Origin of the sequence: Formosa agariphila KMM 3901 (genome assembly GCF_000723205.1) — a bacterium.
Lineage (GTDB): Bacteria > Bacteroidota > Bacteroidia > Flavobacteriales > Flavobacteriaceae > Formosa > Formosa agariphila.
In genome coordinates this window covers 544879-602549 of the sequence record NZ_HG315671.1, presented here as the reverse complement: position 1 = coordinate 602549, position 57671 = coordinate 544879, and the positions used below count along the sequence as shown (strand labels likewise).

The 57671-nt window shown below is 33.1% G+C and carries 56 protein-coding genes and 1 pseudogene (2 of these 57 only partly in view); 30 read left to right on the top strand and 27 right to left on the bottom strand.

What is annotated here, in order from left to right:
- Both BN863_RS02560 and BN863_RS02555 read left to right on the top strand, forming a co-directional pair.
- Positions 1–113, top strand: the final stretch of a protein-coding gene (locus BN863_RS02560) for a class I SAM-dependent methyltransferase (RefSeq protein WP_038527130.1). The gene continues 652 nt to the left of window position 1, outside the view; only the last 113 of its 765 coding nucleotides appear in the window; its start codon lies off the left edge, out of view; it ends in the stop codon at positions 111–113.
- 10 nt (positions 114–123) lie between these two features.
- On the top strand, positions 124–495 hold the full coding sequence (locus tag BN863_RS02555) for a DUF423 domain-containing protein (protein ID WP_038527127.1): 372 nt from the start codon (positions 124–126) through the stop codon (positions 493–495).
- Position 496: 1 nt separating this feature from the next.
- Here the strand turns inward: BN863_RS02555 and BN863_RS02550 are convergent, their stop codons facing one another.
- Positions 497–1480, bottom strand: a complete 984-nt coding sequence (locus tag BN863_RS02550) for an FAD:protein FMN transferase (protein ID WP_038527124.1) — start codon at positions 1478–1480, stop codon at positions 497–499.
- Positions 1481–1858, bottom strand: coding sequence for a hypothetical protein (locus BN863_RS02545; RefSeq protein WP_038527121.1), 378 nt, complete (start codon positions 1856–1858; stop codon positions 1481–1483).
- 101 nt (positions 1859–1959) lie between these two features.
- On the opposite strand from BN863_RS02545, the gene BN863_RS02540 reads away from it, so the two are divergent.
- Positions 1960–2412 carry a hypothetical protein gene (locus BN863_RS02540; protein ID WP_038527118.1) on the top strand — a complete coding sequence of 151 codons (453 nt, stop codon included), beginning with the start codon at positions 1960–1962 and terminating at the stop codon, positions 2410–2412.
- On the opposite strand, the gene BN863_RS02535 is transcribed toward BN863_RS02540, so the two are convergent.
- From BN863_RS02535 to BN863_RS02500, 8 genes and pseudogenes are all read right to left on the bottom strand, one after another.
- The gene (locus BN863_RS02535) at positions 2404–3348 is read right to left on the bottom strand and encodes a hypothetical protein (RefSeq protein ID WP_038527115.1); all 945 of its coding nucleotides are present in this window, start codon (positions 3346–3348) and stop codon (positions 2404–2406) included. The two genes, BN863_RS02540 and BN863_RS02535, sit on opposite strands and share 9 nt — an antisense overlap.
- Positions 3349–3352: 4 nt before the next feature.
- Positions 3353–4806 (bottom strand): annotated as a pseudogene (locus tag BN863_RS02530) (MBOAT family O-acyltransferase).
- 77 nt (positions 4807–4883) lie between these two features.
- Positions 4884–6200, bottom strand: coding sequence for an NADH:ubiquinone reductase (Na(+)-transporting) subunit F (gene nqrF / locus BN863_RS02525; protein ID WP_038527112.1), 1317 nt, complete (start codon positions 6198–6200; stop codon positions 4884–4886).
- A 6-nt stretch (positions 6201–6206) separates the two neighbouring features.
- Positions 6207–6923, bottom strand: a complete 717-nt coding sequence (gene nqrE, locus BN863_RS02520) for an NADH:ubiquinone reductase (Na(+)-transporting) subunit E (RefSeq protein ID WP_038527109.1) — start codon at positions 6921–6923, stop codon at positions 6207–6209.
- Positions 6924–6963: 40 nt separating this feature from the next.
- Positions 6964–7611 (bottom strand): NADH:ubiquinone reductase (Na(+)-transporting) subunit D, encoded by a 648-nt coding sequence (locus BN863_RS02515; RefSeq protein WP_038527106.1) that lies wholly within the window; start codon positions 7609–7611, stop codon positions 6964–6966.
- Positions 7612–7614: 3 nt separating this feature from the next.
- Positions 7615–8367, bottom strand: a complete 753-nt coding sequence (locus BN863_RS02510) for a Na(+)-translocating NADH-quinone reductase subunit C (RefSeq protein ID WP_038527104.1) — start codon at positions 8365–8367, stop codon at positions 7615–7617.
- Positions 8368–8369: 2 nt separating this feature from the next.
- Positions 8370–9569, bottom strand: a complete 1200-nt coding sequence (locus BN863_RS02505) for an NADH:ubiquinone reductase (Na(+)-transporting) subunit B (protein WP_038527101.1) — start codon at positions 9567–9569, stop codon at positions 8370–8372.
- A 2-nt stretch (positions 9570–9571) separates the two neighbouring features.
- On the bottom strand, positions 9572–10927 hold the full coding sequence (locus BN863_RS02500; RefSeq protein ID WP_038527098.1) for a Na(+)-translocating NADH-quinone reductase subunit A: 1356 nt from the start codon (positions 10925–10927) through the stop codon (positions 9572–9574).
- Between the two features lie 194 nt (positions 10928–11121).
- Between BN863_RS02500 and BN863_RS02495 the strand changes: the two genes are divergently transcribed.
- The 4 genes from BN863_RS02495 (at position 11122) to BN863_RS02480 (ending at position 15912) form a co-directional block, all read left to right on the top strand.
- Positions 11122–12378 carry a type IX secretion system plug protein gene (locus BN863_RS02495; RefSeq protein WP_038527095.1) on the top strand — a complete coding sequence of 419 codons (1257 nt, stop codon included), beginning with the start codon at positions 11122–11124 and terminating at the stop codon, positions 12376–12378.
- Between the two features lie 107 nt (positions 12379–12485).
- On the top strand, positions 12486–12872 hold the full coding sequence (apaG, locus tag BN863_RS02490; protein ID WP_038527092.1) for a Co2+/Mg2+ efflux protein ApaG: 387 nt from the start codon (positions 12486–12488) through the stop codon (positions 12870–12872).
- Positions 12873–13044: 172 nt separating this feature from the next.
- Positions 13045–14673 carry an L-glutamate gamma-semialdehyde dehydrogenase gene (gene pruA, locus BN863_RS02485; RefSeq protein WP_038527089.1) on the top strand — a complete coding sequence of 543 codons (1629 nt, stop codon included), beginning with the start codon at positions 13045–13047 and terminating at the stop codon, positions 14671–14673.
- Between the two features lie 117 nt (positions 14674–14790).
- On the top strand, positions 14791–15912 hold the full coding sequence (locus BN863_RS02480) for a lactonase family protein (protein WP_242404065.1): 1122 nt from the start codon (positions 14791–14793) through the stop codon (positions 15910–15912).
- Here the strand turns inward: BN863_RS02480 and rsmG are convergent, their stop codons facing one another.
- The gene (gene rsmG / locus BN863_RS02475; RefSeq protein WP_038527084.1) at positions 15913–16542 is read right to left on the bottom strand and encodes a 16S rRNA (guanine(527)-N(7))-methyltransferase RsmG; all 630 of its coding nucleotides are present in this window, start codon (positions 16540–16542) and stop codon (positions 15913–15915) included.
- A 136-nt stretch (positions 16543–16678) separates the two neighbouring features.
- Here rsmG and BN863_RS02470 point away from each other — a divergent pair, with 136 nt between their 5' ends.
- Positions 16679–17779, top strand: coding sequence for a fatty acid desaturase family protein (locus BN863_RS02470; RefSeq protein ID WP_038527081.1), 1101 nt, complete (start codon positions 16679–16681; stop codon positions 17777–17779).
- Positions 17780–17792: 13 nt separating this feature from the next.
- Entirely contained in the window at positions 17793–18980 is a 1188-nt protein-coding gene (locus BN863_RS02465) for a pyridoxal phosphate-dependent aminotransferase (protein ID WP_193363888.1), read from the top strand.
- Positions 18981–19071: 91 nt separating this feature from the next.
- Here the strand turns inward: BN863_RS02465 and BN863_RS02460 are convergent, their stop codons facing one another.
- Positions 19072–20565 carry a TrkH family potassium uptake protein gene (locus tag BN863_RS02460; protein WP_038527078.1) on the bottom strand — a complete coding sequence of 498 codons (1494 nt, stop codon included), beginning with the start codon at positions 20563–20565 and terminating at the stop codon, positions 19072–19074.
- Between the two features lie 3 nt (positions 20566–20568).
- Positions 20569–21918: a Trk system potassium transporter TrkA gene (gene trkA, locus BN863_RS02455; protein ID WP_038527075.1), complete on the bottom strand. Its 1350-nt coding sequence runs from the start codon at positions 21916–21918 to the stop codon at positions 20569–20571.
- Between the two features lie 136 nt (positions 21919–22054).
- Here trkA and ubiE point away from each other — a divergent pair, with 136 nt between their 5' ends.
- Positions 22055–22783 (top strand): bifunctional demethylmenaquinone methyltransferase/2-methoxy-6-polyprenyl-1,4-benzoquinol methylase UbiE, encoded by a 729-nt coding sequence (gene ubiE, locus BN863_RS02450; RefSeq protein ID WP_038527072.1) that lies wholly within the window; start codon positions 22055–22057, stop codon positions 22781–22783.
- Position 22784: 1 nt separating this feature from the next.
- A complete protein-coding gene (gene porT / locus BN863_RS02445; RefSeq protein WP_038527069.1) occupies positions 22785–23576 on the top strand; it encodes a type IX secretion/gliding motility protein PorT/SprT in 792 nt (263 codons plus the stop codon).
- On the opposite strand, the gene BN863_RS02440 is transcribed toward porT, so the two are convergent.
- Complete coding sequence (locus tag BN863_RS02440; protein WP_038527066.1) at positions 23563–24297, bottom strand: RNA methyltransferase; 735 nt, start codon at positions 24295–24297, stop codon at positions 23563–23565. The two genes, porT and BN863_RS02440, sit on opposite strands and share 14 nt — an antisense overlap.
- 106 nt (positions 24298–24403) lie before the next feature.
- Here BN863_RS02440 and tamL point away from each other — a divergent pair, with 106 nt between their 5' ends.
- The 14 genes from tamL to BN863_RS02370 all read left to right on the top strand — a co-directional run bounded on the left by tamL (position 24404) and on the right by BN863_RS02370 (position 39845).
- Positions 24404–26935: a translocation and assembly module lipoprotein TamL gene (gene tamL, locus BN863_RS02435; protein WP_038527064.1), complete on the top strand. Its 2532-nt coding sequence runs from the start codon at positions 24404–24406 to the stop codon at positions 26933–26935.
- 132 nt (positions 26936–27067) lie between these two features.
- The gene (gene fbaA / locus BN863_RS02430; RefSeq protein ID WP_038527061.1) at positions 27068–28135 is read left to right on the top strand and encodes a class II fructose-bisphosphate aldolase; all 1068 of its coding nucleotides are present in this window, start codon (positions 27068–27070) and stop codon (positions 28133–28135) included.
- A gap of 235 nt (positions 28136–28370) precedes the next feature.
- Positions 28371–29228, top strand: coding sequence for an acetyl-CoA carboxylase, carboxyltransferase subunit beta (gene accD, locus BN863_RS02425; protein WP_038527058.1), 858 nt, complete (start codon positions 28371–28373; stop codon positions 29226–29228).
- 146 nt (positions 29229–29374) lie between these two features.
- Entirely contained in the window at positions 29375–29644 is a 270-nt protein-coding gene (gene rpsO, locus BN863_RS02420; protein ID WP_038527055.1) for a 30S ribosomal protein S15, read from the top strand.
- Between the two features lie 141 nt (positions 29645–29785).
- The gene (locus BN863_RS02415) at positions 29786–32017 is read left to right on the top strand and encodes a polyribonucleotide nucleotidyltransferase (RefSeq protein ID WP_038527052.1); all 2232 of its coding nucleotides are present in this window, start codon (positions 29786–29788) and stop codon (positions 32015–32017) included.
- Positions 32018–32139: 122 nt separating this feature from the next.
- Positions 32140–32514, top strand: a complete 375-nt coding sequence (locus tag BN863_RS02410) for a hypothetical protein (protein ID WP_038527049.1) — start codon at positions 32140–32142, stop codon at positions 32512–32514.
- A 91-nt stretch (positions 32515–32605) separates the two neighbouring features.
- Entirely contained in the window at positions 32606–33469 is an 864-nt protein-coding gene (locus BN863_RS02405) for a sigma-70 family RNA polymerase sigma factor (protein WP_038527047.1), read from the top strand.
- A gap of 137 nt (positions 33470–33606) precedes the next feature.
- Entirely contained in the window at positions 33607–34269 is a 663-nt protein-coding gene (gene rpe, locus BN863_RS02400) for a ribulose-phosphate 3-epimerase (RefSeq protein WP_038527044.1), read from the top strand.
- Positions 34270–34435: 166 nt separating this feature from the next.
- Positions 34436–35005 carry a porin family protein gene (locus BN863_RS02395; protein WP_038527041.1) on the top strand — a complete coding sequence of 190 codons (570 nt, stop codon included), beginning with the start codon at positions 34436–34438 and terminating at the stop codon, positions 35003–35005.
- A gap of 334 nt (positions 35006–35339) precedes the next feature.
- On the top strand, positions 35340–35879 hold the full coding sequence (locus BN863_RS02390; RefSeq protein WP_038527038.1) for a lipocalin family protein: 540 nt from the start codon (positions 35340–35342) through the stop codon (positions 35877–35879).
- 145 nt (positions 35880–36024) lie between these two features.
- The gene (gene aqpZ, locus BN863_RS02385) at positions 36025–36714 is read left to right on the top strand and encodes an aquaporin Z (RefSeq protein ID WP_038527035.1); all 690 of its coding nucleotides are present in this window, start codon (positions 36025–36027) and stop codon (positions 36712–36714) included.
- Positions 36715–36813: 99 nt separating this feature from the next.
- Positions 36814–37356 (top strand): pyridoxamine 5'-phosphate oxidase family protein, encoded by a 543-nt coding sequence (locus BN863_RS02380; RefSeq protein ID WP_038527032.1) that lies wholly within the window; start codon positions 36814–36816, stop codon positions 37354–37356.
- Between the two features lies 1 nt (position 37357).
- Positions 37358–38602 carry an ATP-binding cassette domain-containing protein gene (locus tag BN863_RS02375; protein ID WP_051774448.1) on the top strand — a complete coding sequence of 415 codons (1245 nt, stop codon included), beginning with the start codon at positions 37358–37360 and terminating at the stop codon, positions 38600–38602.
- A 22-nt stretch (positions 38603–38624) separates the two neighbouring features.
- Positions 38625–39845 carry an MFS transporter gene (locus tag BN863_RS02370; RefSeq protein WP_051774446.1) on the top strand — a complete coding sequence of 407 codons (1221 nt, stop codon included), beginning with the start codon at positions 38625–38627 and terminating at the stop codon, positions 39843–39845.
- A 59-nt stretch (positions 39846–39904) separates the two neighbouring features.
- Here BN863_RS02370 and ypfJ read toward each other — a convergent pair whose 3' ends face one another.
- Together ypfJ and BN863_RS02360 are read right to left on the bottom strand one after the other, a co-directional pair.
- On the bottom strand, positions 39905–40810 hold the full coding sequence (gene ypfJ / locus BN863_RS02365) for a KPN_02809 family neutral zinc metallopeptidase (protein ID WP_038527026.1): 906 nt from the start codon (positions 40808–40810) through the stop codon (positions 39905–39907).
- 164 nt (positions 40811–40974) lie between these two features.
- Entirely contained in the window at positions 40975–41562 is a 588-nt protein-coding gene (locus BN863_RS02360) for an acetate uptake transporter (protein WP_038527023.1), read from the bottom strand.
- 194 nt (positions 41563–41756) lie between these two features.
- Here BN863_RS02360 and BN863_RS02355 point away from each other — a divergent pair, with 194 nt between their 5' ends.
- Entirely contained in the window at positions 41757–42518 is a 762-nt protein-coding gene (locus BN863_RS02355) for an NAD(P)-binding domain-containing protein (RefSeq protein WP_038527022.1), read from the top strand.
- An 84-nt stretch (positions 42519–42602) separates the two neighbouring features.
- On the opposite strand, the gene BN863_RS02350 is transcribed toward BN863_RS02355, so the two are convergent.
- Positions 42603–44579 (bottom strand): protein-disulfide reductase DsbD family protein, encoded by a 1977-nt coding sequence (locus tag BN863_RS02350; RefSeq protein ID WP_038527019.1) that lies wholly within the window; start codon positions 44577–44579, stop codon positions 42603–42605.
- A 420-nt stretch (positions 44580–44999) separates the two neighbouring features.
- Here BN863_RS02350 and BN863_RS02345 point away from each other — a divergent pair, with 420 nt between their 5' ends.
- Positions 45000–45731: an energy transducer TonB gene (locus BN863_RS02345; protein ID WP_038527017.1), complete on the top strand. Its 732-nt coding sequence runs from the start codon at positions 45000–45002 to the stop codon at positions 45729–45731.
- A gap of 118 nt (positions 45732–45849) precedes the next feature.
- Here the strand turns inward: BN863_RS02345 and BN863_RS02340 are convergent, their stop codons facing one another.
- From BN863_RS02340 to BN863_RS02315, 7 genes are all read right to left on the bottom strand, one after another.
- A complete protein-coding gene (locus BN863_RS02340; RefSeq protein WP_038527014.1) occupies positions 45850–46413 on the bottom strand; it encodes a porin family protein in 564 nt (187 codons plus the stop codon).
- A gap of 272 nt (positions 46414–46685) precedes the next feature.
- Positions 46686–47054, bottom strand: a complete 369-nt coding sequence (locus BN863_RS02335; protein WP_038527011.1) for a hypothetical protein — start codon at positions 47052–47054, stop codon at positions 46686–46688.
- Positions 47041–47268, bottom strand: a complete 228-nt coding sequence (locus BN863_RS02330; protein WP_038527008.1) for a hypothetical protein — start codon at positions 47266–47268, stop codon at positions 47041–47043. Before BN863_RS02330 ends, BN863_RS02335 begins: the two co-directional genes overlap by 14 nt.
- Positions 47269–47320: 52 nt before the next feature.
- A complete protein-coding gene (locus BN863_RS02325; RefSeq protein WP_038527006.1) occupies positions 47321–47590 on the bottom strand; it encodes a hypothetical protein in 270 nt (89 codons plus the stop codon).
- Between the two features lie 9 nt (positions 47591–47599).
- Positions 47600–47839, bottom strand: coding sequence for a BON domain-containing protein (locus tag BN863_RS02320; protein WP_038527001.1), 240 nt, complete (start codon positions 47837–47839; stop codon positions 47600–47602).
- A gap of 6 nt (positions 47840–47845) precedes the next feature.
- Positions 47846–47989, bottom strand: a complete 144-nt coding sequence (locus tag BN863_RS18585) for a hypothetical protein (RefSeq protein ID WP_169740916.1) — start codon at positions 47987–47989, stop codon at positions 47846–47848.
- Positions 47990–48629: 640 nt separating this feature from the next.
- A complete protein-coding gene (locus BN863_RS02315; RefSeq protein ID WP_038526998.1) occupies positions 48630–49064 on the bottom strand; it encodes a hypothetical protein in 435 nt (144 codons plus the stop codon).
- Positions 49065–49404: 340 nt separating this feature from the next.
- Here BN863_RS02315 and BN863_RS02310 point away from each other — a divergent pair, with 340 nt between their 5' ends.
- The 3 genes from BN863_RS02310 to BN863_RS02300 are packed head-to-tail and all read left to right on the top strand — an operon-like array spanning position 49405 to position 53259.
- Positions 49405–51255, top strand: a complete 1851-nt coding sequence (locus BN863_RS02310) for a flavohemoglobin expression-modulating QEGLA motif protein (protein WP_051774444.1) — start codon at positions 49405–49407, stop codon at positions 51253–51255.
- 2 nt (positions 51256–51257) lie between these two features.
- Positions 51258–52310, top strand: coding sequence for an ATP-grasp domain-containing protein (locus BN863_RS02305; protein WP_038526995.1), 1053 nt, complete (start codon positions 51258–51260; stop codon positions 52308–52310).
- A gap of 52 nt (positions 52311–52362) precedes the next feature.
- A complete protein-coding gene (locus tag BN863_RS02300) occupies positions 52363–53259 on the top strand; it encodes a M14 family metallopeptidase (RefSeq protein ID WP_038526992.1) in 897 nt (298 codons plus the stop codon).
- Between the two features lie 268 nt (positions 53260–53527).
- On the opposite strand, the gene BN863_RS02295 is transcribed toward BN863_RS02300, so the two are convergent.
- From BN863_RS02295 to BN863_RS02285, 3 genes are all read right to left on the bottom strand, one after another.
- Positions 53528–55885, bottom strand: coding sequence for an arylsulfatase (locus BN863_RS02295; RefSeq protein ID WP_038526990.1), 2358 nt, complete (start codon positions 55883–55885; stop codon positions 53528–53530).
- A gap of 31 nt (positions 55886–55916) precedes the next feature.
- Positions 55917–56909, bottom strand: coding sequence for a transporter (locus tag BN863_RS02290; RefSeq protein ID WP_038526987.1), 993 nt, complete (start codon positions 56907–56909; stop codon positions 55917–55919).
- Between the two features lie 68 nt (positions 56910–56977).
- A protein-coding gene (locus tag BN863_RS02285) for an arylsulfatase (protein WP_038526984.1) crosses the window boundary here: on the bottom strand, positions 56978–57671 show its final stretch. 1697 nt of this gene lie beyond the right edge of the window; only the last 694 of its 2391 coding nucleotides appear in the window; its start codon lies beyond the right edge, outside the window; the stop codon is at positions 56978–56980.

Sequence of the window (57671 nt, the reverse complement as noted above, 5' to 3'; positions counted from 1 at the left end):
GAACAATTGGATTTAAAGTTGAAGAAGTAGATTATACTAAAACACTAACAGATTCAGAAATTACGACGTTCTGTTTAGCTAAAGGTGAAATAATCCCTGTCGTTTACAAATAAAATTATACACATGACTCCACAAATTAGTATTGCAACCGGTGCATTATTTGGTATGCTAGCAGTTATTTTTGGTGCCTTTGGTGCACATTTCTTAAAAAAAACGCTAAACACAAATCAGTTGCAAAGTTTCGAAACTGGTGTCAAATATCAGATGTATCACGCCATTGTATTACTTGTAATAGGATTAAGTAACAATGCTATGATTCCTACCACAGTATATTGGTGTTTCACCTTAGGTATAATTTTATTTTCATTTAGTATCTATGGCTTAGTGTTTTCAGATTCTAAAGGAAAAAAACTAAAATTTCTTGGCCCAATCACGCCTGTAGGCGGTTTACTTTTAGTTGTTGGTTGGGGATTATTGTTAGTCTATGCTATATAATTTATTCAGGAAATCCGTTTAACGCTAAAGTTTCTAATTCCTGTTTGTCGTTTTCAAAAATAAGAAACACACTTAACTCTGGATGTGTAGATAAAAAAGATTTTACATGTTCTATGCCCATAGTTTTAAAAGCTGTGGCGTATGCATCTGCAGTCATACAGTTACTTGCAATAACAGAAATACTCAACAAATTTGTTTTACTTGGAAACCCCGTGTGCGCATCAATAATATGAGAATATTTGTTGCCTTCGTTATCCACTTTAAATTTTCTATACGTTCCAGAAGTGGCCATAGATTGACCTTTTAATTCAATCGCTTTTAATAAAGATTGTGTACCATCAAAATGAGGCATTTCTACGCCAACTTTCCATGGACTATTTTTTTCCATATTCATCCCAACTGCACGAATTTCACCACCAATTTCTACTAGGTAATTTGAAATATTTTTAGATTCTAAAAAACGTCCAATAACATCTACACAATACCCTTTTGCAATGGCATTAAAATCTATAAAAGTATTAGGATTATCTTTTATAATGTCGTGATGTTTTCTATGTACTTTATCTAAACCAACACTAAGTAATAAACTATCTATTTTAAGGCTATCTAAACCAATAATTTCTTTTGCTGGACCAAAGTTCCATGCGTTAACTAAAACACCAATAGTAGGGTCGAAAGCGCCATCTGTTTCCTTATAAATCTCTTTTGAGGCATCAAAAACATAGGCAAAATGATCATCTATAAATGTCAGCTCATTTCTATTCAATTTTGAAATATCAGAATCTTCTATATAAGTTGACATAGATTGATTAAGCACATTAAACAAACTATCAAATTGTGCTTTATAGTTAATATTTTCCTTAGAGAAATATTGAACAGAATAAGAAGTACCAAATACAGCTCCGGAGACTCTAACGTGCTCTTTAGTCTGATGACATGATGTTAAAAATAAAATAAGTAGGATATAAAGGGGCAATTGTTTCATTTAGTTTAAATGCGTTTCTATGATTTGGATTCCGTTATATTCGATTAAATAGTCTTCATTAAGCATAATGGGCAATTCTTCTCCGTTAGGGTTACCTAAACCAACGCCTGCATATAACACTTTAGCATTTTTAGACTTTGCATGGTTCTTAAAGGTTTCCATCCATACAATATCGTAATTATTTGGATTTTCTGGAAGCAAAACAGCTTTTACTAATACAAAAAAATATTGCGCATTTTTATCTATACAGACAAATTGGGGATGTCTTCCAAGCTGACTGTTAATAGCAATAAATTCGAATCCACGTTGTTCTAATTCTTTACCTACGTGATTCATTGCTAAATTGTGTAACTCTTGTTTTGTAAGTGCTTTACTCATATCGCAAAATTACGATTAATATCTGTTTCGTGCTATAAATTCAAATTACAAATTATAAATTCTGAACATTTTTTGTAATTTAATGCAATAAAATAGAGATTATGGAGGTATCTAAACGTTTCGAACAAGCTATTAACAAATTATATAATGCATTTCATAACGACACATTACATCCTGAATGTTGTAAACAATGTGCAGTAGGAAATATATTGGACGGCAAGGATTCATGGAAACACTTGTCTGATAATCATGGTGCGACTACCTTAAACTACTTAGGACAAGTACATCAAAATTTAGGTAGAACTTTTAATGGATATTCACCCATAGAACTTCTACATATTGAAGCTACATTTTTAAAGGGTTGCGGCTATATCATACCGCTACATCATAAAAATAAACGACCAAAACATGTCACAGATAAGGATGTATTATTTCTTGGCCTCACAGCTGTTGTAAGCTATTTGTGTGAATTAGATAAGAGACATGATGTTATGGATTGCACAACATTATTTAATTACTGTAATGTTATAAAACAGGTTTCACTTTTATCTTAATAAAGAGTCAAGTTGTTTGTTTTGAATAAAATATTCATTCATTTGTACAACTCCGTTCCTATTTAGATGATAACCATCTTCAAAATTATTAGTGTTGGTTATGATATAATCAACGTTGGTATTAATGATAGGAATGTTCAATTCCTTACACATAACTTGACATTGATTAAATCCAACCTCGGAATAGATTTCATTTATAACAGGAGTTTGAATTGCTATAATATCGATATCAAGCTCCTTACAATATTTACTAAACTCTTCTAATGCCAATTTTGTATTTTTAGAATCATGAATTTCTTCATAACCTTTTTTAAGTCTTAGGATTTCTGTCTCAGAAGAATTAAAAACACCAGTTCTTTTATAATACCCATTTTTTTCAAAATTAGATTCATTTAAAAATAAGTAACTTTTAATTTGATTATACTTAAATAAGGAAAATAAAGGCACATATTTTTCAAAATTATTGTAATTATAAAACTCAATAGTTTTCCAATTAGTATTAAAGGGAATAAAAGAATATTTTGAAAAATTATTCTTATTTATAATAGCTTTACCATCTTTCTCTTTATCTAAATCTATTGGATTACCATTAGTATGTGGGTCTAAATTAATTATAATGAATTTAGGAGCGTGATTGAATGACAAATAATCTTTTAATCTACTTAAATACAGAGTTAGTTCGTTTCGAGATTGCATTCCAAGATTCAGACCTTTTAAGTTATATTCTTTTGCAAAAAATTTGGGGTCAAAATGGGATCTTGCTCTTGAACTTCCAAGAAAAACGATATCAGCATTGAAACCTTTATATAATTCTAAGTTATCATTTCCAGAAACATTAACACCTGATATTCTATATGATATTAATGCCTGAATAGAAATAGTAAATAATACTAGAACGACTAAATAAACAAATACTTTTTTTAGAAATAATCCCATTTTTTTAAAATTGAAAATAAATAAATTGACCAGCTTCTACCGTAACAGAGAAATAGAAAATAATTAAAATTAATGTTGTAAATCCTGCCCAACGTAGAGATCTGTTTTCGACCGATCTAACACATTGTAAACCATATTCATATTCCCTACCAATCCATTCCACAACAAAAAACACAACTACCATAACCATAACATTATATTTAAGTCCTAAACCTGAATAATACGGGAACTCAAACAATGATTTATCAAAAACAGAGACTAAAATATCCCATGCATCTTGTATGTTATCTGCTCTAAAAAATATTCTAGCAAGTCCAGTTAAAGCAAAGGTTAATACCATTAGCGAAGCATCCTTAAGGGATGGTAGATATTTATCTTTAGCAACGATATCAAGATTAGATCTATTAATATTAAATATCATTAATGGTAAATAATAAATAGCGTTTAAAGCCCCCCAGACAATAAACGTCCAATTAGCTCCATGCCAAAAGCCACTCACTATATATATGATAAATACGTTTCGAATACGCTTCCCTAAACTTACACGAGATCCTCCTAATGGAATATATAAATAATCCCGGAACCAAGTAGATAATGATATATGCCATCTACGATAAAACTCAGCAATGTCTCTTGCAAAATATGGAAATGCAAAATTCTTTTTTAAATCAAAACCAAATAATCTAGAAACCCCTATGGCTATATCAGAATATCCAGAAAAATCCCCATATAATTGAAAATTAAAAAAGATAACACCTAAAACAATAGTGCTACCTGAATATTGATCATGATTATTAAAAATCTCATTTACAATTGAAGCAGAACCATCTGCTATAACAACCTTTTTAAATAAACCCCAAAGAATTTGTTGTACTCCATCTACAGCCAAAGCATAGTTGAATTGTCTTTTTTTATAAAATTGAGGCAATAAATGAGAAGCTCGTTCTATTGGTCCAGCAACTAGTTGAGGAAAAAAACTAACAAAAGCTGAAAAAACAATAAAATCTTTCGTAGGTTCTAAATTTTTACGATACACATCTATAGTATAACTAAGAGTTTGGAATGTGTAAAAACTTATACCTACAGGTAAAATAATGTGTAATAAACCTACATTTATCTTTTGACCAAACAGAGAGAAAGCATCAATAAAATTTTCTAAGAAGAAATTATAGTATTTGAAAAATCCTAAAAATCCTAAATTAACACCTATACTTGTCCAAAGTAAAAGTTTTCTTTTAAACTTATTTTCTTCTTTTGATAACAAGACACCGATAGTATAATCGACTACCGTACTAAATAATATTAATGCTAAAAATCTGTAATCCCAACATCCATAAAAAAGTAACTAGAGAAGAGTATTAATAAATTTTGTAATCTTAAACTTCTATTAGTAACAAACCAATAAAATATAAAAACAACAGGCAGGAAAATTGCGAAATCTACTGAATTAAAAAGCATTTTAAATTTGGGAAATAAATTATGTAAATTAAAAAACCGACTCTTTCGAGTCGGTTGTATATTTATAATGAGATTGATTAACCTCCAAAGTCATCAAATCTAATATTCTCGTCATCAAGACCAAAATCTTCACCCATTTTCTGAACGGCTTTGTTCATTAATGGAGGACCACAGAAATATAATTCTAAGTCTTCTGGAGCTTCATGTTTAGATAAATACTGATCAATTACCACTTGGTGAATAAATCCAGTAAATCCATCTCCGTTTGGATCATCGATATCTGATTTCACTTTCCAGTTATCAGCCTCTGTAGGATCAGATAAAGCGATAAAGAACTTGAAGTTCGGGAAATCTTGTTCTAAGGCTCTAAAGTAATGGATGTAGAATAATTCTGCTTTAGAACGTCCACCGTACCAATATGTTACTTTTCTTCCTGTTTTTAAAGTTCTGAATAAGTGATAAATATGAGAACGCATTGGTGCCATACCTGCTCCTCCACCTACGTATAGCATTTCTGCTTCAGATTCGTTGATAAAGAATTCACCGTAAGGTCCAGATATTGTTACTTTATCTCCTATTTTCTGATTGAAAATATAAGAAGATGCTACACCTGGATTAACATCCATCCAACCATTTTTAGCACGGTCGAAAGGTGGTGTTGCTACACGCACGTTAAGCATAATTTTACGTCCTTCTGCAGGATAAGAAGCCATAGAGTAAGCTCTTTCTACAAGTTCGGTGTTTTTCATAACCAAAGGTCTTAAACCAAACTTATCCCAATCTGCCTCGAACTTATCTGGCTCACCTGGGTGATCTTGAGGGTGAGCAGAAATATCCATATCTGAATATTTAATTTCGCACTCAGGAATTTCAATTTGAATATATCCTCCAGCTTTGTAATCCATATCCTCTGGAATTTCAACTACAAATTCTTTAATAAATGTGGCAACGTTATAGTTAGACACTACAGTTGCTTCCCATTTTTTAATTCCGAAAACTTCTTCAGGAATTGTAATTTCCATGTCTTGTTTCACTTTAACTTGACAAGATAAACGAGCACCATGTGCAAGTTCTTTTCTTGTAAAGTGAGGTGTTTCTGTAGGTAAAGCTTCACCTCCACCAGAAAGCACGTGACACTCACATTGAATACAAGTTCCTCCGCCACCACAAGCCGATGGTAAGAATATTTTTTGAGCACCTAACGTAGATAATAAACTACCTCCAGATCCTACTTCTATTTCACGTTCACCATTAATTTTGATCTTTACTGGACCAGATGGCGATAATTTTTGTTTCACGAACAATAATAAACTTACTAAAACTAAAGTAATAATTAAAAAAGCTACTACCGTTGCAATTATTGTTCCTGTTGTACTTGCTGCTAAAATCGTCATAATCTCTTAGTTGATTTCTTTTGTATTATTGGCTAACTCTTTTACGTTGTCTGCTTCAGGAGTTTCAACTTTTACGGTTTGCTCTTCTTTAGCTCCTTCTTCATCACCACCAGTTAACATACCACCAAAACTCATAAATCCGATAGCCATTAAACCTGTAATAATAAACGTAATTCCTAATCCTCTTAATGCAGGTGGTACATTAGAATATCTAATTTTTTCACGAATAGCTGCAATAGCTAAAATCGCTAAAAACCATCCAATTCCTGAACCTACACCATAAGTTGTTGCTAATCCTAAAGTAGGAATTTCACGAGATTGCATAAATAAAGAACCTCCTAATATAGCACAGTTTACTGCGATAAGTGGTAAGAAAATACCTAAAGAGTTATATAATGATGGTGAAAACTTCTCTACTATTATTTCTACTAATTGAACCATTGTTGCAATGGTAGCAATGAATAAAATAAACGATAAGAAACTTAAATCGTAATCTGCATATTCTGCACCTAACCATTTTAAGGCTCCAGGCTGAAGAATATACTGATCTAATAACCAGTTTAAAGGTACAGTAATAGCAAGTACAAATATAACCGCGGCACCTAAACCTACAGCTGTACTTACTTTTTTAGATACAGCCAAGTAAGAACACATTCCTAAGAATGTTGCAAATACCATGTTATCTATAAATATTGATTTGAAAAATAATTCTATATGTTCCATATTCTTATAAGATTTCAGTTAAGTAAAAACCCAATACTGATTAATGATCTTCTACTAATGCTTTATTTCTACTACGTTGTACCCATATGATAATTCCAACAACAATTAAGGCCATTGGCGATAACAACATAAATCCGTTGTTTTCGTATCCTATAGCATATAATCCAGTCTTTTCGATTGGATCTCCTAAAACTTTAAATCCTAATAACGTACCAGAACCTAATAATTCTCTAAAGAATCCAACAATAATAAGAATTAAACCATATCCAGCAGCATTACCAATACCATCTAAGAACGATCTCCAAGGTCCGTTAGCTAAAGCGAAAGCTTCAAAACGTCCCATAATAATACAGTTGGTAATAATTAAACCTACGAATACAGAAAGTGTTTTACTTAACTCGTAAGAGAAGGCTTTTAATACTTGATCTACTATAATTACTAAAGCAGCTACAACTACTAACTGCACAATAATTCTAATTTTAGAAGGAATTATATTTCTCATTAAAGAAATAACAACGTTCCCTATTCCTAGCACTGCCATTACCGATACAGCCATTACAATAGACGCTTTTAATTGCGCTGTAATTGCTAATGCAGAACATATCCCTAATACCTGAATAGTAATTGGGTTATTATCCGCTAACGGATCGGTGATTAATTTTGTGTCTTTTTTTGATAAAAGTGCCATAAATTAATTATTTTTTAAGTTATCGAAATAAGGCTTGTAAAGTTTTAAATCACTTTTAATCATTGCAGTAACACCATCACCTGTAATAGTAGCACCTGCAATGGCATCAACCTCATTATCTGTTTTATCTTCGTTTTTTGGATCTGCGTTACTTTTAGAGACTGTAATACCTTTAAAGTTACCAGCATCATCTAATAAATGCTCTCCTATAAAGTCGTCCATAAAGAAACGCTCTTTAATGTTAGCACCTAAACCAGGAGTTTCCCCTTTATGATCAAAATAAGCACCTTGAACAACCATATCTTTATCTACTGATACGTATCCCCAAATGGCATCCCATAACCCTTTACCATAAATTGGAATCACATAAAATGTTTCACCATCTTTTTCTCCAATAAATAAAGGTAAACGTCTTTGAGAAGCATCGCCTTTAGACGCTGCTTTTTCCTTTTTAATATCCATTAAATAGGCTTCAGAATCTTCTAAAGTTTGTCCGCCTTGAATAACAATTTGTTTTGTGATGTATTTTTCAAATAAGTCTGGAGCATCTGTTGTAGAAACAAAAACTGCACTTCCTTCTGTATTATCATTTACACCCATAGCATACAAAATATTTTGCTGCTTTTCGATACGCTGATTTTCAGTAATTCTTGGCTTTAATGATGAAGCCGTAAAGGCTAATAAAGCACCTACTACAAAAACCATTACTATAGCAAATATTATAGTATATGAATTTTTATCTGTTCTATTTTCCATTGTTAAGCCGTTTTTACTTTTAAACGTTTCATTCTTTTCTTTACATTCCCTTGAATGATATAGTGATCGATAGTTGGAGCAAATACATTCATTAATAAGATTGCAAGCATTACACCTTCTGGATATGCAGGGTTAAAGACTCTAATCATAATTGATAAGAACCCGATTAAGAACCCGTAAATCCATTTTCCTTTATTAGTCTGAGATGCTGTTACCGGATCTGTTGCCATAAAAACAACTCCAAAAGCAAATCCACCAATAATTAAGTGATGCCAGAATTCTGTACTCATTAATGTATAAAACTTACTAGTTTCTGTAATCCATCCTGATGATACAACACCATTAAAAATTAACCCCATAACTAGTGCTCCTATTACAGCAGATAACATAATTCTCCAGCTTCCAATCTTTGTAAAGATTAAGAACAATCCTCCTAAAAGGATTAAGAATGTTGATGTTTCTCCTACTGAACCCGGAATAAATCCGAAAAACATATCTGCAATAGAATGATGTATTTCATGGCCTTGAGCTAAGCTACCTAGAATAGTCTCTCCAGAAATGGCATCGACATTTGCACCAGCAGCAATTTCATTTGTACGTTCTACAGCACCGTGAACCCATACTTTATCTCCAGACATCCAAGTAGGATATGCGAAGAATAAAAATGCACGTATAGTTAATGCAGGATTAAGAATATTCATTCCTGTTCCTCCAAAGACTTCTTTACCTATAACAACTCCAAAGACTACTGCTACAGCTAACATCCATAATGGAATATCTATTGGCACAATTAAAGGCACTAACATACCTGTAACTAGATACCCTTCTTCTACTTCGTGATTATTGATGGTAGCGAAAATAAATTCTATACCTAAACCAACTCCGTAAGACACCACGATTAATGGTAAAATTTTAATTAAACCAATGTAGAATGCATCCCAAGATAAAAACTCTACAGGAGCGCCCGAAGCTAAGAAATGCTGATAACCAGCGTTAAACATACCAAAGATTAAACATGGCACCATAGCCATAATAACCGTGTTCATAGTACGCTTTAAATCGTCGGCTGCTTTAATATGAGTACCATTATGGGTCGTCTCATTTGGCAAGTATAAAAACGTATGCAAAGCATTAAACGCCGGTGCCATCTTGGTACCTTTATACTTCTCTTTTAAATTATGTAAATTACTTTTTAAACTCATGATTACCCTATTTCTTTAATCATTACATCTAAACCTTTTCTAATAATGTCTTGATGTGGTTGTTTAGATACACAAACGAATTCTGTTAACGCAAAATCTTCAGGAGCAACTTCGTACATACCAAGTGCTTCCATTTCATCTAAATCTGTATACATACAAGATTTAAGTATTTGCAAAGGAAAAATATCTAAAGGAAATACCTTTTCGTAATTACCTGTTAATACAAAAGCACGATGTTCTCCGTTTGTATTTGTATTTAAATCGAATTTTTTATTTGGGCTTAACCAAGAAAATGTCATCGCTCTCGATGTAGATACTTTGTTAAACACCGGTTTGTTCCATCCAAAAAACTCGTAATCGTCTCCTTCTGGAATTACAGAAATCATATTACTATAATAACCTAAATTTCCATCTGGTTTTACTTGTTTTCCTGATAATACATTACCTGAAATAATACGATTATTTCCGTTTTGATCTATTCCGTTAGAATAAACAATAGTAGAAATTTCGCTTGCAATTTTAGTTTTAAAATATCTTGGTTTTTTTACCGAAGACCCCACTAAAGCAACAATACGCTCTGCATTAAACTTACCTGTAAGTAATAACTCTCCAATAATAACAAGATCTTGTGGATTAATTGTCCAAACTACTTCGCCTTTATTTACTGGGTCAATTTTATTAATCTGAGTTCCTACATTTCCTATTGGATGTGGACCAGATAATTTATGAAGAGAAACTCCAGATAAACCTGCTAATGATGAATTTGATCCATTTTTAACCGACACATGTACTTGTCCTGAAGTTAATTTCCCTAAAGCAGTAACTGCAGCTTGTAATTCAGCTTCTTTACCTTGTAAAACAAAGTCTAAATCTGCTGCTAACGGTGCACTATCGTAACCCGAAATAAAAATAGCTTTAGGCTGTTTCGTTGGGTTTGCAATTATGTCGTATGGGCGTTGTTTTATAAACGTCCAACACCCTGTAGATTGTAAGTAAGTACTTAAATCTTCAGCAGTTGCAGAATTTAGGTTGATTTTTTCGTTTTCCTGGTAAACTTGTTCTTTATCTGCTTGGATTTTAATCGCTAATATTTTACGTTTTTCACCACGTAAAATGTCAACAATCTCTCCCGAAACAGGTGAAACAAACTGAATAGTTTCATTAGATTTATCGTAAAAAACAGGGCCACCCGCTTTTACTTTATCCCCAACTCTAGCAACTAATTTTGGAATAACTCCATGGAAGTCTTCAGGTCTTAAGGTATAAGAATTGCTTATTACAGCACTTTCTAAGGCTTTTTCGGCCTCTCCTTTAAGCTTAATGTCTAGACCTTTTGTAATCTTAATGTCGTTTGACATATTTATAAATCTATTTATTAATAATAGTTATACTGATTTCAATACAAACTGATTGAAAAATCCGAGCAAATTTAAGAATAAAAAGATAAAATTATATTAAATACTATTTATCTTATTTATTTATAATTATTCTAAATAAATAATTCTTGCTGACTTTTGTTTTTACGTATATTTAGCACTTTAAAAAGCATGATATGACCTTTAAACTTCATTTATTTCTTCCTCTATTTTTATGTTATTGTCTTGGATATGCTCAAATTCAACACGAAACCTCTCCTCCAGATTATATAAAAACAATAACGTTTAAAGGCGACACAAACCTAAGTGTTTTACCTATTATAAATTTAGGAGATGTTTTACAACTCGAATTCGATGTATTGAATGGTTATGAAGACGATTACTATTACTCTATAGAACATTTTAATTACGACTGGACACCATCTACCAATTTAATGAGGTCAGAATATATAGATGGTTTCGACAAACAGCGTATCGTAGATTACGACAATTCTTTTAATACTTATCAAATTTATTCGCATTACGTACTTTCAATTCCCAACAATCAAGTACGTGGCTTAAAATTATCAGGAAACTACATGATTAAGGTCTATAATGAAGACGACACCCTCATGTTTTCTAGAAAATTTATGGTAAACGAAGGCGGTGCAAATGTTGGTGTAACCATTAAACTTTCTCGAGATGTTAAATACTTCAATGAAAAACACACTGTAGATTTAACGATTAACTCAGGAACTATTGTATTTAATAATCCGCTACAAACTATTAAAACCACAATTATTCAAAACAACAATTTAAATACGGCTATAGACAACATTAAACCAATGTATGTAATGGGCAACGAATTAATTTATAAATATAACACCGAAACAACCTTTTGGGCGGGTAACGAATTTTTATATTTCGATAACAAAGAAATTCGAGGTGCAAATAGCGGTATTGATTTTGTAGACTTACAAGACCTTTACAACACTTACCTATATACTAATGTTGTTAGGCGAGACCTTCCTTATACTTATAACCCAGATATTAACGGAAATTTTTTGATTAACAATCTAGATTCCACCAACCCCAATATTGAAGCAGATTATGCGTGGATTCATTTCTCTTTGCAAGCAAACGAATTGACTCCAAACAAAAACGTTCACGTTTACGGAAACTTTAATAATTACACCTTAAACAACACTACAAAAATGACCTACAACCCATCGAAGGGTATCTACGAAAATAAGATGTTGTTAAAACAAGGGTTTTATAACTACAAATTTGTAACACAAGACGAAGCTGGACAAGTTAATGAAGGTGAAATAAGTGGTAACTTTTATCAAACTGAAAACAATTATAAGGTGATTGTATATTACAGAGATCTTGGAGGCCGATATGATAAAATCATCGGGATTGGAGAAGCTAGCTCTACAAACCTTTCCAATTAATTATTAATATTTTATTAAAATTACAGCCCAAAACTCAGCGAATTAGAGTTACATAAATTAAATTTGTATTTTTACAAGAGCAAACATACTCTTTATCAAACAGATATATGGTTCAACAAATTACAAAAGGCATAAAAATTTCGGTGGAAACATCTTTTGAAGGCACATTTTATAAAAACTATAAAATGCAATACGCTTTTCATTATATGATAACTATTGAAAACCAAAGCAAGGAAACCGTGCAGCTTGTTGCTAGACATTGGATTATTCGCGATGCATTAAGTACTGTTGAAACTGTTTCTGGCGAAGGTGTCGTTGGTTTTAAACCCATCTTAAAACCAGGAGAAACGCATGCCTACACATCTGGCTGTATGTTAACCGCTCCTTTTGGCTCGATGCAAGGCCATTACAATATGATTAATTTGAATAATAGCAAGAAATTCAAGGTTATAATCCCTACATTCCATCTAAACGCAGATTTCGCCATTAACTAACTACTAGATATTCGCATTCTTGTTAAGTTTATCAAATCTTCAAAACTTCAGTTTTAAAATTGAAGAATGATAAATATTAACTCCTTTTTAGGAATATATATCACCTCTTTTCCGCCTAAAAAAACGTAACTTTGGTTCAAAGCTTAACATTAATTTTAAACTCTAAATCAATATGGGAAAAGGATTTTTCAACACACCAATCGCTATTAACGAACCTGTAAGAAGTTATGCTCCTGGTAGCCCAGAACGTGAATCTGTTCTAGCTGCTTACAAAGAGCTTTTTAATAGTAATGTGGATGTGCCTTTATATATAAACGGAAAAGATGTAAAAACCGGAAACACGAGAACCATGTCTCCGCCTCACGATCACAAACATGTAGTTGGTCAATATCATTTAGCAGAAAAAACTCATGTTGAAGAAGCAATATCAACTGCTTTAGAAGCTAGAAAAGCATGGTCTCAAATGCCTTGGGAACACAGAGCTGGAATTTTCTTAAAGGCTGCCGAACTTATTCAAGGGCCATACCGTGATAAAATTAATGCAGCAACAATGATTGCGCAATCTAAAACCATTCACCAAGCGGAAATTGATTCGGCTTGCGAATTAATAGATTTTTTACGTTTCAATGTACAGTTCATGACAGACATCTATCATGACCAACCAGAAAGCACAAGTGATGCTTGGAACAAAATTGAATACAGACCATTAGAAGGATTTACTTATGCAGTAACGCCATTTAACTTTACAGCTATTGCAGGAAATTTACCTGCTTGTATGGCACTAATGGGAAATGTTGTTGTTTGGAAACCTAGTGACAGCCAAGTATTTTCTGCAAAAGTAATTATGGATGTTTTTGAAGAAGCAGGTGTGCCTGCTGGAGTTATTAACGTTGTATTTGGTGATGCCGAAATGATTACAGATGTTGTTATGTCTAGTCCAGATTTCTCTGGTTTACACTTTACAGGCTCTACATATGTATTTAAAGAGCTTTGGAAAAAAATTGGAAATAACATTCACAACTACAAAACATACCCTAGAATTGTTGGAGAAACTGGTGGTAAAGATTTTATTGTTGCGCATAAAACAGCAAAACCAAAACAAGTTGCTACAGCAATTGTAAGAGGTGCCTTCGAATTTCAAGGACAAAAATGTAGCGCAGCTTCTCGTGCATATATTGCAAAAAGCATTTGGAAAGAAGTCAAAGGTTACGTTATAGAAGATGTAAACTCATTTAAACAAGGCTCTCCAGAAGACATGTCTAACTTTGTAACAGCTGTTATTCATGAAGGGTCTTTCGATAAATTAGCAAAATATATAGATCAAGCTAAAGCTGATAAAGACGCAGAAATCATAGTTGGTGGTGGTTACGATAAGAGCAAAGGATATTTTATAGAACCTACTGTTATCCTTACTACAAATCCGAATTACACTACAATGAGTACAGAACTTTTCGGACCTGTAATTACTATTTATATATACGAAGATGATGCCTATAGTGAAACCTTAAAATTAGTTGACGAAACTAGCGAATATGCATTAACTGGCGCCATCTTAGCACAAGATCGTTACGCTGTAATAGAAGCAACCGATGCATTACAAAATGCTGCAGGAAACTTCTACATTAACGACAAGCCTACAGGTGCCGTTGTTGGAATGCAACCTTTTGGAGGAGCAAGAGCTTCAGGAACTAACGACAAGGCTGGAAGTCCACAAAACTTATTACGTTGGATTTCTCCACGCATGATTAAAGAAACATTTGTAACACCTACAGATTATCGCTACCCGTTCTTAGGAGAATAACATAAATTAAGAATTACATTTAAAAACCTGTCTAATTTTTTAGACAGGTTTTTTTATGCTCTGTATTTTTCTTAGACAGAATTATTCTTATTTTAGTTGCTTAAATAAATGAAACCCATGAGAATATTATTATCAATTATAAGTCTATCCTTCTGTTTATTGGTTAGTTGTGATTCAAAAAAATCAACACCAAAAGCAGAGACCATCAGCTATCCATTCTTTGTAGGAACCTATACGACTAAAGACAGTAAAGGGATTTATAAATACGAATTAAATGAAGATGGCACTTTTAAAGAAATCGGACTTCAAGCCATTACAGAGAGCCCTTCATTTATAAGTTTATCTGCAGATAAAACGCATCTTGTTTCTGGAAATAAATTAGACCCAAAAAACGGTACTTTATCTTCTTTTAAAATTCAAGGCGATTCATTGATACCTCAAAACGTAATGGATTCTGGAGGCGTTAATCCATGTCATGTTACCATTAATAAAGACAATTACGTATTAGCTTCTAACTATGTAAACGGTTCTCTTGGATTACTACATTTAAATGAAGAAGGGCTTTTAAGCAACGTATTAAACGTACAACAACATACAGGAAAAGGCATAACACCTAGACAAGAAGGACCACATGCCCATTCCTCTTATTTTGTACCAAATAGTGACGAAATTATCGCTATAGACTTAGGAACTGACCAGTTATGGTTTTATAAAATAGACAAAGAATCTAACACGCTTCAGCCTAGCGAACCAAAAGTTTTAAATCTACCTGAAGGTGCAGGACCAAGACACTTAACATTTCACCCCAATAACAAATGGATTTATGTTTTAAACGAACTTAATAATACGGTTTCTAAAATTGAAAGATTAGGAGAGCATCAATACGAATTAAAGGAAAGCATTACCACAATACCAAAAGATTTTACAGAAGCGTCTTACGCAGCAGATATACACATATCGTCTGACGGGGAATTTGTATACATTTCAAACCGCGGACATAATAGCATTGCCATTTTTAAAACAGATAGTGATGATGGTTCACTAACACTATTAGGATTTGAATCGACTAGAGGTGATTTTCCAAGAAACTTTTCATTATCCCCTAACGAAGACTATGTTATAGTTGCCAATCAGCACACAGATAATTTAGTGTCATACAAAAGAGATGCTAAAACAGGATTATTAACATTTGTCGACGAAATTAAATCGCCAACACCATCATGCATCCTGTTTCAGTAATTACCCTTTATATTTAATAGGAAGATGTACTATTTTTTTGGTATCAAAAAAGTCTTCTTCAAAATAATCATTTAAATCATAAATAGAAACGGTTTTATAGTCTTGAAGTTCTTCGGTTAAATCGCCACCTTTAAGATATATAATTCCGTTTTTTAATTCGTTTTGTTGGGTTTTAGCTATTTTACCCTTCGTCCAATGCACAAATGTTGGCATAGCAGCTACCGCACGACTTACAATAAAATCGTATTTATCATCAATTTCCTCTACACGACTATGGGTTACTTTTACATTAGTTAAACCTAAACCTTCAACGACTTCGGTAACTACTTTAAGTTTCTTAGCGATACTATCAACTAAATGAAAAGAACACTCGGGAAACATGATTGCTAACGGAATTCCAGGAAAACCTCCCCCAGTTCCAACATCCATTAATTTCGATCCATCTTTAAATGAAATTAGCTTGGCAATACCCAAAGAATGTAAAACATGACGCAAATATAATTCGTCTATATCTTTTCTTGATACCACATTAATTTTCAAATTCCAGTCTTGATATAGACTTTCTAATTTCTGAAACTTAGAAATTTGGTCGTCTGTTAAATCTGGGAAGTACTTTAAAATAAGTTCCATTTCATTTTATTTTTGGCAAAAATATGCTTTTTAATGCCATTTTTTTATGATTTAAATAAGAAGTTACGCCGCTTTATTAATTATCTTTGTCCAAAATAGCAACCTCCTAATTTGGTAGTTGTTAAATAAATAATTTATGAGTAATCAAGTATTATCGTTTTCACGTAAGGACCCAGCTAAATTTTTTAGAACCCTGAATAAACGTGTGAACGAATATTTTAAAGAAAACAACATTAAACGTACAGGGAACTGGAAATTATGGGTTAAAACCATAATTATGTTTACTATATTTTTAGCCCCTTACTTTTTAATTCTAACCATAGACATCCCGCAATGGGCTCAATTACTGTTAACTATAGTAATGGGAATTGGAATGGCAGGTGTTGGAATGAATGTGATGCACGATGGTAATCATGGCGCCTTTTCTAACAAAGATTGGGTAAATCGTTTAATGGGAAGTAGTATTTACATTCTTGCAGGTAACGTGTACAATTGGCAAGTACAACATAATGTATTACACCACACGTACACTAATATTCATGGTCATGATGAAGATTTAGAAGCAGGACGTGTATTGCGTTTTTCAAGACATTCCGAATGGAAATGGCATCATAAATTTCAACATTACTATTCTGTTTTGTTATACGGTTTATTGACTATAAACTGGGCCATTACTACCGATATTAAACAAATGAAGAGTTACATGAAACGTAAGCTATCTTACGGAAAATTCCCTAGTCCGATAGCGAATTGGAGTAAATTAGTTATTTCAAAAATAATTTATGTAAGTATTTGGATAGTAATTCCAATGGCTGTATTAGATTTGGCATGGTGGAAAATATTATTAGGTTTCTTTATCATGCATTATACTGCAGGATTAATTTTAAGTGTAGTTTTTCAATTAGCACATGTTATGGAAGAAGCAGAAATGCCTCTACCTGAACAGGATGGTACCATGAAAAACACTTGGGCTATTCACCAGCTAAAAACTACAGTTAATTTTGGGGCTAAAAGCAGAATTATTAACTGGTATACTGGTGGATTAAATCACCAAGTAGAACACCATATTTTCCCTCATATTAGCCATATTCACTATACTAAGATTGCTGAAATAGTTAAAGAAACAGCTAAAGAATTTAATTTACCATACAACGAATATAAAACGACCCGTAAAGCAATCGCTGCTCACTTTAAGTATCTACGACAAATGGGCATGAAACCAGTTTTACAATCTTAACCATTAATTACAAATGAACCCACTTTCAGACAGAATTACAAGTCTGCCAGCATCAGCTACATTGGCAATGGCAGCAAAAGCACGCGAATTAAAAACTCAAGGAATTGATATTATCGGATTAAGTTTGGGAGAGCCAGACTTTAACACGCCAGATTATATTAAAGACGCGGCTATTCAAGCAATTAACGATAATTATAATTCTTACTCTCCAGTAGATGGTTATGTTGAATTAAAAGAAGCGGTAATTACGAAATTTAAACGTGATAACAACTTAACATACACACCTGCACAAATTGTAGTATCTACAGGTGCTAAACAATCTATTGCAAATGTTGCACAAGTATTGTTAAACCCAGGAGATGAAGTATTATTACCAGCTCCATATTGGGTAAGTTATTCTGCAATTGCTACATTATGTGAAGCAACTTTTAAAGAAATCCCTTCATCTATTGAAGATGATTTTAAAATTACACCAGCACAGTTAGAAGCTGCTATTTCTCCTAAAACGAAAATGGTATTTTTTAACTCGCCTAACAACCCTAGTGGAACAATTTATACTGAAGCAGAATATCGTGCTTTAGCTGAAGTTTTAGAAAAATATCCAAATATCTATATCCTTTCAGACGAAATTTACGAACACATTAACTACGGCACAAAACACTTTAGTTTTGCTGCTATTCCTAGTATGTACGACCGTACGATTACTGTAAATGGTGTTGCAAAAGCATTCGCTATGACGGGTTGGAGAATTGGATACATAGGAGCTCCAGACTGGATTGCTAAAGCGTGTACTAAAATGCAAGGTCAGATTACATCTGGAACGAACTGTATCGCACAACAAGCTACAATTACAGCTTTAAACGAATCTCCAGAACGCATACAGTTTATGGTTGATGAATTTAAAGTAAGACGTGATTTAATCTTAGATTTATTAAACGATATCGACGGATTTAAAACAAATATTCCTGATGGTGCGTTTTATGTATTTCCTAACGTATCTGCATTTTTCGGAAAAACATTAAGAGGAAAAACAATTAACAATGCCACAGATTTCTCTCTATATTTATTAGAAGAAGCTCACGTAGCAACTGTAACAGGAGAAGCTTTCGGAAACTCAAACTGTATCCGTATTTCTTATGCAGCGTCTCAAGACACTATTAAAGAAGCTTTAAAACGTATTAAAGAAGCGGTTACTGCTTAATAATACATTTTTATAAAACTTAAAAGCCACTATTTATGATAGTGGCTTTTTTTTTATTTTTTACGAGTAAAATTTTAAATAGTTTTAAACCCTATCTATTCCGCCAAAAGAAAGGCGTTAACAATACAAGTACAGTAAACAGCTCTAAACGCCCGATAAGCATTAAGAAACTACACCACCATTTCCCGAAAGCAGGTAAAGCTGCATAATTGGTTACAGGACCAAAGTTACCCAAAGCAGGACCAACATTTCCTAGACTAGAAGCCGATAAACCTACTGCCGATTCAAAATTAATACCTAGCATAGAAAACACTAAAGCTCCTATTATAAAGGACAACATATATAAAATAAAAAAAGCTAAGACATTAAATACAATATCTCCAGAAACTGCTTTCGTATTATAACGTACAGGCAATATAGCATTAGGATGTAAAGAGCGTTTAAATTCCATAAATCCGTTTTTAATCATTATTAAATGACGTACTACCTTTACACCTCCTGCAGTACTTCCTGCAGATCCACCTAAGAACATCAATCCGAAGAAAAACACAACTAAAAAATGTGTCCATAATGTATAATCGGCAGAAACGAACCCAGTAGTTGTAATTATAGATAACACTTGAAACAAACCATGCCTGAAGGCGCTTTCTGCCTGTCCCCAAACCATTGGATGTGTTATGGTTGACATACTTAAATCGGCTCTAAAATAAATAATTAAGGCAACAATCGCCGTAAAAATAGCAATGAACCAACTGTACAGTTTAAATTCTTCATCTTTAAATATTTTCTGTATTTTTCCTTTAAAAGCAAAGTAACTTAATACAAAATTTGCCCCTGCTAGAAACATAAAGAAAATAATAATGTATTGAATAATTGGCTGATGATTCCAATAAGCAACACTTGCATTTTTAGTTGAAAAACCTCCTGTAGATAAGGTTGCCATAGCATGATTTATAGCATCAAAAAAGGTCATTCCAGCCAACCATAATAATAAGGTTTCAGCTAGTGTATATCCAAAATAAATTAACCAAAGTCGTTTTGCGGTATCTGTAATTCTAGGGTGTAATTTATCGCCACTTGGGCCAGGGGCTTCAGCAGCAAAAAGCTGCATACCTCCTATTCCCAATAAAGGTAAAATGGCAACTGCTAGCACAATAATTCCCATACCTCCTATCCAGTGCGTTAAACTTCTCCAAAATAAAACACCATGTGGAATAATTTCAATATCATGTATAATTGATGACCCTGTGGTAGTAAAGCCTGACATGGTTTCAAAGAAAGCATCGGTAAAATTAGGAATACTTTGCGTTAAAATATAAGGCAACGTTCCAGACAAGGTCATAACTAGCCACCCAAAGGTTACTACAACATAACCTTCACGTTTATTCATTTCTTTTGTATGATCTTTTGTTGCTAACATAACAACAGCTCCAATCATTATTGGAATCATTCCAGCCATGAATAATTTAATAGTCACACCATCATCATACAGCAAACTAACCAATGAAGATAACAGCATAAATCCACCATTAAATAATAGAAGTACGCCTAAAAAATGAAAAATAATTTTATAATTAAGCTTCATATCTTATCGGAAAAGTTTTTCTACTTGTTTTATAGATTGTGGTAAACAGCAAACCACTACACGGTCTCCTTCGGTAATTCTAAAATCTCCAAGAGCAATAATACCATTTCCATCTCTAATAATTCCTCCAATAATTGCAGATCGTGGAAAATCTATATCTTTAATTATTTTATTACAAATTAACGATTTCGACTTTACCTTAAACTCCAATAATTCGGCGTGCATATTGTTTAGCTTTGTCATAGCTACAACATCACCTTTTCTTATATATCTAAAAATATTATTGGCAGCCAATAGTTTTTTATTGATAAGCGTATCGATACCTATAGATTGCGACAATTCGAAATAATCCATGTTTTCCACTAAGGCAATCGTTTTTCTAACACCTTTAGATTTCGCAACCAAACACGACATAATATTGGTTTCAGAATTACCTGTTACCGCAATAAACGCATCCATATCGCTAAGATTTTCTTCTTCAAGTAAATCTACATTTCTTCCATCACCGTTAATTACTAATACTTTTGGTAATTCGTCTGCAACATCAAAAGCACGTTCTTTATCTTTTTCAATCAGTTTAACACGTGTAGAAGAGTTGCTTAAATCGCGAGCGGCTTTAAATCCAATTTTACTTCCGCCTAAAATCATTACATTTTTAACTTCTGTATGTGTTCTTCCAGATAATTTACAAAGTTCTTCTGCTCCGCCTTCCGAAGTAATAAACACCACATTGTCTCCTTGTTTAAAAACCGTATCTCCTCTAGGGATAATAGTATACTGGGTTCCAAAACGTTGAATTGCAATAGGTACAAAATGTATTTCTGGAAAAATCTGGGCAGCTTCTTTTACTGTTTTACCAACAAAAGTCATTCTACTAGATAAGTTTAAGCCTAGCATGGTTAGCGCACCACCTTCAAACTCGTAACTATCATTAAAAGCAGACTGGTCTAAAAGCAATTTAATTTCTGATGCTGCTAATGCTTCAGGAGAAATTAGCTCATCAATTCCGAATTTAGTAAAACCAACTTCTTCTTTATGATTAATAAATTCGGTATTAGAAATTCTAGCTATCGTTTTTTTAGCACCTAATTGTTTTGCTAAAACACAAACGGTAATGTTAGTCGTTTCGGAAGATGTAACAGCAATAACAAGGTCACTTTCTGCGACTCTAGCATCCTTTAAAATAGAGATAGAAGTAGAATCTCCTTTAATAACTTTAATATCTAAATGTGTATCGGCTTTTGTTAAACTATCCTTATTTACATCTATTAAAGTAATTTCTTGAGCTTCGTAAGATAAAAGTTTAGCTAAATGAAACCCAACTTCACCAGCGCCTGCAATGATAATTTTCATGTGTGGTATGTCCTAAAAAGTAAAACAAAGATACTAGAATTTATAATTCTTGTATGCTTTTACAATTAATATAATTATTTGTTTTCAAGTTTCCTAATGCATAGTGAATAACTTATATTTGCTGAAAATTTTTGATTTGACAAAAGTAAATCCATATAAAGACAGCGACCTTGGTAAGAAGGAGCAAGTCACTAAAATGTTTGACAATATCTCAGGCACTTACGACGATTTAAACCGTGTAATTTCTTTTGGTATAGATATTAAATGGCGTGAAAAAGTGGTTGAGCTTGTTAAGAGTACCAACCCGAATTCTATTCTAGACATTGCAACAGGAACAGGAGATTTGGCTATAAATTTAGCTAAAACTAATGCTGAAAAAATTGTAGGGCTAGACATAAGTCCAGGAATGCTTGATGTAGGGAAACAAAAAATAAAAGCTAAGAATTTAGAAGGTACCATTGAAATGATTTTAGGTGATTCTGAAAACATGCCGTTTCCCGATAATGCTTTCGATGCGATTACAGTGGCTTTTGGTGTTAGAAATTTTGAAACTTTAGAAAAAGGTTTGGCTGAAATTTTGCGCGTATTAAAACCAAACGGGATTTTTGTGATTTTGGAAACTTCGGTTCCTGTAAAAACACCTTTTAAACAAGGCTATAAGTTATATACCAATAACATTATGCCCGCTATTGGAAAACTGTTTTCTAAAGACAAAAGTGCCTATAAATATTTAAGTGATTCTGCAGCAGTTTTTCCTCATGGTGAAGCACTGAACAATATTTTAAGAAAAACGGGGTTTATTAATGTTAAAGATTTCCCACAAACATTTGGAGTCGCTACCATTTACACATCATCTAAACAGTAATATGAAAAAACTAGTTGTAATTGTATTTTTTATTCTGATTTCTCAATCAAGTTTCGCCCAATTATTTAGTCGTGAACGTATTTTGAATAATGAGAATTTCGATAAAGATAGATTTAGTTACGGCTATTTTCTAGGTTTTAATAATTACGGATTTGATTTTGAATATAATGAAGAAATAAATGATGAAAACGGTAGAGATGTCACCGATATTCAAATAGAAAAAAGCATAGGTTTTAGTGTAGGATTACTCGGAAACATGAGGATTAATGATTATTTCGATTTACGTTTCGAACCAGGTCTTTACATTACCACTAGAAATTTACGTTATAATAAGTATCACTTTCAAGGTTATGAAACCACAGGTACAAATGGAAACAATTTCACTTATGATACTTACGACTTTGATGAAGATCCAAACGGCATACTAGATAGAGAAGTAAAATCGACATATATCCATCTACCTCTTTTATTAAAATTTTCAGCAAAACGTATAAACAACTTTAAGCCTTTTATTGTTGGAGGTCTATCTATGTCTTTAAACTTAAATAGTAACGAAGACAATTTAGAAGACAACCATTCGGGGCAATTCAGAATGACAAAACACACCTATTATTACGAAATAGGTGCTGGTATAGATTTCTATTTACCATACTTTAAATTCACACCATCTATTCGAGGAGTATTCGCTATGAACGATGAGTTAGTTCGTGACTATGATCCTGATAGTCCCTGGACTGGCAATATATCTAGTATGAAAACGCAAGGTATTTTTGTAAACTTTACATTTCAATAGACCGGCGTTTAAACTCACTTAACAAAATAGATGTTGCAGTAGCTACGTTTAAACTTTCCGTTTCTTTTAGCTCACCGAATCGTGGAATAGCAATTTTTTCAGTAATTAATGCTTCAATAGTTTTAGACACTCCATTTGCTTCATTGCCCATTACTAGTACCCCCGTTTCCGAAAGATTTTTGTGTGTATAAACATTTTCTCCTTCCATAAATGCGCCATAAATAGGAACATCTATTTCCTTTAAAAACGATTCTAGATCTAGATAGTTAATATTTACTCGCGTAATAGACCCCATTGTAGCCTGAACAACTTTTGGGTTAAAACAATCTACCGTGCCTTTATTACATATTAAATTATGTATACCAAACCAATCGCATAATCGAATAATTGTACCTAAATTTCCGGGATCACGAACATCGTCTAATGCTACGCAAAGTTGAGAAAGGTCTATAGGTTTTGATTTCGGAATTTCGAAAACAGCAAGCGCTTGATTTGGTGTCGTTAAAAAGCTAACCCGTTTTAAATCGGTTTCAGAAATAAGCGTTTCTTTAGTCGATTCCAGATTAAAAGGTTCGGTAGCGTATACATGTTGTAGTTTTAAGTCGGATTGCAACAATTCTTTAATTGTCTTAATCCCCTCAGCCACAAACAAATTGGACTCTACTCTATGCTTTTTAAGTTTTAATTTATTAATTAATTTTATTTGATTTTTTGATAACATTCAAATAATGTATTTTTGATTTTGTAAGCAACTTTTTTACGTGCTCTTAAATTAGATTGCAAACATAAAACAAGTCTTTTAAACGTTTTTAATTTCTAAAATATACTTGAAACAAAGGTTCTCAAAAATAGTATTATTTATTTTAATAACAGGTTTAATTACGGCATGTAATTCTATTAAAAACGTTAGCGAAGGAGAGCGTCTGTTAGTAAAAAACACGATTTACGTAGATAGCGTTCGTAATACTTCAGAACAAATAGATAATTTATTATATCAGGAGCCAAACAAGACCATGTTAGGTCTTCCTATACGATTATACATTTATAATTTAGCACGTCCAAACATCGATTCTATAATCGATACGCATTTAAACAAAACAGCAAAACATCGCGAACGTTTAGAACGTTTTTTATCTAAAAAACAGTTATCCCAATATATTAATTCTAGAAAAAGTCTAAATGCTTGGCTTAAAACAACTGGTGAAGCACCTTCTATAATTAACGAACCTCGCGCTATAAAATCTGTTAAGCGTTTAGAAGATTATTATATCAATAATGGTTGGTTTGATGTCAGCGCAAGCTACGACACCATACTAAAACCAAAACAAAAGGTTGAAATTGCATATCATGTAAACCGAGGAACACCATATAAAATCGACAGTATTTCTACCAAGATAATGTCTCCCGTTGTCGACTCGATTTACAATCAGAACAAAAGACGTTCTTTTATAAAAAAAGGAGAACGCTATACTACAGATAATTTTAAATCGGAGCGAGATAGAATCACTTCAAACCTAAGAAATAATGGTATTTATCAGTTTAGTCAAGACTATGTTATTTTTCAAGTTGACACTGTTGAGACTAATAAAAAAATGAATGTTGAAGTTCAAATTAAAAACTATAGCAGTAGTCGTAATGCCGATTCTATACAAAATGGCCCTTTTAAAGTTTATAAAATTAAAGATGTAAATATTTACACCGATAATTCTCATGAAAGCAGAGAGTACTCCATTAAGGATACTATAAAATATAACGGTTACAACTTATATAGCGTTCAAGACAAAATTGCTTATAAACCAAAAGCACTTACCGATGCCATTTTTATTAGCCCTGGAAATATATTTAGAGATATAGATCGTACACGTACCTATAAACACTTGAGTGAATTAAAGACATTTAGGTATCCAGATATTAATTATATAGAGAATCCAGATACCACACTTACGGCAAATATTTTTTTAACGCCACTTAAGAAATTTAATTTAGACTATAGCTTAGAAGTTTCGCAGAGTAACATTCAAATTATAGGTTTTACAGTATCGTCAAGTTTATTAGCTAGAAATATTTTTAAAGGTGCTGAGACTTTAGAATTATCAGGATTTGCTACTATTGGCGCATCAGATGATGCTGCGGATGATAAAGATAAATTTTTCGATATTAATGAATTAGGAGCTGATTTAAAACTCACAATACCAAGAATATTTTTCCCTATAAATACCGACAGTTTAATCCCTAAAACAATGTCGCCTACCACCCGAATAGGACTATCTATAGCAAGTCAGACCAATGTAGGACTAGACAAACGTTCATTTACAGGTTCTTTAAATTACAATTGGAGACCCAAACGAGGAATAACTCAAGCACTAGATTTATTTAACGCGCAATACGTTAGAAACCTTAATCCGGACAACTATTTTAATGTGTATAGCACATCTTATGATACTCTTGATGATATAGCCCATGACATAGATTATATTCCTAGCGATGAAGATTTATCTATTCCAGATGGTACTAATGAATTTATAGACGAAGTTTTAAGCGATAATCCGCCAAATGGCATTTCTGATGACGATATACAAACGGTTAACAATATCGATGAACGTATGATTCGTTTAACAGAAAATAACCTAATTGTATCTAGTGCATATTCCTTTATTAAGGACAGTCGTAGAAACCCATCCGATGAAGATTTTTTCATTTTCAGATTTAAGTTAGAATCTGCTGGTAACCTACTCGCTCTAGGGTCTAAACTTTCTAATAGCCAAAAAAACGAAGACAATCAATACGAATTATTTAATGTAGCCTATTCACAATTTATAAAGACGGAGTTCGATTACACAAAACACTGGGATTTAGGACACCAAAACATATTTGCTATTCGCGCTTTTTTCGGAATCGCAATACCTTATGGAAATTCAAACAATATCCCGTTTGCAAAAAGTTTCTTTGCCGGTGGTGCTAACGACAATCGTGCTTGGACCGCTTACGATTTAGGACCAGGAAGCTCACAAAGTAATGACGATTTTAACGAAGCTAACCTTAAATTAGCACTAAATATGGAACATCGTTTTAATGTTTTCGAAGATTTATACGGGGCCCTTTTTGTAGATGTTGGTAACATTTGGAACGTTTTCGATAATGTAGATGATGAATTTGCAACTTTCGATAATTTTAGCTCACTTAAAGACACGGCTATAGGAACAGGATTTGGGCTACGTTACGATTTTAGTTTTTTAGTTTTTAGATTTGATATCGGATTTAAAACCTACGACCCTTCTTATTCTGAAGGCGAAAGATGGTTTAAAGATTATAATTTTGGAAATGCCGTTTATAATGTCGGAATTAACTATCCGTTCTAAATACATTTTAAATTAAAAAAATACATCGTTTGCGCAGATTTTGGGTTAGTTAAGCCCCTAAAAACTTAAAAAAAACACTTAAAAGTATTACATTTGGTAATAATCAACATTCACAATAAATAAAAAATAACTATGGGACACAATATTAAACCTGGAGTTGCTACCGGGAAAGAAGTACAAGAAATTTTTAAACTTGCTAAAGAAAAGGGATTCGCTCTTCCAGCTGTAAATGTAATTGGATCTGATACTATTAATGGTGTTCTAGAAACTGCAGCAGCTCTAAACGCTCCTGTAATTATTCAATTTTCTAACGGAGGTGCCGTTTTTAATGCTGGTAAAGGATTAAGTAACGAAAACCAAAAAGCAGCAGTAGCAGGTGCTGTGGCAGGTGCAAAACACGTTCATGAATTATCTGTAGCCTATGGCGTACCAGTTATATTACACACAGACCATTGTGCTAAAAAATTATTACCTTGGATAGACGGTATGTTAGATGCTAGTGAAAAACATTTTGCTGAAACAGGAAAACCATTATTCAGTTCTCACATGATTGATCTTTCTGAAGAGTCTTTAGAAGAAAACATGGAGATTTGTAAATCTTACCTAGAGCGTATGAGCAAAATGGGTATGACTTTAGAAATTGAATTAGGTATTACTGGTGGAGAAGAAGATGGTGTAGATAATACAGATGTAGACGATTCTAAATTATACACTCAACCAGAAGAAGTAGCTTACGCTTACGAAGAGTTAAGTAAAATAAGTGATCAATTTACAATTGCAGCAGCATTTGGAAATGTACACGGGGTTTACAAGCCAGGTAACGTAAAACTGACTCCAAAAATTTTAAAAAATTCTCAAGAATATATCTCTAAGAAATATGGTGTAGGACATAATCATATCGATTTCGTTTTCCATGGTGGATCAGGTTCAACTGTAGAAGAAATTAGAGAAGGAATTAGCTACGGTGTAATTAAAATGAATATCGATACAGACATGCAATATGCATTTATGACAGGTATTCGTGATTATATGAAACAAAACGAAGCCTATTTACAAGCACAAATAGGAAATCCAGATGGTGCAGATTCTCCAAATAAAAAATATTACGACCCTAGAGTTTGGCTAAGAAAAGGTGAAGAAACCTTTGTAGCACGCTTAAAAAAGGCATTTGAAGATTTAAATAATGTAAACACATTATAAAAAAATCGTGGCGTTTTGCTGTTATTAAAAACAAAATTTTAATTTTGGCAAGAATATAGTTTAGTAAAAAACGGAGATGCTTAATTATTATTACTCTCTAAATTTCTGCTATATTTACATAACATTCAGTCTAACAGACATAAAGAAACTTATTTTTTTATGTCTGTTAGGAAAACGCTAAACGAAAAAATTTTGAAGTACATTTAGTGCCTCAGAATAAAAAATAGAAATCAATATGTCTTGGTTTAAAAGAAAAACAAAAGGTATTACTACCACCACCAACGAGAAGAAGGACACCCCTAAAGGCCTTTGGTATAAATCTCCAACTGGAAAAATAGTAGATACCGATGAATTAGAAGAAAATTTTTACGTGAGTCCTGAAGATGGATATCACGTTAGAATAGGAAGTAAAGAATACTTCGAAATATTATTCGACGACAATACGTTTAAAGAATTAGATGCTGATCTTACTTCTAAAGATCCACTAAAATTTGAAGACACTAAAAAGTATCCAGACCGTTTAAAAGCTGCTCAAGATAAAACCAGACTTAAAGATGCTGTAAGAACAGCAGTTGGTAAGTCTAAAGGGAAAGACATCGTTATAGCCTGTATGGACTTTAGCTTTATCGGAGGTTCAATGGGAAGTGTTGTTGGAGAAAAAATTGCACGTGCTGCAAACTATTCTATAAAAAACAATATTCCACTCATGATTATCTCTAAATCTGGAGGAGCTCGTATGATGGAAGCTGCACTATCTTTAATGCAATTAGCTAAAACTTCGGTTAAACTAGCACAATTAGCAGATGCAGGAATTCCTTACATTTCACTTTGTACAGACCCAACTACAGGAGGCACAACAGCCTCTTTTGCAATGTTAGGCGATATTAACATTAGTGAACCAGGAGCTTTAATAGGTTTTGCAGGCCCTAGAATTGTAAGAGACACGACAGGAAAAGAACTTCCTGAAGGTTTCCAAACGGCAGAATTCTTATTAGAACATGGCTTCCTAGACTTCATTACACACCGTAAAGATTTAAAAAACAGAGTTAACCTATATCTCGATTTAATTACAAATCAACCTGTAAGGGCTTAAATACAAAAAGAGACGTAATCGTCTCTTTTTTTTATCCTCTTTATAAAAGATTGTCAATATAATATTTAAATGATATAATATTACTATATTTGCCGCTTGGAAGAAAAGCTTCCATGTACATAAAAATCATTTAAATAAATATTGGAATGTATTTAACAAAAGAGTCTAAAGAAGAGCTTTTCGCAAAGCACGGTAAAGGAAAAAACGATACTGGTACTGCAGAAGGACAAATTGCGTTATTCACGCACAGAATTAATCACTTAACAGAACACTTAAAAAAGAATCGTAAAGATTATAATACTGAGCGTTCATTAGTAAAATTAGTAGGTAAGCGTAGATCATTACTTGACTACTTAACTAAGAAAGATGTCTTAAGATATCGTGCTATTGTTAAAGAATTAGGATTAAGAAAATAATAAAAGAGAGGCTTTATGCCTCTTTTTTTTAGTTATTACCCCTCGTAAGAGATATATAAAAAGCTATTACTTAGTTTTTCATTGGTCACCACACAACAACTACAACACAACGACCATTGTTTAATTAGAATAAAAAAATTTATGATTCCAAAAGTTTTTAAAGAGGTTATAGACCTTGGTGATGGGAGAGAAATTTCCATCGAAACCGGAAAATTAGCGAAACAAGCTCATGGATCGGTTGTAGTAACATCTGGAAAATGTATGTTATTATGTACATTAGTTTCAAATTACAAACAAAGTGATGTAGACTTTTTACCATTAACGGTAGACTACAGAGAAAAATTTGCAGCAGCAGGTCGTTATCCTGGTGGTTTCTTTAAAAGAGAAGCAAGACCAAGCGACGGTGAAGTATTAACTATGCGTCTTGTAGACCGTGTTTTACGTCCATTATTCCCAAAAGATTACCACGCAGAAACTCAAGTTATGATTCAGTTAATGTCTCATGACCCTGAAGTTATGCCAGATGCAATGGCTGGATTAGCCGCATCTGCAGCTATACAATTATCTGATGTACCATTCGAAACACCAATCTCTGAAGCTAGAGTTGGTCGTATTAATGGTGAATTCATCATCAACCCAACAAGAGCACAATTAGAAGAATCTGACATCGATATGATGATTGGAGCATCTGCTGATTCTGTAATGATGGTTGAAGGTGAAATGTTAGAAATTTCTGAAGAAGAAATGGCTGAAGCAATTAAATTTGCTCACGAAGCTATTAAAGTACAATGTGCTGCTCAAGTAAAATTAGCAGAAGCTTTTGGTAAGAAAGAAACACGTGAGTACGAAGGAGAAAGAGAAGACGAAGCTGTAGAGCAAAAAGTTAAAGAATTAACTTACGATAAAGTGTATGCCGTTGCTAAAAAAGCATCTGCAAAACATGAAAGAAGTGCTGCTTTCGAAGAAATTAAAGCTGAAGTAAAAGCATCTTTTACTGAAGAAGAATTAGAAGACTTTGGTGACTTAGTATCTAAATATTTCTATAAAGCTGAAAAAGCTGCAATTAGAGATTTAACTCTAAATGAAGGTTTACGTCTAGATGGTCGTAAGACTGACGAAATTAGACCAATTTGGTGTGAAGTAGACTATTTACCTTCTACACACGGTTCTTCAATATTTACACGTGGGGAAACTCAAGCATTAGCAACAGTTACTTTAGGTACATCTAGAGAGGCTAACCAAGTAGATATGCCATCTTTTGAAGGTGAAGAGCGTTTCTATTTACATTACAACTTCCCTCCTTTTTCTACTGGTGAAGCGCGTCCGTTAAGAGGAACGTCTCGTCGTGAAGTTGGACACGGAAACTTAGCACAACGTGCTTTAAAAAATATGGTCCCTGCAGACTGTCCTTACACAGTACGTGTAGTGTCAGAAATTCTTGAATCTAACGGTTCGTCTTCTATGGCAACTGTTTGTGCAGGAACAATGGCGTTAATGGATGCTGGTGTGCAATTAAAGAAACCTGTTTCTGGTATTGCTATGGGATTAATTACAGATGTAGAATCTGGAAAATACGCTGTATTATCTGACATTTTAGGAGACGAAGATCACTTAGGTGACATGGACTTTAAAGTAACAGGAACTGCAGATGGTATTACTGCTTGCCAAATGGATATTAAAGTAAAAGGATTATCTTACGAAATTCTTGTAAATGCTTTAAAACAAGCTCGTGATGGTCGTTTACATATCTTAGGATTAATTACAGATACGATTTCTGAACCTAATACAGATGTAAAAGAACATTCTCCTAAAATGATTACTAGAAGAATTCCTAACGAATTTATTGGTGCATTAATTGGACCAGGAGGAAAAGTAATTCAAGAAATGCAAAAAGAAACAGGAACAACTATCGTAATAAACGAAGACCCTGTAACTGAAGAAGGTATTGTTGAAATTTTAGGTGTAGGTAATGAAGGAATTGCAGCTGTACAAGCTAAAATCGATTCTATATTATTTAAACCTCAAGTTGGTAGCGTTTACGAAGTAAAAGTTATTAAGATGTTAGATTTTGGAGCTGTTGTAGAATATATGGAAGCGCCAGGAAACGAAGTCTTATTACACGTAAGTGAGTTAGCTTGGGAACGTACTGAAAATGTTTCTGACGTTGTTAATATGGGAGATGTATTCGATGTTAAATATTTCGGAACAGACCCTAAAACACGTAAAGAAAAAGTATCTCGAAAAGCTATTTTGCCAAAACCAGAAGGTTATGTAGCAAGACCACCACGCGATCGTGATGATAGAAAACCTAGAGATAATAGAAATCGCGACAACAAACGTGATGATAGAAAACCTAGAGAAAAAAGAGATTAAGTAATCTTTTAACTATATTTAAAAGCCAATTTTGTATTTTCAAAATTGGCTTTTTTTTATTCACAAAAACTTAAAAACCTGAATATTTGATTTTTACATCAAAAAGAGTTATATTATTAGCTATGATATATAATGACAAACTAAAATACTCAGATTTTTTAAATCAATCGATTACATATTTACAACAACACGGATTTGAAAACATTAAAGCAGATATAGAAGGCTATGAAACGCCAAAATCTTATCTCAAAAAAGGGAGTGAATTAAATGTTACACCAGACATCGTTGCAGAAAAGGAAGGCCGAAAACATATTTTCGATATTGGTTTAAAATCTTCAAAACCTAATTTATTAAAATCAAAGTGGTTATTTCTAAACACCTTAAGTAATTTAAAATCATATCGTTTTAAATTAATTACAACACGTGGTCACTTTAAATTTACAAATGATATGTTGGAAGACATTAATCTAAATCTTAAAAAGACAATTAAAATTTAAAAAATATCAAATCTTTTGTAACATTTTTAATCAAGCTTACGTATAACTACATACAAAGGAGTATTCACTTAATTTACAGGAGAACTTTACAATGAGACAACTTAAAATTACGAAGCAGGTTACAAACAGAGAAACAGCTTCGCTAGATAAATATCTTCAAGAAATTGGAAAAGTTGACTTAATTACCGCAGACGAAGAAGTAGAATTAGCGCAACGTATTAAGGCTGGTGATCAAATCGCTTTAGAAAAATTAACAAAAGCTAATTTACGTTTTGTGGTTTCGGTAGCAAAGCAATATCAAAATCAAGGTTTAACTTTACCCGACTTAATTAACGAGGGTAACTTAGGACTTATTAAAGCAGCACAACGTTTTGATGAAACACGTGGTTTTAAATTCATTTCGTATGCCGTATGGTGGATTCGTCAATCTATATTACAAGCATTAGCAGAGCAATCTAGAATTGTACGTTTACCATTAAATAAAATTGGTTCTATAAACAAAATCAATAAGACTTTTGCATTTTTAGAACAAGCTCATGAACGTCCGCCAAGTCCAGAAGAAATAGCCAAAGAATTAGACATGACGATTAACGATGTTAAGGAGTCTATGAAAAATTCTGGTCGCCACGTTAGTATGGATGCTCCACTTGTAGAGGGAGAAGATTCTAACTTATACGACGTATTAAATAGTGGAGAATCTCCAAATCCAGATCGTGAGTTATTACACGAATCGTTACGTACAGAAATTGAGCGTGCACTAGAAACATTAACACCTCGAGAAGCAGACGTTATTCGTTTATATTTCGGTCTAGGAAATCAACATCCAATGACTTTAGAAGAAATAGGAGAAACATTCGATTTAACTCGTGAACGTGTTAGACAAATAAAAGAAAAAGCTATTCGTAGGTTGAAACATACCTCACGTAGCAAAATATTAAAAACATATTTAGGATAAACCTAAAGACAATAACAAACAGTTTAAGCACTATTAGTGCGAAAGTTAACTGTTCGTTTTTTGATTGATGAAAGAACCTTCGGCTGATTACCGAGGGTTCATTTTTTTATATTACATTTGCCGAAAATTATAATTAAATGAGTTCTAAATTAATAGCACCATCTATTTTGGCTGCCGATTTTGGTAACCTGCAGCGAGATGTTGAAATGGTTAATAATAGCGAAGCCGATTGGTTCCATATCGATATCATGGATGGCGTTTTTGTTCCTAACATATCTTATGGGATGCCTGTTTTGGAAGCAATTACTAAACATGCTACTAAAACTATAGATGTACATTTAATGATTGTAGACCCTGACAGATACATTAAGACGTTCGCAGAAATTGGAAGTGATATACTTACCGTGCATTATGAAGCATGTACTCATTTACATAGAACACTTCAAGCTATAAAAGCCGAAGGTATGAAAGCGGGAGTTGCATTAAACCCACACACTAATGTTAACGTACTTGAAGATATTATTAATGATATCGATGTGGTTTTAATTATGAGTGTTAACCCTGGTTTTGGTGGTCAGAGTTTTATAGAAAACACCTATAATAAAGTCAAGAAATTAAAAGAATTAATTAACAAAAAAGGTGCATCTACTCGTATTGAAATTGACGGAGGCGTTACAGATAAGAATGCAAAAGCATTAATTGATTGTGGAGCAGATGTTTTAGTTGCAGGAAGTTATGTATTCAAGAGCACTAATCAACTAAAAACAATATCCGATATAAAGAGAAGTATTAATTCTTAATAATTTATTAAACTTTTACTAGTATATCGAGCAATTAATTTTGATTATGTTAGTCCTTTAATTGTTTAATTGTCATTAAATTAAAAAATAAAATTATCTTCTAAAAAAATCATTTTAACTAACAATAATAAATTTTTAAACATTATTTTTAACAAAAATTTTTAATATGAAAAAGACTACAATTATACTTTTTTTCCTTCTGTTTACTACATTGACTTACAGTCAATATAGAGGACGTGAATCATGGGTTGCCAGCTTTGGTATCAACTTACTTGATGATAGTGCCTATCAAGATCCTCTTAAAGGTTCAGAACGTTGGAGTTTTAGTCGACCAATTACTTTAGGAGTAGAATATAAGTTTGACGAACACTGGTCTATTAGTCCTATGTTAAGTTTTAATAAAATTGATGAAGTTTATGAAGATTTTGCTCATGGCGGAAGCGGATGGATTGAAGGTGGTAACTATACTTCTTTTGATGTTAATGGTAAATTTTATTTTGACGAGTACATTGCTGAAAATGAAAACATTGATGCTTACGCAGGTTTAGGTTTAGGTTATTTTAAAGTTGCAGACGAATCTAATGTTTCTGGAAACGTTACTTTAGGTTTAAGATTCTGGTTTACACCTGTATGGGGACTTAGACTTCAAACTTTAGGAAAGTTTGCTTTCGATCCAGACAAAGTGTATGCTAACAACAATTTTATTCATAGTTTAGAATTACTATACAGATTCTAAAACAAAAAAACACATATTTTCTAGTCCTAAAACAGTATAAACACTTAAAGGATTAAAAAAAATCATTAAAGCTGAACAATGTTAACATTGTTCAGCTTTAATGATTTTATGCTAACTTGATTATAACTTTTTATAGTCAAATATTTGATTAGAAAGACTAGGTCTTCAACTACCACAAGCGAACAATAATTATCTATTTTTTTGATAAACCTAAATGCTTTTAAGTTAGAAACACATGTAATACAGATACTAAAATTAGTATTATTATGATAAAATTGTATTACAATATAGATGTGCGTACCTTAATTAGCACTTAACCTTAACAAATTATAACATGCATTATTTAAAATTCGTGATTCCAACACTTCTTATAGTAATAACAGGAGCTATATTTACATCTTGTGCTACTATTCCAGAAAAAGCTGAAGCCGTTACACCCTTTAATAAAGAAAAATATTTAGGAAAATGGTATGAAATAGCACGACTCGATTTCAAATTTGAAAAAGACCTTAATAATACTACCGCAAATTATTCCATCAATTCAAATCAAACTATTAAAGTGGAAAATAAAGGTTATAACTACAAAAAAGATAAATGGCAAGAAGCAGAAGGAAAAGCTAAATTTGTAGATAGCGATTCTATAGCCAAGCTAAAGGTGTCTTTTTTTGGCCCTTTCTATTCTGGATATAATGTTATTGCACTGGAAGACAACTACAAATATGCACTTGTTGCAGGTAAGAATCTAGATTATTTATGGATTCTATCTCGAGAAACATTTATACCTGAAAGCATAAAACAAGATTTTTTAAAAAAAGCTAAAGAGATTGGCTACAATACAGACGATTTAATTTGGGTAGAGCACGATAAATCATAAAACCATACAAAAATTTTATTGCTATATTTTTCATAAAAAGTTTCTAAAGATTTCGCATATTTATAGCGTTGATACTGATAAGCACATTAAATTATAATTAGAGTGCGATCAACCTTATAATTAATCTTTTAAACCAACCAACATTATGAAAAAATTAGTAGCTGAATTTATAGGCACCATGTGGCTTGTATTAGGCGGGTGTGGTAGTGCTGTATTAGCAGCCGGATACCCAGAATTAGGAATTGGATTTGTAGGAGTCGCTATGGCTTTTGGACTTACTGTATTAACCATGGCATATGCTATTGGACATATTTCTGGTTGTCATTTAAACCCAGCGGTTACAATTGGCCTTACGGTAGGTGGACGTTTCGATAAGAAAGACGTTGTACCTTATATTATTGCTCAAGTTTTAGGAGGAATTTTGGGTGCAGGAATATTATATAGCATTGCCTCAGGAAAAGCAGGATTTGAATTAGGCGGATTTGCAGCAAATGGATATGGCGAACATTCCCCTGATGGGTACAATATGATGTCTGCCTTAGTTACAGAAATTGTTATGACATTTATGTTTTTAATAATTATCCTTGGCGCAACACACTCTAAAGCACCCAAAGGTTTTGGCGGATTAGCAATTGGTTTAGGTTTAACGCTAATCCATTTAATTAGTATTCCAGTTACAAACACCTCTGTTAACCCTGCGAGAAGTACTAGTCAAGCGCTATTTGTTGGCGACTGGGCATTGGGCCAATTATGGTTATTCTGGGTAGCTCCAATTGTTGGTGCTATTATAGCTGGTGTTGTTTACAAATATATCTCTCCAGAAAAAGCAGACTAAATAAAAAAACTTTTATAAAAATCTACTTTTTAACTTCCATCATGTTGGTTAGGAAGTAGATTTTTTATTTTTATACCTTTCAAAACTAAAATCAATGTCATGGGAAAGAAGATAGATTACATAGCACCACATATAATGGAATTCATAAAGAAACAACACCTGTTTTTTGTAGGTACAGCAGCTTCTGAAGGTCGTGTAAACGTATCTCCTAAGGGCACCGATAGTTTTAGAGTGATTAATAAAAACAAAATTATTTGGCTGAATTTAACTGGAAGTGGAAACGAAACTGCTGCACATTTACTTCAGAACACAAGAATGACCATTATGTTTTGTGCTTTTGAAGGCAAACCTTTAATTCTTAGATTATACGGAAATGCAACTATTTTTCACCCTCGAGATGAAGCTTTCCATACTTATAGCACACATTTTCCTGATGCAGTTGGTTCTAGACAGATAATTGAAATGGATGTAGATTTAGTCCAAACCTCATGCGGATTTGGTGTACCGTTTATGGATTTTAAAGAAGAACGTCCTACTTTAAACGAATGGGCAATACAAAAAGGAGAAGATGGAATTAAACAATATTGGACAGATAAAAATACAGAAAGTATTGATGGTTTCGAAACTCAAATTCTAGATTAAAATGGAGCCAAAACATATTTGTATACAAATTACAAAACAACCTGCTACAGAAGATTACATTAAACACATTACCACATCTAACAATCCAATTCTATCAGAATTTAAAAACAAACAAGGCACATTTTTATCAAATTCTACTTTAGATGAGTTTATAAAAGACGAATTATTACACGACAATTTCACACTAACACAAGACTCTAAACGAAAGCTATTAACACTTTCTAGCGGAGAGCGTAAAAAAGCTTTATTTGATTACCTTTTAAAAAGTAAGCCCCAGTTTTTAGTTATTGTAAATCCATTCGACTCTTTAGATGTTAAAAATGTTGCCGACTTAAAATCGCGTTTACTATCACTATCTCAAGACATTCCCGTTATTCAGTTTTTTAGTAGAAAAGATGATATTTTACATTGTATTCAATACATTTTAAGACCTGATTCTGACACTTTTTTTATTCAAAATCTCTTAGAATATTTAAATCAAGAACAAATCACACGTGATATCGACTTTAAACATCCGCTACCTAAACCTATATCTAAACCTACTTATCATTTACCAAAAACATTAATTGAATTAAAGAAAGTTAATGTAACCTATAACGACAAATTAATTTTAAAAGATATCTGTTGGGCGATTAATCAAGGTGAATTTTGGGAATTAAAAGGTGCTAATGGTACAGGAAAATCGACTCTTGTTACCATGATGATTGGAGACAATCCTAAAGCCTACGGACAAGATGTCTATCTATTTGGAAATAAACGAGGCTCTGGCGAAACCGTTTGGGATATAAAACGCCATATTGGTTATTTTACACCTAGTATGATGCACTTATTTAACGGACAACATAGTGCCTTAAATATGGTAATTTCGGGGTTGAAAGACAGTATTGGTTTATATCAAATTCCAACAGATTTAGAAGTAAATTTAGCAAAACAATGGCTAGAATTAATTGGGCTAAATACACTTAAGCACATTAATTATTATGAACTTTCTGAAACGGATAAGCGCTTAATTTTAATTTGCAGAGCAATGATTAAACATCCGCCGTTAATTCTTTTAGATGAACCTACTGTTGGTTTAGACGATAAGGGCGCATTGCTATTTATAAAATTAGTTCAAAAAATTGCTAAAGAAAGTAACTCAGCCGTTTTATATGTTTCGCACAAAACAGAACCCGATTTAAAACCAACACATATGTTTCAATTAGAACACTCAATTCAGGGTTCTGTTGGAAAAGTAAAAAACTAGTAACTAGTATACCATTATGTAAATGACGAGAACTAAAACACGTATTACAGAATACATTCCTAAACACATTTTACTGTTAATAATTATATCTCAATTCTGTTGTACATCGCTTTGGTTTGCTGGAAATGGTGTTATGGACGAGCTTATTCAAGTTTACCATTTAGATGCTTCTGTATTAAGTTTTTTAACCTCAGCTGTACAATTTGGTTTTATTTTAGGAACTTTCGTTTTTGCTGTGTTTACAATTTCAGACCGGTATTCGCCATCAAAAGTATTTATGGTGAGTGCCTTTTTAGCGGCACTTTTTAATTGCGGTTTGGTTATTAAAGGACAATCTTTAACGTTACTACTCATACTACGTTTTTTAACTGGTTTTTTTCTTGCAGGAATATATCCTGTAGGTATGAAAATAGCTGCTGACTACTATAATCAAGGTTTAGGAAAAGCCCTTGGTTTTTTAGTTGGTGCATTGGTTTTAGGAACAGCCTTCCCACACCTTCTAAGCAACATTACTCAGCATTTGCCGTGGGAAACAGTAATTTATACCACCTCTATATTATCTGTTTTAGGAGGCTGCTTAATATTCTTTTTTGTCCCAAATGGTCCGTTTAGAAAATCGAGCATAAAAGTAGACTTTACCGTGCTGTTTAAACTATTTAAAAACAAAGCCTTTAAGGCAGCTGCTTTTGGATATTTCGGACATATGTGGGAACTATATGCCTTTTGGGCATTTACACCCATACTCATAAAAACCTACAACCAAATGCATCCTGAAGCCGTATTAAACATTTCTTTCATTTCCTTTTTGGTAATTGGTAGTGGCTGTTTAAGTTGTGCTTTTAGCGGCATCTGGTCTAAACAATTTGGAGTTAAACGTTCGGCATTTTACATTTTATTGGTTTCTGCCATTTGCTGTATAGTTTCGCCACTTAGTTTTTATATAAATTCTGAAGTAATATTTGTGGCTTTTCTAATCTTTTGGGGACTTGTAGTGGTTGCAGATTCTCCCCTTTTCTCTACTTTAGTGGCCCATAATACAGCTGCAGAAACTAAAGGAAGTGCTTTAACCATAGTTAACTGTATTGGGTTTATCATCACTATTATCAGTATTCAAACATTAGGCTTCTTACAATCTATGATTAGCAATCCAACAGTAATTTACTTAATATTAGCAATTGGTCCAATTTTCGGATTAGTAGCCTTGAAAAGCAAGCATAAAGAAAATGAATCACAATTAGTATAAACCTAATCGTAATTCATTCTTTAAATAAATTCAATTACTCTAAATAAAAACTCTTATTTCTAAAGCGGGTTAGCACTAAAAGTATCGCCTTGAGATACATCTCCTGAAACAAATCCCTTTTTAAACCAACGCATACGCTGTTCTGAAGTTCCGTGTGTAAATGAATCTGGAACAACGCGACCAGTAGCTTGCTTTTGTAAACGATCGTCCCCAATAGCATTGGCAGCATTTAAAGCCTCTTCTAAATCACCGCTCTCCATCATTTGTGTCATTTGTTGAGAATGGTGTGCCCAAACACCAGCAAAATAATCTGCCTGAAGTTCTAAACGTACTGAATATTTATTGTATTCTGTTTCGCTTAATTGACTTCTTAATTGTTGCATTTTATCTGAAATACCCATGATTTTTTGAATATGATGTCCAACTTCGTGAGCAATTACATAAGCCTGAGCAAAATCTCCAGGCGCATTCATTTGATTTTCCATCTCATGAAAGAAACTAATATCTAAATATAATTTTTCATCACCAGGGCAGTAAAAAGGTCCTGTAGAACTTGAAGCTGCACCACATGCAGATGCCACAGACCCCGTAAAAAGTACTAAAGTTGGCTCTCTATAATTTGGTAATAATTGATTCCAAACATCTTCTGTACTTGCCAAAATAGTTGTACTAAATTCAGCTAATTCTTCATCTTCTGCAGTAGGTTTATAATTAGCAGAACTTTCTGTCATAATTGGTCCGCCTCCTAAAAATCGACTAATTAAGTTTAACGGATTATAGCCAGTAACTACAGAAAGTAAAACAACAATACCAGCAATTATTAATCCCTTTTTAGAAAATAAAAGTTTAAATAACGGCACTAATAACATCGGGCTAATGCCTCCAAAGCCGCCTCCTGTGCTTGGTCCTTGTTGCCCTCTTCTATCTTCTACGTTCGAACTCTGCCTTTTTCCTTGCCATTTCATAATATACTTGTGATTTTTTGGGTTGATTAATAGTTGTGACCAAATTTACACTACTCAGTCTAGATGTACAATATAAATTATGCATTGATTAATTAAAACCGCTAGAATACATTTTGAATACCTTCTAAATGAACCTTTTTAAAACAAACAACACACAATCTAACTTATTTAGTAACTGGACCTAAAGGCATAATTATTTTTCCGTAAACTTCATTTAATAAAGTACCAACCCCTGCATAAATAGCCGATGCACCGCAAATAATTCCTTCGTAACCTGTAATGGTTTCTATTAGGTGATTTCCTGTATATCTGCCCAGAGCCAATAGAAAAAATAAAATAGCCAAACTTCCAAACACAAATTGTAATGCTTTATTTATTCTTAAAGTTCCGATAAAAAATAACGATGTAAATATGCCCCACATAATAAAATATGCAATCATTCCTGGTGTAGAGGTACCTTCAAAAATATCTAATTCTGGCATCAATATTAAACCGACGAGCGTTAACCAGAAAAAACCATAAGATATAAAAGCAGTCATTCCGAAACTATTATTCTTTTTAGACTCTAAAATTCCTGCTACAATTTGAGCCGAACCGCCATAAAAAATTCCCATTGCTAAAATCATAGAATTCATTTCGTAAAAGCCAGCATTATGCAGGTTTAATAAAACGGTTGTCATTCCAAAAGCTAATAATCCTAAAGGACCTGGATTTGCTGAATTGTCTTTAATTGATACTGTACTGTGTTCCATTGGTTAGTTTTGTTATTAATAATTATTTTCAGTTATTCGCTTCAAATAACACTGAAGATTATTAAAAGTAAAAATTAAATCACATATTATAATGATTTTCTTAAAAATTAAGGTTAAAATCTATCAAATTTAAACATTAAGCCGTTTTAGATTTGTATAACCTATAAAAACAAACTTCTAAAGAGAGAATATCAATGAAAGACATCAGTATTTTAGGTTGTGGTTGGTTAGGCCTACCGCTAGCAAAAAGACTATTAAAAACAGGATACAATGTAAATGGAACAACTACTACGCCCGATAAATTATCTGCTCTTAAATCATTTAATATTACGCCTTACCTTTTAGACATTACAGCTGATGAATTTCCTGTAGAGTTTTTAAATTCTGAGACTTTAATCATATTAATCACATCAAAAGACATTTCTGCTTTTAAGCGTTTAATTCAACATATTGAAACCTCATCTGTAAAACATGTTATATATATAAGTTCTACATCGGTATATTCTAATTGTAATTCGGTGGTTACAGAAGAGCACCCAACCAACGATAGTCCGTTGGTAAGCATTGAGAATCTATTTAGAAACAGCTCGAAATTTAAAACGACTATAATTAGGTTTGGCGGATTATTTGGATACAAAAGACAACCCGGGAATTTTATCCGTTCTCATAATACAATTCCTAATCCCGAAGGTTATGTGAATTTGATTCATCAAGATGACTGTGTAGAAATTCTATCGCTTTTTATTGAAAAAAATATTCAAGGTGAAATTTTCAATGCCTGCGCTGACTCGCATCCAAAACGAGCCGATTATTACACAAAAGAAATGGCGAAAGTTGGACGAATGCATCCAATATTAGACAAGAACTCGTCTAATGAATATAAAATAATTAGTCCCGAAAAACTGATAACATATTTAAATTTTAAGTTTAAATATGGAGATTTAATGGCATTCTAATTCAGAAAATCAAATTAGAAAAACAAAAAAGCATCATTACTTTTAACAGCTAATGATGCTTTTTTAATTTATTTAAAGATGTTCTTATTTTTTAAAATTCTGAACCCCTATTTCTAACCATTCTTGATACGCTTCTGCATCTGGAAGATAAGCTACTGGTTCTATTAATTTCTCTTCGTTATGGTCGATAATCACATAAAATGGCTGCGAATTAGATTTATACTTAACGGTTTGTAATTCACTCCATTTTTGACCAATGTACTTTAATTTCTTTCCTGGTTTTAATTGCGATTCTACAATATCGCCTTCTTCTAATGGTCGTTTATCATCTACATATAATGAAATAAGAACCACTTCATTCTTTAAAATATTTAAAACGCCTGGCTCTGGCCAAACATTTTGTTCCATTTTTCTACAATTTACACAAGCCCAACCTGTAAAATCTAACATGATAGGCTTACCCACTTGTTTAGCATACGCAACACCTGTATCATAATCGTTAAAAGCCATAATATCGTGTGGCGCCAATAAATGTGCTCCATCGGGTAACGCTTCGTGTGCAGCAGCACCAACTCCACTGCCAAGTTTAGAAAATCCTACACCATAAGGCGATTCGCTATATTCTTGTGGCGGAGGAAAAGCACTAATTAAATTTAAGGGCGCACCCCATAGTCCAGGAATCATGTAAATGGTGAATGATAATACGATAAGCCCTAAACTTAATCGTCCTACAGAAATATGAGATAATGGTGAATCGTGTGGTAATTGTATTTTTCCGAACAGATAAAAAGCCAATGTTCCGAAAATAGCTATCCAAATGGCGATAAAGACTTCGCGTTCTAAAAAGTGTATTTGTAACACCAAATCGGCTTGCGACAAAAATTTAAAGGCTAAGGCTAGTTCTAAAAATCCTAATACTACTTTTACCGTATTTAACCAGCCACCAGATTTTGGTAATGAATTTAACCAACCTGGGAACGCTGCAAATAGTGCAAATGGTAAAGCGATAGCTAACGAAAAACCGAACATTCCTATAATTGGAGCTGCTCCTCCCTTAGATGCCGCCTCAACTAAAAGTGTACCGACAATTGGTCCTGTACAAGAAAATGACACTATAGCTAGTGCTAAAGCCATAAAAAAGATTCCGATTAAACCACCACGATCGGCTTGAGAATCTACTTTGTTAGCCCATGAGTTTGGTAAAACAATTTCGAAAGCTCCTAAAAAAGAAGTTGCAAAGACTACTAATAAGATAAAAAATATAATATTAAACCAAACATTAGTTGCTAAAGCATTTAAAGCACTAGCACCAAAAATTCCGGTTACAGCGGTTCCTAATAAAACATAAATAACAATAATGCTTACCCCATAAATAATAGCATTTTTAATACCTGCAGCCTTATTTTTACTTTGTTTAGTAAAGAAACTAACCGTCATAGGAATCATAGGAAACACACAAGGCGTTAATAATGCAGCGAAACCAGATAAAAAAGCGATAAAGAAAACAGACCATAACCCTTTATTAGAGGCTGCTTTTTTAGTTTTTTGAATATCTGTTTCTAATTTTTTTTCTAAGTTGGCTGTAGATGTTGTTTCAGCTAAAGCAATTGTATTCTTGTCCAATATAAATTCCAACTCTACCTCTGTTGGAGGTAAACATCTTGTATCGTCGCAAACCATGAATTCTACAAATCCATCAATTTTCTGAACAGGTTCAGAGAGTTTTATATGCTGTACAAATTGCGTTTTACCTTCAAAGAGTTTTATTTTCATTTCGAAAACAGGGTCATCTACAGTAACTCCGTCTTCTTCGGTAGTATTTCCTTCTAAACTAAAAGTACCTTCAGAATTGTCATAAATAAATGTAGTAGGTATTGGACCATTATCTGGAACAAATTGAGAATACAAATGCCAACCTGCATCTATTTGGGCTGTCGAGATTAAATTATATTCAGTATCCGATACTTTTTCTACAGAAGTCGACCATTTAACAGGATCTAGAATTTGAGAAAAAGTGGTTAAACTAAATGTAAATAAGAGGACAAATAAAAGATGCTTCATAGTAATTATAAAATTAAACGGGATTTATTTATAATGTTGAAAACACTTTTATTTCCTTAGCATTTTCAATATTCGGCAAATATACATCTCCTACTAAACATAGCATATTTCTTTAATAACTATTAACTTTTCATTTTAAAAATTCACACTATTACGGTTAATACTCATCGTCTATTTCCTTTACTTTTCTACCTTAAACGTATGCATTTCATGTTTATATTTTAAAACTCAAATTTGCATTCAAAATAACTCTCCACAAACTACTGATTAACACCATTTAAACATTAAATCGCGTTACATTATTCACCCCAAATTCAAGGCCGAAATTGCGTAAAAAAATGACAAATATCATTTTATTTTGCAATTAAAATTAGCACCTTAAATATATTAAAATCAGATAGTTAATTTAAATACATAATCATGAAAGCTAAAAAAAATCCCAATTTAGACATCGGGAGAAATAGCAGTATATATTTTGCTATTGGGCTTAATTTAATGCTATTCTTTACCTGGCAATCTTTAGAGTATAAAAGTTTCGATAAAGATGATATTGCCATAGAAATTTTAAATATTGAAACGGAATATGAAGAGGATATTCCGATAGTAAAGTTGCCAGAAGTTGCACCTCCACCTGTAGCAGAAGTGGTATCTGAATCTATTTTAATTGCAGAAAATACTGAAGAAATAATTGAAACGGTAATAGAAAGCACAGAATCTAATCAAGCTATGGCTATAGAGGCTCAACAACCATCTATTGAAATTGAGGCTGTACAAGTGGAAGAAGTAGAGGAAGAAGTGGAAGTACCCTTTGCTCTTATTGAAAACATACCGGTATTTCCTGGTTGTGAAAATTTATCGAAAAGCGAAAATAAAAAATGTTTTCAAGATAAGTTAAATGAACATATTGCTAATAATTTTAGATACCCACAATCTGCATTAGATTTAGGTATTCAGGGACGTGTTTCAATAATGTTTTTTATAGATTCTGATGGACAAATCACAGGAATTCGATCACGTGGTCCTGATGAAGCGTTAAAACATGAAGCTGAACGCATAATACGTTTACTTCCTAAAATGACTCCTGGTAGTCAGCGAGGTAAGCCGGTTAAAGTATCTTATGCCCTACCTATCTTTTTTAAATACGAAGAATAGCAGATTTAATTTAAGTCTGCAAAAAAAAAAGCCCTAATCTAATTAAATTTAGATTAGGGCTTTTTGATTGCACTTAAAACGTAAGTATGTGTTTGTTATTTCAAAATATTATAAGGTTCTAAAAGAAAAAGTATCCTACAGAAACTTGTAAGACGCCATTTCTGTTCTTGTCTGAAAAACCATCTACGTTATTAATATCTGTTAACCCTAAATTATAGCGTGCTCCAAAATTAAGTCCGTTATCCAATTTATAACCTAAGCCAAAATTAACACCAAAATCTACCGTATTAAAATAATCTGTTGCGCTTGATTTGTCATCTTTAGCTGAAAGTAAAAAACCAATCTGAGGTCCTGCTTCTAAACTCAAGCCTTTAGTGACATAATATTTCCCCATTAGCGGTACATTTAAATAATATAGCTCTACCATTTTATCAGAATCACTATCAAGGCTATAACCTTGCCCAGAATAAAGTAGCTCTGGTTGAAATGAAAATTTTTCGTTTACAGGAATTTCAGCCATAACCCCAAGATTAAAAGACGTTACTTCATCATAATCGCTAGAGTGATCTCCGTAAATAGATGCGAAGTTAAGTCCTCCTTTTACCCCAAACTGAATGTCTTGTGCATTAACATTCGCTAATCCAAATACTGCTATTGCAGCAACAAGTAATAATTTTTTCATGATTTTTATTTTCGATTTATAGAAAACAAATCAACACCTTTATTAGTCTGTAGAATACATTTTAAAACAGTTTTAACCTTTTTAACCTATTTTAACAAGATACTAAACTGAACGAGATTACCTTTAAAAACCTAAATCCGAAACTGTAAAGTTTTTACCATTAAATACAAAATACACCTCTCGATTTGCTGTAGTGTTTATACGTATAAACTATAAAAGAAAATGTTTAATATAAACATCTTCTTTTATATTAGCTTTCTACTTTTTAAAAATTATTTATTTTCAAAATGTTTTTTCACAAAAGCTACCTGTTTATTAGCCGGGATGTTATCTGATGACACCATATCAATTTTAACACTCTTAAAATGTAAATCTTTGTTCATGAAATTATATAGTTCTGCGTTTGCATTTGTTGGATTAAATAACACTACATTTTTATATTTCAAAATTTTGTCATAAATTTTTTCTTGCATTTGTTGTCTTTTGATATGCATAAAACTTCCCAACTTATTTAATGTTTCTTCCATGGCTCCTGTATTAAATTGTGATAAGATAGAACGGTATTTACTTTTTAAATTTAAATCAATTAAATTAACAACTGAGTGATTCATCCAGATACCTAAATTATTATTTATTTTCATTAGATTGAGTTTTAGTGTTTTTGGAATATTTTTTTAATATTTCTTTTAACGAGTCTAAATATTCTTTTAAAGATTTGTTATTTACTTTACCTGAGGTTTTACGAAGAGTGATACTTGGAATTTCATTTATATATGTGATTAATTCAGGATGTCCCTCTTGAATTTTTATAGTTGTCAAGCGAATTTTACTATTAAGGTCATTTTGTGATTTCATTTTCTGTATATTTTAAAAATTACGGCATCCCTGAAATTCAGATACCTTTAATTTAGTCTGACACTGAACTTCCAATTATTGCATGTTGCTTGCTTAGTTTTTGTGTTTCATTAGAAAGAGTTACCTGATTATGGGCAGCAATTGTACTTATTTCCGCCTTTTCATAATTTCCTTTTTCATGATGTATTGCGGCTTCAAAGTGGTATTTAGCTGCTGTCAACAAGTGTGCTGCTGCGTTTCTATGGTTTTTACTCCTTTTTAAATTTTCTTTTATTCCGCTACTCGATTTTCCTTTATTAAGATTTACTGTTGTGGTCTTCATTTTATCACTTTAAAAATTAAGTTCAAGTTTATTATTTACATGCCATATACTAGGTGTTTCCCATGCAATGCGTTCTACTTCCTCTTTTTGGCACAAAGAGATTGTTTTTCCTAAAAGGGTTACTGCAGTACCTAATACGTTTATATTTATATAATAATGATTAATAAAACTTTTCCTAAGGACATTTTTGAGTTTTTTTTGTCTAATAACATCTGTATGGCCTGACTGTAATACTGAATCATTTTTCATCTTATATTATTTTTTATTTTTTTGTTTTTTAATTGTTGGTTGATCAATATCAAACTTGTTGGTTTGTTGATTAACATTAGCAGTTGGATTTGTAGGATGACTCTGTTCTTCTGTTCTTTTGAATTTCTTTCTATCTTTAATTATTCCCATGACTGTTATTTTAATTGTTCATTAACAGTATACTGCTTTAATACTTAAACATTGCCAATACTATCTTAAAGCCAATAACTTACACAAAATTAAATTTACCTCTCGGCAACTGTTTTAATATTTATTTCAACTAAATTTTTTAATATCAATGAATTGTTGTATCGTTTCATTTCGCTGTAATTTATATATAGAGCTATAGTGTTATTTAGCTTTTGTTTATAAAAGTCTCTCTATATTTCAGCAAACTTGTGAACCCAAACAAAAATCAATAACAATCAATTGATGTTTTCGTATTAGGGTTATATTTTAAAATAAACTCGGTTAAAACTCTATAGGAACAATAAACTATTCATAAACTCGAATAATTAGCAATAAAGTGAAATGGAAAACGGAAGCTTTTACGTTGTATTGAAGATATTTTTAACAAAGTATTTTCAAGAAATAAAGCTTGTCTCGGAATGTATGGGGAATTGACTAATTATCTTTTTTATTTCACTTAGAAATTTACAATTATATTGTTTTGTTCGTCTAGTGATATGCAGAATGTCTTTTAAGATAATCAGGCTAGTTTTACTTTTATTGTAATTTTTCTGTTAGTTGACACACGCTTAAACCAAAATTTTTCATAGAAATATTTCACTTACACAAACAATAACATCCCAGCTAACGTGACACTAAATACAATATGAGCCCCGATAAGCTGAACGTAAAATGTGAATTTAGGAAATTGTGGTGGATTGTCGTGTAAAGCAAACATAAGTTTCCAACCTATTGCTCCAAGTAGGCCTGCTAAAAATCCAAATATTAAAGCATATAACAATTCAGAACCGATAGGAACAATGTTTCTAATGAGAAAATAGCCTGACAAAAATACCAAGCCAATAGCGAAGTGCAAACACCATCCCATCCATATTCCAAAATCAGATTTCCTTATAATACGAGCACGATTTGCCAATTGTTTTAAGCGCTTGGGTTCGCTAAAATTGGTATTAAAAGCAAGCGAGACCATATACGAAAACCCAGTCATAAGCGCTACAGCTACGGTATTAATTAAGATGAATTTTAATATAATCATACTCCTAAATTTCAGTTTAGTTCTAGTCTCTGAATTTAAAATTAATCAGCATAAATCACGATTGCAAATTCAAGTTTATTTATCGTAATCGATTATAATACTACTCCTTAAGGTTTTACAAAGTTTAGAACACTTCAATCTTTAGAGTCAATAAATGTTCGCTTTAGGCTAAAGTGGGATATGTATAGACCGTAATTTAGTCGAGCTCATTTAAGTATAATCCAAGCAAGTGTTTAAGGCATAGCAACAATCTTAAATATAAACTTAAGGTAGCATGGGAAGCAGCATATTTTAATGAGTAAAATTTAAAATGTAGAATTAAATATTAGAACACAATATTATGGCCAACACAGAGGTGTCTCCAGATAGCATGCCAACAGTAAAACAACTCATTCCAAAATTAGAATGTGGTGCAAAAACCGTCACGAGATTACCCTACGGTGGCTTTTTATTTTTGGAACACGATGTACCCTCATTACTTATCTATCGGAAAAAAGAAAACGATTCTGGTACCGATAGATTAATACGAGCAGGAGCATCTTACCTTGTTGTGGGCACAGAATCTTTTCAGTACTATAAAACCTTTATAGAAGATCTAACGACATTAATGTCGGATAATTTTGGCTCGTTTATCTTACTGGAAATATTTTCGGGAGCAGCGGGAAGCCAAACGTTTAAAGTAAGAGGACCATCGCATAAATTACCGGTGTCATTACAGGTTTTAAAGGATGAATTACTTAAAATTAAATCCAGACAGTATAACGTAAATTTAGATGTATGTGTCGAGCAAACAAAAACGCGCCAAATTGTAAGCGAAAAGCCGTTACTCGAGATTTCTCATATTAAACAACGCGGAGCCACACTTATAGGTCTTGAAGTACCCCCTGTATTTCGTGACGAACAAGGACACGTGTATCCGTTATACTTTAGAGATTTTCAAGAACAATTTATTAAAGCCATACAACGTGCTGTATTCGAATTCGTAAGAGTACAAACCACTTCTAGTCTTACCAATTATCATGCGCTAGGGAAACGTTCTATTCATGAAGAAGTATTTAAAATAGATAAACAGCTTACCGAGATAGAAAATAGTTACCAATTTTTATTATTGGTGGCGCCAGTTAATATCCAAGTGCTACGTCAACAGTTCTTCGATTCTCATTTTAAAACATTAGACCGGTATCATTACCGACTACTCCCTGTAGATCCAGATATTTTAAAACGAAAATTATATGATTTACGTATCGATGAAATAGACGATCCTGCAATTTCATTTTTATTTGATGAAAAACGAGCAGAAATAGATCAAGAACTTACCATGCTTAAAGAACGTGGCGCAAAAAACTTTTTTTACAGCAGTATTCGCTTATATAATGGATTGGATAAAGCTTTGATTGCAGAAGCCGAATTAATCCTTCAGAATATACCCGAAAATCATGAGGAAGGTCAACGTGCGGTAATAGATACGTCCGAATTTGGAGATTTAGCAAAACAGGAGTTTGATTATTTTAAAGAGCAAGACTCCCATTTTAATTCTAAAATTCATATTCGAGACGATGTAAATATCATGATGGTATCTAAAGGGGAATTGTATTTGCCTTCAGATTACACCATGAGTAAAAACGATGCTAAAGCACTTATTCAACACGAAATCGGGACTCATGCCCTCACCTATTACAACGGAACGCAACAGCCGTTAACGCAAATGGCTTCCGGCCTTGCTAATTACGATGCCTTACAGGAAGGAATAGCTGTGTTAAGTGAGTATTTATCCGGCGGATTGTCTGGTAACCGTTTACGGATTTTAGCCGGGCGTGTAGTGGCTGGTGCAGCCTTAATAAACGGAGCCGAATTTCACGAGATGTTTTTCAAACTGTACTCGCAATACGATTTTACAAAAGAGCGTGCCTTTAATATCACCTCAAGAATGTTTCAAGGCGGTGGCTTTCTTAAAGATATTATTTATTTAGAAGGCTTAGTGCGTCTGCGTAATTTCCTAAAGGAAGGTGGCGAATTAGTGCCTCTGCTAAGTGGAAAATTTGCATTACATCACATCGATTTAATTCAGGATCTTCGAGATCGTGGTCTCGTTTTACCTCCTAAAATAACCCCTAGATATTTAAACAATGAAGATTTCAACCTTAAAATAGATAAACTCAAGAAGGGCTTGCCCATCTCTAAAATGATATAATTATGAAAATTTGTTTTGTTATTAGTGCTATAGAAACTGAAGCCATTGGGACTTCGGTTGTTATTATGAAAAAAGCGTACGAGAGAGGACATGCCTTATATGTTATGGGTGTTGGCGATTTTATATTTAAACAAGACGCTCCAATGAGTCTACGATGTACTCAAGTTAGAAAAAATTTAAAGTATAAAACTGTTGAAGAGTTTTGGACTCAAGTACAGGAAGACACCAATAAAAAAACGGTAATTACCAGTAAAGACCTAGACGTATTATTTTTAAGAAATAATCCAACAGAAGAAACAGACGACCGAAGATGGGCAGAACATAGCGCTATTGCTTTTGCTCGAATGATTCAGCAAGAAGATGTATTGGTTCTAAACGATGCATTTGCCATGTCGCATGCCTATATAGATAAACTGTATTTTGAAGAATTACCATCCGAAATTAAACCCAACAGTTTAATAACTCGAGATATAAACGATTTGCTTCAATTTTGGGAATCTGTAGGAAAACAGATGGTTTTAAAACCTTTAGAAGGGTCAGGCGGACAGAATGTTTATCTTATTGGAGAAGATAAGAAAAATATACATCAGATTTTCGAAACTCTAATCAGTCAAGGTTACGTTATCGCTCAAGAATTTTTGCCAGAAGTATCTAAAGGAGATGTTCGTGTTATACTTATGAATGGAAAGGTTTTAGAAGAAGATGGAGAAAAAGCTGTAATCCGTCGTCTTAACAAAGATAAAGATGAGTTTAGAAGTAATTTGTCATTAGGTGCCACAGCTAAAAAAGCAAAGTATACCAAGAAAATGCAACATATTGTAGAAGTCACTGCGCCTAAATTAATTAAAGATGGATTATTTTTTGTGGGCTTAGATATAGTTGATGATAAGCTTATAGAAATAAATGTTTTGAGTCCTGGCGGATTAGATCATTGCGAAGAAATTGGACTACCAGCCTTTACCACTACCGTTATTGAAGCGATTGAACGTAAAGTTGAATATAAAAAACTTTATAAAAATAATATTTCCAATAAAGTTCTTGCCACCATGGACTAAGTCTGTAGTAATACAGAATAATTAGAATTTATTTTAATTCAATGAAGTAATTATGGAAAACAATAGAATTATAGGAAAATATACAAGTCATAAAAAAGGGCCATTACTTATTGTAACGGCAGGCGTACACGGAAATGAACCTAGCGGAGTACAAGCTCTAGAAGCTGTATTTAAAAAATTACAGAATGAAAAACCTGTAATTAAGGGTATGTTTGTGGGTATTCTAGCCAATACAAATGCTTTAAAACGCGGAGTTAGATTTATAGACGAAGATCTTAATAGGACATGGACAGAAAAAAATTTAAAATATAATATTTCTGATACGAGTGAGAAACAAGAAATGTATCAGCTTATAAAAGTTATAGACGGACTCTGTGAAACCGAATATACTAATCATTATTTTATGGATTGCCACACTACCTCATCTGATAGTTTGCCATATATGTCTGTTCAAGATGTAGGACAAAATTTAAAGTGGGCACAACACTTTCCGCTTCATATTATCAAAGGCTTTTCGGATATTGTAGAAGGTACTATTGATGGTTATTTTAGTAAAGAAGGGATTACAGGTTTTACCTTAGAGGCTGGTCAACACGACAGTGAAACTAGTAAAATCTATCACGAAGGCATGATTTGGATGCTACTTGAAAAAGCGTGCAATTTACAAGTAAATGATTTAAAGCCTATTCCTCCAGCTATTGAGGCCACAGTTAAAAGCACCGACAAGCAACGCACATTTAAAATTATTCATCGCTTCGGACTAAACCCTAAAGACGATTTTAAGATGCAGGCTGGCTTTGAGAATTTTCAGCAGATTCATAAAGGACAACATTTAGCAACCTTAAATGGTTCAGAAATTTATAGCACTTGGGATGCATTTATCTTTATGCCTTTATATCAAGCTAAAGGGAATGATGGCTTTTTTGTTATTGAAAGTATGCCTCAGTAAAGATGTACAAATAAAGGCGCTACAACATTAAATAGATGAATGGAAATAAAATGAAAAGCTAAAATTTGTATTGTGTTCAAGTCTTGTATAGGTAAGCTCTTTTTCAAAAACGAAGCTTATAGCGAAACATATTAGAAAAGGCTGAGTGTGTTCTGAAACGAATTATTTTCCTATCCTAAGTTTTAATTAAACCTTAAAAAACAAAGCCCTTATCTAATTAAATTTAGATAAGGGCTTTTTAAAAATATTATAAAACGTAATCCTCTGTTTATTTTTTAACGTCAGTATATTTAATAACGGTTTTTCCTATGGTTCCGTTATATGCAAACGGTGCTTTATCAAAATATTCCAGAGCTACTGGCGAATCTAAGTCCGTTCCAATATCAAAGGTAGCGTTAGAAGTAAAGTGTAAAGACATGGCTCTTGGTACGCGTTTTTTAGCAACTTGTTTGCCATTAACTTTAAGTGTTACATCCATAGCACCTCCAATGCGGTCTACCAATTTAGACTCCACAACTATGGTTGCTTTACCCTCCGGAAGTTTAGATTCTGACTTTATTTTTGTTCTTTCGATTTCAAATAAATTGAATTCGTAATGTAAATAACCATCCATGACATAGCATGTAACGCCTCCGCTAAATCCCGCTAAGGCATATAATACGCCATTGGCTTCTTTTGGCACATCTAACTCCATAGTTACTAAACTACTCATTTTACCAAGTTTAGGAGCAGCAGATTCAGGCATACGCGTTAATGGAGCATCGAAAGTCCATTCTGTTAAAGCTGAAGCAGGCGCATCTTCTGGATGAAAGATAGCTGTAGCCCACAATCCACCTCCAACGGGTAAATTTTTATATTTTGTAGATTCAGAGATAAAAAGCATTTTCATTTCCTCTAACTTCTCCGGATTTTCCTTTGATAAATCGGTAGACTGACTCCAATCTTCATTTAAATTATATAGCTCCCAAGTATCATTCATAGGATTCCAAGTTTTAGCGCCTTTAGGAATACCACCTACCCATGGTTTTCTTAATCCCATAGTACTCGCCATCCAGCCGTCACTATAAATACCACGGCTAGCCATAATATCGAAAAACTGTGTTTTATGAGTTCCTTTTACGGTAGCATCATGTAATGAATATACCATACTCACCCCATCCATATCGACTTGTTCAAAACCGTTTACAACTTCTGGTTCAGCAATATCTAATATGTCGTAAACTGTTGGCACAATATCAATAACGTGATGAAACTGTGGTCTTGGTGTTTTATCATGTTTAATGGTTTTTGGCCACGACACGGCCATTGGCTGACGTGTACCTCCAAAATATCCACCAACTAATTTTGTTCCTTTATATGGTGTTGAACCTGCCCATGCCCAACCTGCATGAAACATATTGTCTGTTTTATTAGTTCCTAAAACGTCTAAACCTCCAAGTTCATTTAAAGCTTCTATATGTTCTGAAATCTTTGTTGGAATGGCATTCTGAGCTAATTGTTCTGAAATTGTACCATGTAATCCTTCTGAAGACGACCCGTTATCTCCCCAAATATAAAAGACCAAAGTATTATCTAATTCTCCCATGGCTTCAATTTGATCAATTACACGACCAGCATGATAATCTGCATGCTCTGCAAATCCAGCCCAAACTTCCATTAATCGTCTTTGAAATGGTTTTTCAGATTCAGGAATAGATGCCCACGATGCCATGGTTTCGTCGCGTGGCGTTAATTTTGTGTTCTGCGGAATCCATCCTAATTTCTTCTGACGATTAAAAACGCGTTCGCGATACGCATCCCATCCATCATCAAATTTTCCTTTGTATTTATCTGCCCATTCTTGAGGAACTTGGTGAGGCCCATGTGCTGCTCCTGGTGCCCAATACACAAAAAACGGCTTCTCTGGAGCATATGTTTTTTGCTCCTGTAACCACTTAATGGTTTTATTCGCTAAGTCTTCAGATAAATGATATCCTTCTTCACGTTCCTCTGTAACGTAAGTTGTATTATGTACTAAAGTAGGTTCGTATTGCGATGCTTCTCCGGCTAAAAAACCGTAAAATTCTTCGAAACCATATCCTGTTGGCCAAAAATCGAATGGTCCTTTATTAGTAATTTGGTCTTCTGGTGTATTGTGCCATTTTCCGAACGCAGCGGTGTTATATCCATAAGCTTTTAAAACTTCGGCCATAGTGGCTGCAGTTTTAGGAATAACCCCGCTAAAACCATCAAAATCGTTTGCTAATGCTGCGATTTGCCCGTTTCCTACTCCTGTATGATTTCTTCCTGTAAGCAAAGATGCTCGTGTTGGCGAACACATGGCTGTAGAATGAAAACGATTATACGATACTCCAAGATTTGCCACACGACTTAACGTTGGGGCATTAATTTCTCCGCCATACGTCGATGCTGTTCCAGGACCAATATCATCCATTAAAATGATTAAGATATTTGGCGCATCGGCAGGTAAATGCTTTGCTTCAGGTCTTTTCTTATAAGTTGAGGTTTCCATGGTTAACCCCGGTTTCGAAGCCGATGGCGTGGGTGGGAATGGTAAAATTTGCTGTGCTGTAACGGCACCTCCCAAAACCATTAACACGAGACATAATATATGTTTTGATTTCATAATAGCGTAAGTTTAATTTTTAGTTTATGAGTTATTTATTTTGTTTCATTTTTGCAAGCATCTCGCGGTCGGATTTAGATGGAATGGTCATGGTTGCCAAAAAGCGGAACATATGTCCGTTACTTTCATTAAACCAAATACGACCATAACTACTCTGTATTTTAATAGCGCTAGTAACACTATATCCTAGAGAAATACCTCCTGCCAACTGATTGATTCTTTCACCTTTTGGTAAATCGTCTATTTGAGAAACCCCACCATATTGGTAGCCTAAATCTACTGAACCCCATAATTTTGGTATAAAATATTTAGACACATGCTGATTTAATACAAACAACGGCGTTTGCCTTTTCGTTTCTCCCGCAAAAGGATTGTTATTATTAGTATACAGATATAAATTGGGGTTTATTTCCCAATGAGCTGATGCTTTTTTGTTTTCATTTAAAGCTAAAACCATAGGTAAACCTAAACGGAATGCCCAACGATTGGCTCCTAAATTAACACGCCGACCTTGATTATATTCCCCCGTAGGAGCAGTAAACCCAACAAGGGCATACATTTGAAATTTAGCGTTATACTGACTAAAATCGGCTAAACCCAAAGCGGGAGCATTTAGTAATCCTACTCGTAACCACACACTAGAGTCCATTAAACCTGATTTATTGATAAATTCAAATTCATTAGGAATGTCTTCAGGAAGCCCTTCTGATAATCTCGAAATATCTGCAGTACCTGTCATACTTCCGTAGGTAGGTGTTACTAAAACTTGAGCAATACGACCGTCGATATTAAACGAATATAAAAATGGCACTATAAACGCATTTACATTAATAGTACCACTAGCCAACACCACATCCTGCGATGGTGATAAATTAGATTCTAAGTTTAAATACTGAATGTTAACAGCCATTAAATCTTTAGGAGGCATAAAAAAGGTGGTGGGTGTTTCAGCTTGAGAAAACCCTTTATTTATACTGCTAAACACTATGGTAAAAACGACTAGTTTTAGTGTTTTAAATCTCATGTAATCAGTTGTTTATATAAAATATAAAAAGATGTATCCAGAGACACATCTTTTTTACTGTTTCAATCTTAATTTAATTTAACGTGGACATTTTCAATAATCCCATCAAATTTAAATGGACGCTTTTTATAATAATCGTAAGAAACTGGCGAGCCTAAATCTACGCCAACATCGAACGTTTCGGTAGCAGTAAATGCCAATGGTACGGTACGGTTTAAGGACACATTTATAACCTTATTCCCATCTACACTAATATTGACTGTTCCTGCTTGTGCCGGACCTTTCACTTGGGTATTAATCACTAGTTTATGTTTACCCTTAGCAAGTGGCTGAGCACTTTGCCCTGAATAATTTTCAATAAGCAACATATTATACTCATATTTTAAGATACCATTTTCCATATAAAGGGTAATACCTCCACCAGCACCACCAACACAATACAGCACACCATTAGCTTTGTTTCCTATTTCCAAATCTACAGTTACCGTATTGTTTTCTCTACCAATACCTGGAGCATTAAATTCAGGCATACGCTGTGTGGTTTGGCTAAAATTCCATTCTTTGTAGGGTGGTTTACGAATATCTTTTGGATGTGTACGCAACCAGTTTCCTGCACCTATTGGAAAATCTTTATTATCTTCTGCTAAGGCTAAAAAGTCTTTTTTAAGAGCTTCTAATTTTTCAGGATTTTCTTTTGCTAAATCATGAGCTTGAGAAAAATCGTCGTCTAGTTTATATAACTCCCAAACATCATTATCCATG

Coding starts and splice junctions, on each gene's coding strand:
- BN863_RS02555 (WP_038527127.1), top strand. CDS start 124: ATGACTCCACAAATTAGTATTGCAACCGGTGCATTATTTGGTATGCTA.
- BN863_RS02550 (WP_038527124.1), bottom strand. CDS start 1,480: ATGAAACAATTGCCCCTTTATATCCTACTTATTTTATTTTTAACATCA.
- BN863_RS02545 (WP_038527121.1), bottom strand. CDS start 1,858: ATGAGTAAAGCACTTACAAAACAAGAGTTACACAATTTAGCAATGAAT.
- BN863_RS02540 (WP_038527118.1), top strand. CDS start 1,960: ATGGAGGTATCTAAACGTTTCGAACAAGCTATTAACAAATTATATAAT.
- BN863_RS02535 (WP_038527115.1), bottom strand. CDS start 3,348: ATGGGATTATTTCTAAAAAAAGTATTTGTTTATTTAGTCGTTCTAGTA.
- nqrF (WP_038527112.1), bottom strand. CDS start 6,200: ATGACGATTTTAGCAGCAAGTACAACAGGAACAATAATTGCAACGGTA.
- nqrE (WP_038527109.1), bottom strand. CDS start 6,923: ATGGAACATATAGAATTATTTTTCAAATCAATATTTATAGATAACATG.
- BN863_RS02515 (WP_038527106.1), bottom strand. CDS start 7,611: ATGGCACTTTTATCAAAAAAAGACACAAAATTAATCACCGATCCGTTA.
- BN863_RS02510 (WP_038527104.1), bottom strand. CDS start 8,367: ATGGAAAATAGAACAGATAAAAATTCATATACTATAATATTTGCTATA.
- BN863_RS02505 (WP_038527101.1), bottom strand. CDS start 9,569: ATGAGTTTAAAAAGTAATTTACATAATTTAAAAGAGAAGTATAAAGGT.
- BN863_RS02500 (WP_038527098.1), bottom strand. CDS start 10,927: ATGTCAAACGACATTAAGATTACAAAAGGTCTAGACATTAAGCTTAAA.
- BN863_RS02495 (WP_038527095.1), top strand. CDS start 11,122: ATGACCTTTAAACTTCATTTATTTCTTCCTCTATTTTTATGTTATTGT.
- apaG (WP_038527092.1), top strand. CDS start 12,486: ATGGTTCAACAAATTACAAAAGGCATAAAAATTTCGGTGGAAACATCT.
- pruA (WP_038527089.1), top strand. CDS start 13,045: ATGGGAAAAGGATTTTTCAACACACCAATCGCTATTAACGAACCTGTA.
- BN863_RS02480 (WP_242404065.1), top strand. CDS start 14,791: ATGAGAATATTATTATCAATTATAAGTCTATCCTTCTGTTTATTGGTT.
- rsmG (WP_038527084.1), bottom strand. CDS start 16,542: ATGGAACTTATTTTAAAGTACTTCCCAGATTTAACAGACGACCAAATT.
- BN863_RS02470 (WP_038527081.1), top strand. CDS start 16,679: ATGAGTAATCAAGTATTATCGTTTTCACGTAAGGACCCAGCTAAATTT.
- BN863_RS02465 (WP_193363888.1), top strand. CDS start 17,793: ATGAACCCACTTTCAGACAGAATTACAAGTCTGCCAGCATCAGCTACA.
- BN863_RS02460 (WP_038527078.1), bottom strand. CDS start 20,565: ATGAAGCTTAATTATAAAATTATTTTTCATTTTTTAGGCGTACTTCTA.
- trkA (WP_038527075.1), bottom strand. CDS start 21,918: ATGAAAATTATCATTGCAGGCGCTGGTGAAGTTGGGTTTCATTTAGCT.
- porT (WP_038527069.1), top strand. CDS start 22,785: ATGAAAAAACTAGTTGTAATTGTATTTTTTATTCTGATTTCTCAATCA.
- BN863_RS02440 (WP_038527066.1), bottom strand. CDS start 24,297: ATGTTATCAAAAAATCAAATAAAATTAATTAATAAATTAAAACTTAAA.
- fbaA (WP_038527061.1), top strand. CDS start 27,068: ATGGGACACAATATTAAACCTGGAGTTGCTACCGGGAAAGAAGTACAA.
- accD (WP_038527058.1), top strand. CDS start 28,371: ATGTCTTGGTTTAAAAGAAAAACAAAAGGTATTACTACCACCACCAAC.
- rpsO (WP_038527055.1), top strand. CDS start 29,375: ATGTATTTAACAAAAGAGTCTAAAGAAGAGCTTTTCGCAAAGCACGGT.
- BN863_RS02415 (WP_038527052.1), top strand. CDS start 29,786: ATGATTCCAAAAGTTTTTAAAGAGGTTATAGACCTTGGTGATGGGAGA.
- BN863_RS02410 (WP_038527049.1), top strand. CDS start 32,140: ATGATATATAATGACAAACTAAAATACTCAGATTTTTTAAATCAATCG.
- BN863_RS02405 (WP_038527047.1), top strand. CDS start 32,606: ATGAGACAACTTAAAATTACGAAGCAGGTTACAAACAGAGAAACAGCT.
- rpe (WP_038527044.1), top strand. CDS start 33,607: ATGAGTTCTAAATTAATAGCACCATCTATTTTGGCTGCCGATTTTGGT.
- BN863_RS02395 (WP_038527041.1), top strand. CDS start 34,436: ATGAAAAAGACTACAATTATACTTTTTTTCCTTCTGTTTACTACATTG.
- BN863_RS02390 (WP_038527038.1), top strand. CDS start 35,340: ATGCATTATTTAAAATTCGTGATTCCAACACTTCTTATAGTAATAACA.
- aqpZ (WP_038527035.1), top strand. CDS start 36,025: ATGAAAAAATTAGTAGCTGAATTTATAGGCACCATGTGGCTTGTATTA.
- BN863_RS02380 (WP_038527032.1), top strand. CDS start 36,814: ATGGGAAAGAAGATAGATTACATAGCACCACATATAATGGAATTCATA.
- BN863_RS02375 (WP_051774448.1), top strand. CDS start 37,358: ATGGAGCCAAAACATATTTGTATACAAATTACAAAACAACCTGCTACA.
- BN863_RS02370 (WP_051774446.1), top strand. CDS start 38,625: ATGACGAGAACTAAAACACGTATTACAGAATACATTCCTAAACACATT.
- ypfJ (WP_038527026.1), bottom strand. CDS start 40,810: ATGAAATGGCAAGGAAAAAGGCAGAGTTCGAACGTAGAAGATAGAAGA.
- BN863_RS02360 (WP_038527023.1), bottom strand. CDS start 41,562: ATGGAACACAGTACAGTATCAATTAAAGACAATTCAGCAAATCCAGGT.
- BN863_RS02355 (WP_038527022.1), top strand. CDS start 41,757: ATGAAAGACATCAGTATTTTAGGTTGTGGTTGGTTAGGCCTACCGCTA.
- BN863_RS02350 (WP_038527019.1), bottom strand. CDS start 44,579: ATGAAGCATCTTTTATTTGTCCTCTTATTTACATTTAGTTTAACCACT.
- BN863_RS02345 (WP_038527017.1), top strand. CDS start 45,000: ATGAAAGCTAAAAAAAATCCCAATTTAGACATCGGGAGAAATAGCAGT.
- BN863_RS02340 (WP_038527014.1), bottom strand. CDS start 46,413: ATGAAAAAATTATTACTTGTTGCTGCAATAGCAGTATTTGGATTAGCG.
- BN863_RS02335 (WP_038527011.1), bottom strand. CDS start 47,054: ATGAAAATAAATAATAATTTAGGTATCTGGATGAATCACTCAGTTGTT.
- BN863_RS02330 (WP_038527008.1), bottom strand. CDS start 47,268: ATGAAATCACAAAATGACCTTAATAGTAAAATTCGCTTGACAACTATA.
- BN863_RS02325 (WP_038527006.1), bottom strand. CDS start 47,590: ATGAAGACCACAACAGTAAATCTTAATAAAGGAAAATCGAGTAGCGGA.
- BN863_RS02320 (WP_038527001.1), bottom strand. CDS start 47,839: ATGAAAAATGATTCAGTATTACAGTCAGGCCATACAGATGTTATTAGA.
- BN863_RS18585 (WP_169740916.1), bottom strand. CDS start 47,989: ATGGGAATAATTAAAGATAGAAAGAAATTCAAAAGAACAGAAGAACAG.
- BN863_RS02315 (WP_038526998.1), bottom strand. CDS start 49,064: ATGATTATATTAAAATTCATCTTAATTAATACCGTAGCTGTAGCGCTT.
- BN863_RS02310 (WP_051774444.1), top strand. CDS start 49,405: ATGGCCAACACAGAGGTGTCTCCAGATAGCATGCCAACAGTAAAACAA.
- BN863_RS02305 (WP_038526995.1), top strand. CDS start 51,258: ATGAAAATTTGTTTTGTTATTAGTGCTATAGAAACTGAAGCCATTGGG.
- BN863_RS02300 (WP_038526992.1), top strand. CDS start 52,363: ATGGAAAACAATAGAATTATAGGAAAATATACAAGTCATAAAAAAGGG.
- BN863_RS02295 (WP_038526990.1), bottom strand. CDS start 55,885: ATGAAATCAAAACATATATTATGTCTCGTGTTAATGGTTTTGGGAGGT.
- BN863_RS02290 (WP_038526987.1), bottom strand. CDS start 56,909: ATGAGATTTAAAACACTAAAACTAGTCGTTTTTACCATAGTGTTTAGC.